Source organism: Pseudomonas sp. NPDC087814, from assembly GCF_044742865.1.
Classification (GTDB): domain Bacteria; phylum Pseudomonadota; class Gammaproteobacteria; order Pseudomonadales; family Pseudomonadaceae; genus Aquipseudomonas.
Genome location: NZ_JBIUVK010000014.1, coordinates 1 through 55,605, shown reverse-complemented (window position 1 = coordinate 55,605; position 55,605 = coordinate 1). Strand labels below are relative to the sequence as shown.

The 55,605-nt window shown below is 61.1% G+C and carries 53 protein-coding genes and 3 pseudogenes; 22 read left to right on the top strand and 34 right to left on the bottom strand.

Translation table 11 applies throughout. The annotated features are described in order from the left end of the window. Nucleotides 1-156 precede the first annotated feature (156 nt). The 3 genes and pseudogenes from ACIOMR_RS13585 to ACIOMR_RS13575 form a co-directional block, all read right to left on the bottom strand. A pseudogene (locus tag ACIOMR_RS13585) lies at nt 157-582 on the bottom strand (methyl-accepting chemotaxis protein); the annotation flags it as partial. Nucleotides 583-747: 165 nt separating this feature from the next. After that, nucleotides 748-1,371: pseudogene (locus tag ACIOMR_RS13580) on the bottom strand (PAS domain-containing protein); the annotation flags it as partial. 272 nt (nt 1,372-1,643) lie between these two features. Beyond that, nucleotides 1,644-2,513, bottom strand: a complete 870-nt coding sequence (locus ACIOMR_RS13575) for a LysR family transcriptional regulator (RefSeq protein ID WP_401194609.1) — start codon at nt 2,511-2,513, stop codon at nt 1,644-1,646. Between the two features lie 98 nt (nt 2,514-2,611). On the opposite strand from ACIOMR_RS13575, the gene gstA reads away from it, so the two are divergent. Next, entirely contained in the window at nt 2,612-3,214 is a 603-nt protein-coding gene (gene gstA, locus ACIOMR_RS13570) for a glutathione transferase GstA (protein WP_008431610.1), read from the top strand. 106 nt (nt 3,215-3,320) lie between these two features. Here gstA and ACIOMR_RS13565 read toward each other — a convergent pair whose 3' ends face one another. The 9 genes from ACIOMR_RS13565 to ACIOMR_RS13525 all read right to left on the bottom strand — a co-directional run bounded on the left by ACIOMR_RS13565 (nt 3,321) and on the right by ACIOMR_RS13525 (nt 14,360). Next, on the bottom strand, nt 3,321-4,715 hold the full coding sequence (locus tag ACIOMR_RS13565; protein ID WP_401194606.1) for an aromatic amino acid lyase: 1,395 nt from the start codon (nt 4,713-4,715) through the stop codon (nt 3,321-3,323). Beyond that, on the bottom strand, nt 4,712-5,716 hold the full coding sequence (locus ACIOMR_RS13560; protein ID WP_177027652.1) for an ornithine cyclodeaminase family protein: 1,005 nt from the start codon (nt 5,714-5,716) through the stop codon (nt 4,712-4,714). The genes ACIOMR_RS13565 and ACIOMR_RS13560 overlap by 4 nt, the downstream gene beginning before the upstream one ends. A gap of 274 nt (nt 5,717-5,990) precedes the next feature. Then, nucleotides 5,991-6,917, bottom strand: a complete 927-nt coding sequence (locus tag ACIOMR_RS13555; RefSeq protein WP_401194602.1) for an aliphatic sulfonate ABC transporter substrate-binding protein — start codon at nt 6,915-6,917, stop codon at nt 5,991-5,993. Further along, a complete protein-coding gene (locus ACIOMR_RS13550; protein ID WP_003213067.1) occupies nt 6,917-7,930 on the bottom strand; it encodes an ABC transporter substrate-binding protein in 1,014 nt (337 codons plus the stop codon). The genes ACIOMR_RS13555 and ACIOMR_RS13550 overlap by 1 nt, the downstream gene beginning before the upstream one ends. 146 nt (nt 7,931-8,076) lie before the next feature. Then, complete coding sequence (locus tag ACIOMR_RS13545) at nt 8,077-10,716, bottom strand: TonB-dependent receptor (protein ID WP_102369756.1); 2,640 nt, start codon at nt 10,714-10,716, stop codon at nt 8,077-8,079. A gap of 253 nt (nt 10,717-10,969) precedes the next feature. Then, nucleotides 10,970-11,905 (bottom strand): FecR domain-containing protein, encoded by a 936-nt coding sequence (locus ACIOMR_RS13540; RefSeq protein WP_401194598.1) that lies wholly within the window; start codon nt 11,903-11,905, stop codon nt 10,970-10,972. Further along, nucleotides 11,902-12,411, bottom strand: coding sequence for a sigma-70 family RNA polymerase sigma factor (locus tag ACIOMR_RS13535; RefSeq protein ID WP_401194595.1), 510 nt, complete (start codon nt 12,409-12,411; stop codon nt 11,902-11,904). The genes ACIOMR_RS13540 and ACIOMR_RS13535 overlap by 4 nt, the downstream gene beginning before the upstream one ends. Before the next feature lie 218 nt (nt 12,412-12,629). Then, nucleotides 12,630-13,409, bottom strand: a complete 780-nt coding sequence (locus ACIOMR_RS13530; RefSeq protein WP_177019383.1) for a phosphate/phosphite/phosphonate ABC transporter substrate-binding protein — start codon at nt 13,407-13,409, stop codon at nt 12,630-12,632. Nucleotides 13,410-13,418: 9 nt separating this feature from the next. After that, nucleotides 13,419-14,360 carry a fatty acid desaturase gene (locus ACIOMR_RS13525; RefSeq protein ID WP_003213058.1) on the bottom strand — a complete coding sequence of 314 codons (942 nt, stop codon included), beginning with the start codon at nt 14,358-14,360 and terminating at the stop codon, nt 13,419-13,421. A gap of 334 nt (nt 14,361-14,694) precedes the next feature. Between ACIOMR_RS13525 and ACIOMR_RS13520 the strand changes: the two genes are divergently transcribed. Next, on the top strand, nt 14,695-15,132 hold the full coding sequence (locus ACIOMR_RS13520; RefSeq protein ID WP_177022250.1) for a GNAT family N-acetyltransferase: 438 nt from the start codon (nt 14,695-14,697) through the stop codon (nt 15,130-15,132). Nucleotides 15,133-15,192: 60 nt separating this feature from the next. Continuing rightward, complete coding sequence (locus ACIOMR_RS13515) at nt 15,193-16,011, top strand: class I SAM-dependent methyltransferase (RefSeq protein WP_102369759.1); 819 nt, start codon at nt 15,193-15,195, stop codon at nt 16,009-16,011. Between the two features lie 136 nt (nt 16,012-16,147). On the opposite strand, the gene def is transcribed toward ACIOMR_RS13515, so the two are convergent. The 3 genes from def to ACIOMR_RS13500 all read right to left on the bottom strand — a co-directional run bounded on the left by def (nt 16,148) and on the right by ACIOMR_RS13500 (nt 18,002). Then, a complete protein-coding gene (gene def, locus ACIOMR_RS13510) occupies nt 16,148-16,687 on the bottom strand; it encodes a peptide deformylase (protein WP_003213049.1) in 540 nt (179 codons plus the stop codon). A 3-nt stretch (nt 16,688-16,690) separates the two neighbouring features. Beyond that, nucleotides 16,691-17,635 carry a YihY/virulence factor BrkB family protein gene (locus ACIOMR_RS13505; protein ID WP_003213047.1) on the bottom strand — a complete coding sequence of 315 codons (945 nt, stop codon included), beginning with the start codon at nt 17,633-17,635 and terminating at the stop codon, nt 16,691-16,693. Nucleotides 17,636-17,816: 181 nt separating this feature from the next. Further along, nucleotides 17,817-18,002, bottom strand: coding sequence for a CsbD family protein (locus ACIOMR_RS13500; RefSeq protein WP_003213044.1), 186 nt, complete (start codon nt 18,000-18,002; stop codon nt 17,817-17,819). 199 nt (nt 18,003-18,201) lie between these two features. Here ACIOMR_RS13500 and ACIOMR_RS13495 point away from each other — a divergent pair, with 199 nt between their 5' ends. Continuing rightward, nucleotides 18,202-18,579, top strand: a complete 378-nt coding sequence (locus ACIOMR_RS13495; protein WP_003213043.1) for a hypothetical protein — start codon at nt 18,202-18,204, stop codon at nt 18,577-18,579. A 183-nt stretch (nt 18,580-18,762) separates the two neighbouring features. Here the strand turns inward: ACIOMR_RS13495 and fadD1 are convergent, their stop codons facing one another. Further along, the gene (gene fadD1 / locus ACIOMR_RS13490) at nt 18,763-20,454 is read right to left on the bottom strand and encodes a long-chain-fatty-acid--CoA ligase FadD1 (RefSeq protein WP_003213041.1); all 1,692 of its coding nucleotides are present in this window, start codon (nt 20,452-20,454) and stop codon (nt 18,763-18,765) included. Between the two features lie 394 nt (nt 20,455-20,848). Beyond that, entirely contained in the window at nt 20,849-22,537 is a 1,689-nt protein-coding gene (gene fadD2, locus ACIOMR_RS13485; RefSeq protein WP_003213039.1) for a long-chain-fatty-acid--CoA ligase FadD2, read from the bottom strand. A 209-nt stretch (nt 22,538-22,746) separates the two neighbouring features. Here fadD2 and ACIOMR_RS13480 point away from each other — a divergent pair, with 209 nt between their 5' ends. Both ACIOMR_RS13480 and ACIOMR_RS13475 read left to right on the top strand, forming a co-directional pair. Next, nucleotides 22,747-23,691 carry an alpha/beta hydrolase gene (locus ACIOMR_RS13480; protein ID WP_003213037.1) on the top strand — a complete coding sequence of 315 codons (945 nt, stop codon included), beginning with the start codon at nt 22,747-22,749 and terminating at the stop codon, nt 23,689-23,691. Nucleotides 23,692-23,749: 58 nt separating this feature from the next. After that, a complete protein-coding gene (locus ACIOMR_RS13475; protein WP_003213034.1) occupies nt 23,750-24,220 on the top strand; it encodes a MaoC family dehydratase in 471 nt (156 codons plus the stop codon). A gap of 55 nt (nt 24,221-24,275) precedes the next feature. Here the strand turns inward: ACIOMR_RS13475 and ACIOMR_RS13470 are convergent, their stop codons facing one another. Then, a complete protein-coding gene (locus ACIOMR_RS13470; protein ID WP_003213033.1) occupies nt 24,276-24,743 on the bottom strand; it encodes a PA2169 family four-helix-bundle protein in 468 nt (155 codons plus the stop codon). 206 nt (nt 24,744-24,949) lie between these two features. On the opposite strand from ACIOMR_RS13470, the gene ACIOMR_RS13465 reads away from it, so the two are divergent. The 3 genes and pseudogenes from ACIOMR_RS13465 to ACIOMR_RS13455 form a co-directional block, all read left to right on the top strand. Further along, on the top strand, nt 24,950-25,186 hold the full coding sequence (locus ACIOMR_RS13465; protein ID WP_003213031.1) for a DUF3820 family protein: 237 nt from the start codon (nt 24,950-24,952) through the stop codon (nt 25,184-25,186). 12 nt (nt 25,187-25,198) lie between these two features. Beyond that, nucleotides 25,199-26,380 (top strand): aminotransferase class V-fold PLP-dependent enzyme, encoded by a 1,182-nt coding sequence (locus tag ACIOMR_RS13460; protein WP_401194585.1) that lies wholly within the window; start codon nt 25,199-25,201, stop codon nt 26,378-26,380. Continuing rightward, nucleotides 26,371-26,478: pseudogene (locus ACIOMR_RS13455) on the top strand (outer membrane lipoprotein carrier protein LolA); the annotation flags it as partial. The gene ACIOMR_RS13460 and the pseudogene ACIOMR_RS13455, both read left to right, overlap by 10 nt. 99 nt (nt 26,479-26,577) lie before the next feature. Here the strand turns inward: ACIOMR_RS13455 and ACIOMR_RS13450 are convergent. From ACIOMR_RS13450 to zwf, 3 genes are read right to left on the bottom strand one after another with little or no spacing between them, the layout of a single operon-like run. After that, nucleotides 26,578-27,243, bottom strand: a complete 666-nt coding sequence (locus tag ACIOMR_RS13450; RefSeq protein WP_003213027.1) for a bifunctional 4-hydroxy-2-oxoglutarate aldolase/2-dehydro-3-deoxy-phosphogluconate aldolase — start codon at nt 27,241-27,243, stop codon at nt 26,578-26,580. Nucleotides 27,244-27,260: 17 nt separating this feature from the next. Further along, the gene (pgl, locus tag ACIOMR_RS13445; protein ID WP_087693179.1) at nt 27,261-27,974 is read right to left on the bottom strand and encodes a 6-phosphogluconolactonase; all 714 of its coding nucleotides are present in this window, start codon (nt 27,972-27,974) and stop codon (nt 27,261-27,263) included. Continuing rightward, nucleotides 27,961-29,427: a glucose-6-phosphate dehydrogenase gene (gene zwf, locus ACIOMR_RS13440; RefSeq protein WP_063027707.1), complete on the bottom strand. Its 1,467-nt coding sequence runs from the start codon at nt 29,425-29,427 to the stop codon at nt 27,961-27,963. Before zwf ends, pgl begins: the two co-directional genes overlap by 14 nt. Nucleotides 29,428-29,645: 218 nt before the next feature. Here zwf and ACIOMR_RS13435 point away from each other — a divergent pair, with 218 nt between their 5' ends. Next, complete coding sequence (locus tag ACIOMR_RS13435) at nt 29,646-30,506, top strand: MurR/RpiR family transcriptional regulator (protein WP_173406104.1); 861 nt, start codon at nt 29,646-29,648, stop codon at nt 30,504-30,506. Between the two features lie 142 nt (nt 30,507-30,648). Here the strand turns inward: ACIOMR_RS13435 and ACIOMR_RS13430 are convergent, their stop codons facing one another. From ACIOMR_RS13430 to ACIOMR_RS13385, 10 genes are all read right to left on the bottom strand, one after another. Next, the gene (locus ACIOMR_RS13430; protein ID WP_003213018.1) at nt 30,649-31,494 is read right to left on the bottom strand and encodes a D-hexose-6-phosphate mutarotase; all 846 of its coding nucleotides are present in this window, start codon (nt 31,492-31,494) and stop codon (nt 30,649-30,651) included. A 178-nt stretch (nt 31,495-31,672) separates the two neighbouring features. Beyond that, on the bottom strand, nt 31,673-33,019 hold the full coding sequence (locus ACIOMR_RS13425; RefSeq protein ID WP_063027703.1) for a carbohydrate porin: 1,347 nt from the start codon (nt 33,017-33,019) through the stop codon (nt 31,673-31,675). A 105-nt stretch (nt 33,020-33,124) separates the two neighbouring features. Next, on the bottom strand, nt 33,125-34,285 hold the full coding sequence (locus ACIOMR_RS13420; RefSeq protein WP_003213014.1) for an ABC transporter ATP-binding protein: 1,161 nt from the start codon (nt 34,283-34,285) through the stop codon (nt 33,125-33,127). Nucleotides 34,286-34,287: 2 nt separating this feature from the next. Further along, the gene (locus ACIOMR_RS13415; RefSeq protein WP_003213012.1) at nt 34,288-35,133 is read right to left on the bottom strand and encodes a carbohydrate ABC transporter permease; all 846 of its coding nucleotides are present in this window, start codon (nt 35,131-35,133) and stop codon (nt 34,288-34,290) included. After that, on the bottom strand, nt 35,126-36,034 hold the full coding sequence (locus tag ACIOMR_RS13410; protein ID WP_003213011.1) for a carbohydrate ABC transporter permease: 909 nt from the start codon (nt 36,032-36,034) through the stop codon (nt 35,126-35,128). The genes ACIOMR_RS13415 and ACIOMR_RS13410 overlap by 8 nt, the downstream gene beginning before the upstream one ends. An 88-nt stretch (nt 36,035-36,122) precedes the next feature. After that, nucleotides 36,123-37,409 carry an ABC transporter substrate-binding protein gene (locus tag ACIOMR_RS13405; protein WP_177019392.1) on the bottom strand — a complete coding sequence of 429 codons (1,287 nt, stop codon included), beginning with the start codon at nt 37,407-37,409 and terminating at the stop codon, nt 36,123-36,125. 106 nt (nt 37,410-37,515) lie between these two features. Further along, nucleotides 37,516-38,775 (bottom strand): AGE family epimerase/isomerase, encoded by a 1,260-nt coding sequence (locus ACIOMR_RS13400; protein WP_401194577.1) that lies wholly within the window; start codon nt 38,773-38,775, stop codon nt 37,516-37,518. 156 nt (nt 38,776-38,931) lie between these two features. Then, nucleotides 38,932-39,759, bottom strand: coding sequence for a hypothetical protein (locus ACIOMR_RS13395; RefSeq protein ID WP_003213005.1), 828 nt, complete (start codon nt 39,757-39,759; stop codon nt 38,932-38,934). Nucleotides 39,760-39,877: 118 nt separating this feature from the next. Continuing rightward, nucleotides 39,878-40,876: an NAD(P)-dependent oxidoreductase gene (locus tag ACIOMR_RS13390; RefSeq protein ID WP_003213003.1), complete on the bottom strand. Its 999-nt coding sequence runs from the start codon at nt 40,874-40,876 to the stop codon at nt 39,878-39,880. A 52-nt stretch (nt 40,877-40,928) separates the two neighbouring features. Then, nucleotides 40,929-41,822 (bottom strand): LysR family transcriptional regulator ArgP, encoded by an 894-nt coding sequence (locus ACIOMR_RS13385; protein WP_401194573.1) that lies wholly within the window; start codon nt 41,820-41,822, stop codon nt 40,929-40,931. Between the two features lie 98 nt (nt 41,823-41,920). On the opposite strand from ACIOMR_RS13385, the gene ACIOMR_RS13380 reads away from it, so the two are divergent. The 7 genes from ACIOMR_RS13380 to ACIOMR_RS13350 all read left to right on the top strand — a co-directional run bounded on the left by ACIOMR_RS13380 (nt 41,921) and on the right by ACIOMR_RS13350 (nt 49,599). After that, the gene (locus tag ACIOMR_RS13380; RefSeq protein ID WP_003213000.1) at nt 41,921-42,322 is read left to right on the top strand and encodes an ACT domain-containing protein; all 402 of its coding nucleotides are present in this window, start codon (nt 41,921-41,923) and stop codon (nt 42,320-42,322) included. A 5-nt stretch (nt 42,323-42,327) separates the two neighbouring features. Further along, entirely contained in the window at nt 42,328-42,930 is a 603-nt protein-coding gene (locus ACIOMR_RS13375; RefSeq protein WP_003212999.1) for a LysE/ArgO family amino acid transporter, read from the top strand. 175 nt (nt 42,931-43,105) lie between these two features. Continuing rightward, nucleotides 43,106-43,702, top strand: coding sequence for a superoxide dismutase (locus ACIOMR_RS13370; protein WP_003212997.1), 597 nt, complete (start codon nt 43,106-43,108; stop codon nt 43,700-43,702). A 158-nt stretch (nt 43,703-43,860) separates the two neighbouring features. Beyond that, entirely contained in the window at nt 43,861-44,058 is a 198-nt protein-coding gene (locus tag ACIOMR_RS13365) for a hypothetical protein (protein ID WP_003212995.1), read from the top strand. Between the two features lie 270 nt (nt 44,059-44,328). Next, nucleotides 44,329-46,380, top strand: a complete 2,052-nt coding sequence (locus ACIOMR_RS13360; RefSeq protein ID WP_003212994.1) for a bifunctional diguanylate cyclase/phosphodiesterase — start codon at nt 44,329-44,331, stop codon at nt 46,378-46,380. A 162-nt stretch (nt 46,381-46,542) separates the two neighbouring features. Further along, on the top strand, nt 46,543-47,880 hold the full coding sequence (locus tag ACIOMR_RS13355) for an imelysin family protein (protein ID WP_003212990.1): 1,338 nt from the start codon (nt 46,543-46,545) through the stop codon (nt 47,878-47,880). A gap of 264 nt (nt 47,881-48,144) precedes the next feature. Then, a complete protein-coding gene (locus ACIOMR_RS13350) occupies nt 48,145-49,599 on the top strand; it encodes a TrkH family potassium uptake protein (RefSeq protein WP_177068810.1) in 1,455 nt (484 codons plus the stop codon). Here ACIOMR_RS13350 and ACIOMR_RS13345 read toward each other — a convergent pair. Next, nucleotides 49,556-50,611 (bottom strand): AraC family transcriptional regulator, encoded by a 1,056-nt coding sequence (locus ACIOMR_RS13345; protein WP_003212986.1) that lies wholly within the window; start codon nt 50,609-50,611, stop codon nt 49,556-49,558. The genes ACIOMR_RS13350 and ACIOMR_RS13345 overlap by 44 nt on opposite strands. A 161-nt stretch (nt 50,612-50,772) precedes the next feature. Between ACIOMR_RS13345 and ACIOMR_RS13340 the strand changes: the two genes are divergently transcribed. Then, nucleotides 50,773-51,084: a DUF962 domain-containing protein gene (locus tag ACIOMR_RS13340; protein ID WP_003212984.1), complete on the top strand. Its 312-nt coding sequence runs from the start codon at nt 50,773-50,775 to the stop codon at nt 51,082-51,084. Between the two features lie 33 nt (nt 51,085-51,117). Then, nucleotides 51,118-51,702, top strand: a complete 585-nt coding sequence (locus tag ACIOMR_RS13335; protein WP_401194564.1) for an HD domain-containing protein — start codon at nt 51,118-51,120, stop codon at nt 51,700-51,702. Here ACIOMR_RS13335 and ACIOMR_RS13330 read toward each other — a convergent pair. Next, nucleotides 51,699-52,973, bottom strand: a complete 1,275-nt coding sequence (locus ACIOMR_RS13330; RefSeq protein ID WP_052024259.1) for an MFS transporter — start codon at nt 52,971-52,973, stop codon at nt 51,699-51,701. The two genes, ACIOMR_RS13335 and ACIOMR_RS13330, sit on opposite strands and share 4 nt — an antisense overlap. Nucleotides 52,974-53,335: 362 nt before the next feature. Between ACIOMR_RS13330 and ACIOMR_RS13325 the strand changes: the two genes are divergently transcribed. The 3 genes from ACIOMR_RS13325 to ACIOMR_RS13315 all read left to right on the top strand — a co-directional run bounded on the left by ACIOMR_RS13325 (nt 53,336) and on the right by ACIOMR_RS13315 (nt 54,998). Beyond that, on the top strand, nt 53,336-53,464 hold the full coding sequence (locus tag ACIOMR_RS13325; protein WP_003212978.1) for a hypothetical protein: 129 nt from the start codon (nt 53,336-53,338) through the stop codon (nt 53,462-53,464). Between the two features lie 74 nt (nt 53,465-53,538). After that, complete coding sequence (locus tag ACIOMR_RS13320; protein WP_008430977.1) at nt 53,539-53,712, top strand: hypothetical protein; 174 nt, start codon at nt 53,539-53,541, stop codon at nt 53,710-53,712. Between the two features lie 86 nt (nt 53,713-53,798). Beyond that, on the top strand, nt 53,799-54,998 hold the full coding sequence (locus tag ACIOMR_RS13315; protein WP_003212974.1) for an MFS transporter: 1,200 nt from the start codon (nt 53,799-53,801) through the stop codon (nt 54,996-54,998). Here ACIOMR_RS13315 and arfB read toward each other — a convergent pair. Further along, nucleotides 54,995-55,408, bottom strand: coding sequence for an alternative ribosome rescue aminoacyl-tRNA hydrolase ArfB (gene arfB / locus ACIOMR_RS13310; protein WP_401194560.1), 414 nt, complete (start codon nt 55,406-55,408; stop codon nt 54,995-54,997). The two genes, ACIOMR_RS13315 and arfB, sit on opposite strands and share 4 nt — an antisense overlap. Nucleotides 55,409-55,605: the final 197 nt, after the last annotated feature.

The following is a 55,605-nucleotide window of genomic DNA, read 5'->3' as shown; positions in this document are numbered from 1 at the left end:
GGGGGGAGTCGTTGCGACCCCCGCTGGGGTCTCCCCCCCCACTTTTTTGGGGGGCCCCCCCCCCCCCCCCGGCGCCCCCCCCCCCCCCCCCCACAGCAGCTCCCTCGCCACAGCAAGCGCCCTCGCCACAGGTTATTTCTCGGCCATAACGGTGTGTTACTGCAGTTGCAGTGTCGAGTTGAACTGACTGATCGCATCCACCACATGCCGTGACCCTTCCTGAATCTCCAGGATCACCTGCCCCGCCTCATTCGCCAGTTCCACCCCAAGCCCCGTGCGGCTCAGGCTCGACTGCATGCTCGACACCGCGCTGATCGACAGGTCGTGGTTCTTGCGCACCACATCCACAATCTCGATCGTCGCCTGGCTGGTTCGCGCCGCCAAACTGCGCACCTCATCCGCCACCACCGCAAACCCGCGCCCATGCTCGCCCGCCCGGGCCGCTTCGATCGCCGCGTTGAGCGCCAGCAGGTTGGTCTGGTCGGCGATGCCGCGGATGGTCTGGACGATGGTGCCGATGATGTCCGACTGCTTGCTCACCGCGTCGATACTCACGGCCGCTTCGTTAAGGTCACGGGAAATTTCTTCGATGATCTGCACGGTCTGCTGCACCACTTCCGAACCCTTGCGGGCGCAGGCGTCGTTTTGCACCGAGGTGGCGTGAGCCGAGTCGGCAGCCGTGCGCAAGGTGGTGACCTGGTCGGTGATGTCGCTGGCGAACTTCACCACTTTGTACAAGCGCCCGTTGGCATCGAAGATCGGGTTGTAGGAGGCTTCCAGGAACAGCGTTTGGCCGAATTTGTCTTTGCGCTCAAACCGGTGGGAGTGATATTCGCCGCGATTGAGCGAGGCCCAGAATGCCTTGTAGGCCGGCGAATCGGTCTCACCGCGATGACAAAACAGACTGTGGTGCTGGCCGACGATTTCACTGAGGGAATACTTCACCGTCTTCAGGAAGTTGTCGTTGGCATTCAGGATCTGGCCTTGCGGGGTGAATTCAATGACCGCCATGGAGCGGCCGATGGCGTCGATCAAGCTCTGGTTTTCATGCTCGCGGTGAATCCGCGCCGAGATGTCCGAGGCCACCTTGATCACGCTTTGCACCTGGTTGTCGGCACCGATTACCGGCATGTAACTGGCCTCCAGCCACACTTCCTGGCCATGCTTGTTCAACCGCATGAAGGTGCCACTGAGGGGCTCGCCCCGCGCCAGGTCGCGCCAGAGCTTGGCGTAGGCGTCGGTGTGGGTGTAGGCCTCTTCGCAGAAAATCCGGTGATGCTTGCCGCGAATTTCTTCGGCGCGGTAGCCCATGGTCTTGCAGAAATTTTCATTGGCATCCAGCACGATGCCGTCGCGATCAAACTCGATCATTGCCATGGAACGGCTGATGGCGGCCAATTTGGCTTTGGCTTCGGTAAGGGCGCAGGAGAAACGTTCGATTTCCAGCAGGTCGGATTTGTGTTGGCGGTTGAACATGTCAGATCACCCTTTATTTTCCCGACGCCCACGCGGGCGCATTCCATTCACGGTTTGAATCTTGATCGAAGACCTTTATGGGGAAACCTATCCGAAACGCTTTATATGCCGAGCGTCATCAACGGTTCTGGGTGAGCATAGACAGGCGTTGGCGCTATGCAAGGCCACTAGTCAGCCAGCATTTGCAACAAAGCATTAACCACTGCTGAAGGCGGTTGGTGGCGTGATGTCACCAACGCAAACTCGCGATGCACCGGCTCCGCCAGGGGCATGATGCGCAAGCCTTGGCGCTGGGCCGGCAGGGTCATCTCGGGCACCAGCGTCACACCCACGCCTTCACGCACCAGGCTGAAAGCGCTGTTCCACTCGCGCACCTCCACCCGCACCTCGCGCAGCACCAGGCCGGCTTCCTGCGCCAGGCTGCGGGCGTTGACGGCGCAGCCGCCGGTGGCAAGCACGAACGGTTGCTCCACCAACTCTTCCAGCGTGACCGTTGCCTGCGCCGGGCGCCGGGAAAACCCGTGGGCCATCGGCAGCACCGCCACCCAGTTATCGCGCCCCAGCACGGCGGCATTGCGCTCGGACGGCGGGTTGAGCACCACGCCCAGGTCGATCAGATTCGCGTCGAGCAAGGTGTTCACTTCATCGTCGGTCACTTCCAGGGCCGTGACCTCGATGCCGGGATAAAGCTGGTTGAACCGACGCAGCAGCGGCGGCAGGAACACCGCCAGCACCATGGGGAAACTCGCGATGCGAATCGTCCCACGCAGCATCGGCCGCGCTTCGTCCACGGTGGTGCGAATCGCCTGCAACGCTTCCAACATCACCCGCGCCTGCTCGATCACTTGCAGGCCCAGGGCGGTAGGCACGGTCTGACGCGCCTCACGCACAAACAACTGCGCACCGAGGTTGGCCTCCATGGCCGCCATCGCCTGGCTGGCGGCGGACTGAGTCATGCCCACTCGTTCGGAGGCGGCAGTGATGCTGCCGTTGTCCGCCACGGCCACCAGCAGGCGCCAGTGCATCAGGTTCATCATGGCAGTAGCTGTCCTTATGGCAGGATTCTGAAAGATTAATTTTACCCAAGGTGCCATGCCCACGAGACTGAAGGCAACTGTCCTGCGGAGTTGCCCCGATGAAGCTGTATTTTTCCCCGAATGCCTGTTCCCTCGCCTCCCATATCGCGCTGCGGGAATTGGCCCTGCCGTTTGAATTGATTCGCGTCGACAACCAGAAAAAGCTCACGGCTGACGGTGATGATTTCCTGCAGATCAATCCCAAGGGCTATGTGGCCGCACTGCAACTGGACAACGGCGAGGTACTGACCGAAGGCGCGGCCATCCTGCAATACCTGGCCGACCGGGTACCCGCAGCGGGCCTGGCGCCGGCCAATGGCAGCTGGGAGCGGGTGCGTTTGCAGGAGTGGCTGAACTTTGTCTCCAGCGAGATTCATGGCGGGCTGGGAGTGTTGTTCAAGGACGCGATTCCCGATGAGGTGAAGGCGCTGTTCAAGGCCACGCTGTTCAAGCGTTTTGCGATTCTGGTACAGACCCTGGAGCGCCAGGATTACCTGCTGGGCGCGCAGTACTCAGTGGCGGATGCGTACCTGTTTGTGGTGCTGCGCTGGGCGGGGTTGTTTGATATCGACTTGCAGCAGTGGCCGGCGTTGGCGAAGTTTCAGCAGCGGGTCGGTGAGCGGCCGGCGGTGATTGCCGCCCTGGCCGCTGAAAATCCATGACCTGAAATGCGATCAACCTGTAGGAGCTGGCTTGCCTGCGATAGCGATGGTGAATCCAACACCGCTATCGCAGGCAAGCCAGCTCCCACATTTGATCTTCATTGGTTTAGAGAATGGGTTTCAAGCCATCGTTTTCGATGAATGCGCTTAACGCCAACACATCCACCGACCCCGAACGATCCTGATCGAGGTGCGCCACCTCGCGGCGCACCGCCTGATGAATACGCCGGGTGCCCTGCCCCAGTTGAACCGTGCCGCGCAGGTCTACCGCCTGCGCCGCCACGATCAACTCAATGCTGCCCAGCCACACCACGCGCTGCACCAGTTGCCGGGTTTTCTCGACCACCGCCAGCGCCTGCCCCGCATAATCTTCCACGCGATCCGCCACCGGCACGCTCACCGCCGGGATCGGATTGGCCAAGTGCCCGATCTCCGCCACCAACGCCGAACCGGTGCGCTGCAAGGCGGCCATGCCCACGTGCCCGGGCTGGTTGATCAGAAAGCGCGGCAGTTCACTGGAGGCCGGCGACAGCAACTTGGCAATCCGCTCGGCGCTGCACACCGCCACGCGGCTCAACGCCAGGCCCAAGCCTTCGGCCGCCAGCGCGAGATGGGTGCTGTCGAAATTGGCCGTGGCCAGCACCAACACGTCTTCGCTGATCAACGCCGGATTGTCCGCACCGCTGGCCAGTTCCAGTTCGATCAACTCGCGTAACGCCTGCACTGCCTGTTGTGCCGCGCCTTGAACCACCGTGGCACAGCGAAAGCTCAGCGGGTCCTGTAGCCGGCGCGGGTTATCGGCCAATTCGCCGCCCGCCAGCAATTCCAGCAACGCCGCTGATTGCCCGCTTTGCCCCGGCGCCGGGCGCAACCGCGAAGCCCACGGCTGAAACGGACTGAGGTTGGCCCGATAGCCTTCACACGACAACGCCAGCCCCGCCAACACGGCCTGCAATGCCTGTTCGGCCTCGGCCACCAGCAACGCGCCAAGGCCGATGCTCGCGGAGTTGGCCGACACCAGCGCCAGGCCATCCTTGCCCGTCAATGGCACGTTCAGCGCCAGACTCAAATGCGCCAACGGCGCCAGGTCGCTCTCACCCAGCGAGCCGAGCAACGGCACCGCGGGCTCCATGCCGCAGTTGAGTAACGCCAACAGCGCCTGCGCCGCACCCGGCGAAATACCCGAACGCCCCTGGGCCAACCCCGCCAAGCGGGCTGCGGTGATCGCGCGTAATTCCTCACGCGTGGCCAGGCGGCCAACGCCCACCGCACGCCCCAAAGGAATGTTTGCCTGTTCCGGCGCGACCTGCGTATCCACCGCCGCACCGAGGCCGGTGGTCACCCCGTAAATCGGCGTGCCTTCAGCCACCAGGCGCAGCAACAGTCGATGCCCTTCGTCGATACGTTGGCGGGCCGCATCGCTGAAGTCAGCCGGTGCGTCTTGGCGGGCAATCGACAGCAAATCCTCAATCGTCAAACCGGCGGGATCGAAGTGAATCATGCCCAGCGCAACCGCTGGCCGATCCCCAGGCGTTTGGATTTTTCCAGCAGTGCGTGGCCCAGGGCGATATCGCTGAGGCTCAAGCCACGGTGCCAGAACAGGATGGTTTCCTCGGGGGTTTCCCGGCCGGTTTTCAAGCCGGCGACGATCTGCCCCAACTCGGCATGCAAGGTCTCGGCGCTGAGTTTTCCGGCGTCGACATGGGCGCGCAATGCGCCGAACATCCCGCCCTTGCACTGGCCCCAATCGTCCACCACCAGCTTGTGCATGATGTCGGTCAACGACAGTTCCACCGCGCTCATGGTGCCGTAGGGCACGACGAAGGCACCGGGCTTGATCCACTCGGTGTGCAGCAACGGTTGCGGCTGATCCAGGCGTGAAGCTTCCACCACGATGTCGGCGCCGCGCACCGTGGACTCCCAGTCGTCGGTGACAATCACCGGCTTGCCGAGGTCGCGGCGCAGGCGTTCGGCGAAGGCTTCGCGGCTTTCACTGCGGCGCGAGTGCACGCGGATTTCGTCGAAGTCGAACAGGTGGTCCAGCAGCCGCACGTTCCAATACGCCGTGCCACGGGCACCGATGTGCGCGAGGACTTTACTGTCGGGACGGGCCAGGTATTTGGCACCGATGGCGGTGACGGCGCCGGTGCGCATGTCGGTAATCGCCGAGGCGTCCAGGATGGCCTTGGGGATGCCGGTGGCCGGGTCCAGCAGGTTGAGAATCGCCAGTTCCGAGGGCAGGCCCTTGCGGTAGTTATCGACAAAGTCGCCCACCACCTTGACCCCGGCGTAGCCGATTGCGCCGCCCAATACACCGCGCAGCACGTTGAAGTGGCCGTTGATTTCACCGCCGGGAATCAGGTGCATGCGCGGCTCGATCACCGCCTCGCTGCGGCCCTGGATCGCCAGGCTGGATTCGATGGCGTTGAGGATTTCGTCGTTGGTCAGGGCCAGTTCGTCGATGTCCAGGCCGTTGAGGAAGTCGATGTAGATCGGTTGCATGGTCTGCTCACTGATGGGTTGCGAAGGTCGATGCTGAAGATGCTTTTATGGGGTGAGGGAGCTTGTTGTGGTGAGGAGCCTGTTGTGGCGAGGAGCTTGCTGTGGCGAGGGAGCTTGCTCCCGCTGGAGTGCGCAGCGCTCCCGCTTTTTTTGGGGCCGCTACGCAGCCCAGCGGGAGCAAGCTCCCTCGCCACAACAGCTCTTTCCCTAAAGCAAGCTCCCTTGCCACAGCAAACTCCCCCCCACAGCAAGCTCCCTTGCCACAGGGATAAAGTTATGGGGCCTTGAACACAACCTGCTGCACATCGACCTTTTTCGGGATCAGGCCGTTGGCAAAAAACGCGTCGGCCGTACGTTGCTGGTTGGCGATATCCACCGCTTCCAATGGCCGGCTCGGCGTCGGCGAGCGGTGCTGGAAGTAACTCTCCACCACCGCCGGCTGCAAGCCCAATGTCTTGGCCATCAGCGCGACGCTTTCGTCATGCTGGTCCAGCGACAACCGCTGCGCCTGGGCAAACACCTTGAGAATCGCCGCAATCGCCTGCGGGTGCTGCTTGGCAAACGGCCCGCTGGCGATGAAGAAACTGCCCGCCGGGTTCAGCCCCTGGCCATCCCCCAGCACCTTCGCCGAACCGTCCACCACGGCCGCCGAGTAGTACGGGTCCCACACCACCCAGGCGTCGACCTTGCCTTGTTCAAACGCGGCACGGCCGTCGGAGGGCGACAGGTACACCACGTTCACGTCCTTCCACTGCAAGCCGGCACGCAGCAAACTTTTGAGGAACAGGTTGTGGGCGCTGGAACCCTTGAGCAACGCCACGCGCTTGCCCTTGAGTTCGGCCACGCTTTGCACGGTGCTGTCCTTGGGCAGCAGGATGGCTTCGGTGCGCCCGTCATTGGGCTCGACGCCGATGTAGCGAATGTCGATGCCGGCAGCCTGGGCGAAGATCGGCGGGATGTCGCCGATATTGCCGATGTCGATGCTGCCGCCATTTAGGGCTTCGATCAGCGGCGGGCCGCCGAGGAATTCGATCCACTCGACCTTGGTGCCCGGCAACGCTTGCTCGAACAGGTGATGCTCACGGGCGAGCACCATGCTCACCGAGCTTTTCTGGTAGCCGACGCGCAGGGTGGCCGGTTCTGCCGCCAGCAGCGGCCCGGCGCACAGTGCCAGCAGTGTGGCTGCGATGAGCTTGCGCATCAGAGACTCTCCTTGACCTTGGCCGCGACGTCCGCCGGCACCCACTGCTGCCAGACCTGCGGCTGTTCTTTCAGGAACGCTTCGGCCACCTGGCGCGGCGCGGTACGTTTCTCGGCCATTTGCGCGAGGATGCCGTTGAGCAGGTCAATCGGCAGGTCGACTTTTTCAAAGAACGTCACCAGTTGCGGGTACTGCGCCTTGAACGGCGCCGACACGCCAATCGCCAGGTGCGCTGGCATCGAACGAGTACCGATGGGGTGCGGGTTGTTGGCGTCGGCCAGGGTCTTCCAGGCTTCGGCGTTGAACGGTGGTTCTTCCAGTTTGATCAACTTGAAGCGCCCCAGCAGTGGCGTCGGCGACCAGTAGTAGAACAGCACCGGCTTGCCGCGACGGATCGAGGATGCAACCTCGGCATCCAGCGCCGCGCCGGAGCCGGTGCGGAAGTTGACGTAGCTGTCGGTCAGGCCATAGGCCTTGAGTTTCTGGCTGTTGACGATCTCCGAGGTCCAGCCGGTGGGGCTGTTGAGGAAGCGCCCACGGGTCGGGTCTTCGGGGTCGCGGAACACGTCTTTGTAGCGGGCCAGGTCGGCGACGGATTTAAGCTCCGGGGCCAGGGGTTTGATGCCCCGTTCGGCGTCGCCCTTGATCACGTATTCCGGCACCCACCAGCCTTCGGTAGCGCCTTTGACGGTGTCGCCCAGGCCGAACACCTTGCCTTCGCTTTCGGCCTTGACCCACGCCGGACTGCGCCCGGCCCACTCTTCGCCGATCACCTGGATATCGTCCTTGGCCAGGGCGGCCTCCAGGCTCACGGTGCTGCCGGGCAAGGTGTCGGTGGGCAGGCCATAGCCTTTCTCGACGATCAGGCGCAGCACTTCGGTGATCAGGCTGCCGCTTTCCCAGGTGATGTCACCGAAGTGGATCGGTTTGGCAGGTTCGGCGGCCGTGGCTGATTGTGCCAGGACGGTGAGTGCCAATAGCGAGCCACCGAGCAGGTTCTTGATTGTTTTCATGTGTTACCTCGTGGTGATTCCATGAAGAGTGCTCTTGTGGCGAGGGAGCTTGCTCCCGCTGGACTGCGCAGCAGGCCCAAAGTGCTTGGGGCCGCTACGCGCCCCAGCGGGAGCAAGCTCCCTCGCCACAGGTTTTGCATCAGGGTTTAAAAGTCATAACTGAGCCGCGTGTAGTAAAACGCCCCTTCCGGCGCCGTCGGCGACAGGTAGCTGTATTGCTGGCCCGGGGTCTGGCGCAAACGGGTGTTGTAGTCGTCAGGCTTGCTGTCGAACAGGTTGTTGACGCCCACCGACACCCGCAGTTGTTTGGTGAAGGCGTAGTTCACGTCCAGGTCGGTGGTCCATTGCGCGCTGAAGGTCTGGTCGTACTGGGCGTTGGCTTCGCTGGAGGCGTATTTGCGGTACTTGCCGTAACGGGTTTCGTTGAGGGCGATAGTCCATTGGTTGAGCTTGTGGACCGCGCCAAACACCAGCTTGTCTTCCGGGTAACCGTGCTCCAGGAAGCCACGGGATTCACGGGTCAGCACTTCGAAGCCGTTGGGGTTTTCGTGGACCTTTTCGATAGTGGTGCGGGCCTTGGTGTAGCCCGCCGACAGGTTCAGGTTGCCGAACTGCTCAAGGTCCAGGTTGTACTTGCCCACGATGTCGACGCCGCGGGTGCGGGTGTCGGCGGCGTTGGTCATGAACTGCGCCCAGGAGTACTGGCCGTAGCCGGCGTCCTTGAGGATCTGCTCGGCCAGCGGCCCGGAAATGCCACCGCTGAACAGCAGGCGGTCACGAATCGAGATCTGGTAGGCGTCGATGGTCAGCGAGGCCTGGTCGGTTGGGCGCAGCACCAGGCCCAGGGAGAAGTTGGTGGACTTCTCGGGCTTCAGCGGCTGCGCACCGAGGGCACGGGCGGCCGGGTTGTCGGCCGGCAGCATGCGGGTCAGCACCGGGTTGCCGTTGGCGTCGAGGTTGGTGGTGGTGGTCCAGGAGGTGCCGATCTGGCCCAGGCTGGGCGCGTGGTAGGCATTGTTGACCGTGGCCCGCAGGCCGACTTTCGGGGTGAAGTCATAGCGCGCCGAGAGTTTGCCGGTGGTGGCTGAACCGAAGTCCGAGTAGTGCTCGGTACGCCCGGCAATGCCCACCTGGAGCTTGTCGGTGACCTGGTTTTCCAGGCCGAAATACACGCCGCCCACATCACGCTTGAAGGTGCCGGCGTCGTCCGGGGTCAGGCCCGAAGCCTGCACCGCGCCAACCTGCACGCCGTCGATGCCACCGTAGGAATAGGAATCGTAGTCGCCGGCCTCCAGCCGGTATTGCTCATGCCGGTAGGCAACGCCCGCCGACACGGTGAGTGGATGGCTCGACCAGTCGACGTTCAGATCCTTGGCGTAATCCAGGGTGATGTTGGTCTGGTCGTTGACCAGGGTGGCGACGTTGAACTTGGTCGGGCTGTTGATCCCGTAGCTCGGGTTGACGGTGTTGAAAGCCAGTTCGTCGTGCTCGTCGCGGCCATAGGTGGCGCTCAAATCGAAGCGGCCGATGCTCTCGTCTTCATAGCGGGTGCCGACGGTGACGGCGCCGTCTTCATAGCGATAGCGGTATTTCGGGATGGTGCCGTTGGGGTAGATCCCGGCCACGTTGTTCGGGCTGCTGGCCAGCAGCGGCGGCGTGTTGTTTACCGAAGTGTCCTGGCCGAAGGTGGCGAAACTGTAGAGGCGCCATTGGTCGTTCAGGCCGATTTCGGCGTTGGCCGCCAGGTTGTATTTGTCGCGCCCGGCACCGCCCCAGCGCGGGTCTTGTACCTGGCCGTCGGCGACGTATTTGTCGCCGATGTCATCGGGTTTGTTGTTCAGGGTGTTGAAGCTCAGGGTCAGGAAACCATCCCCCGGCAAGCCGATGCCGTACCAGCCATCGGTGGTTTTGCTGAAGCCGTCGCCCTGGGCGTATTTGCCCAGTTGGGTGTTGATGCCGCCACCGCTGTCGCGCTCCTTGAGCACGATGTTGACCACCCCCGCCACCGCGTCCGAACCGTATTGCGCCGAGGCACCGTCGCGCAGCACTTCGACGTGGTCGATGGCGCTGATGGGGATCATGTCGAGGTCCACCGGCTGCGCGCCAATGAACGGCACGCCACCGGAAATGTTCACCACCGCCGAGGTGTGCCGGCGCTTGCCATTGATCAGCACCAGGGTCTGGTCCGGGGACAAGCCGCGCAGGGAGGCGCCTTTCGGATCCTGGCCGCGGGTGGCGCTGTTGTTCTGCGGAAAGTTGAACGAGGGCAGCAGTTGGAACAGCGCCTGGTTGAGGCTGGTGGCGCCGGTTTGCTTGAGTTCTTCGGCGTTGATCACATCCACCGGGGCGCTGCTGGTGAGGGCCGTGGCGTCGCTGCGACGGGTACCGATGGCGACCACACGGTCGAGGGTCGGCGCCTGGGCTTCGGCGGTTTGCGCCTTGATGCTGTTGCTGGCAGGCGCGACTTTGGCGCCTTCCTTGATGATGAATGCTCCGTCCGGGCTGACCTGGACTTGCAGGCCGGTGCCCTTGAGCGCGGCGTCTACCGCCTGTTGCGCCGACAGCGAACCGTCGACCCGCGCCGAGGAATAATTGCCCAGCTGCGGCGTGAAGGAAATCACCTGGCCGCTCTGGCGGCTGATGTTCAGCAGCACTTCGTCCAGCGGGCCGGGCGCGATGTGGTAGACCTGGCGCGCCTCTTCGGCGCTGGCGGCGAAAGACAGGAACAGACTGGCCAACGGCACCAGCGCAAAGGTTCGAAGCGGTGTACGGTTGAATGGGCTCACGTTGGCTCCCCCCAAGGAAACTCCTGAGCGCTGCTCCCCGCAGCGCTTACGGGAGTGATGTGGGATGGCCGGGGGAAAACTTGCAGATCGTTTGGTTATGTCGTTAGAACCGACATTCGGAAACGACGCGGTCAACTGTGGGAGCTGTCGAGCTTTAGCGAGGCTGCGATGGTATCGCTGCGGTACATCTGAGAGGCCGAGGTGCTCGCATCGCAGGCAAGCCAGCTCCCACATTGACCGAGGTGAACCGTTTTCATGTGGCACTGACGGTCACCCACAACCCGGTCCGGCGGGTGATGTGGATCGGCAGGGTGCGTGCCAGGGTGTCGAGGATCTGGTCGGGATTGTCGAGGCGGTACAGGCCGCTGACCCGCAACCCTGCCACCGCCGGATCAAGGCGCAGCACACCGTTGTGATACGGGCGCAGTGCGTCGATCACTTCCACCAGCGGGCGGTCGCGCACTTGCAGGAAACCGTCGATCCACGCCGTCGCCCCCGAGGAACTGGCCAGCACCGGGCCGAAGCCGAAGCGGTCGTAAGTCACCTCGTGCCCGGCCTCCAGTTGCAGGCGTTCGCCGTTCTGGCCGTCGATCTCCAGGGCGCCGTTGAGCGCCACCACATGGCCCTGCCCTTCGCGCTCGCGCAGCAACAGGCGATTGCCCAAGGCATGCAGTCGAGCTTGATCGGTCTGGATGAAAAACGGTCGGTTGCTGTCCCTGGCAATCTTCACCAGCAACTCGCCATCGCGCAGGCGCACCACGCGGCGTTGTGGGTCGAATTGAATATCGGCGGCACTGCGGGCGTTGAGCAGTAACTCGCTGCCATCGGCCAGCTCTACAGTGCGCCGTTCGCCGGTGCCGGTGCGGATATCGGCGGTCAAATCCTCCACCACCGGCCGGGCCAGCCAACCGGCGCCCAGCATCAGGCCAGCGCCCACCAGGGCGCCGCGCAACACCGTGCGGCGGCTGGATGGCGCGTCCAGTGCCTGCTGCAATACCTTGCCGCTGACGCCTTGGGCCTGCGGAATTTGAAACACACCGAGGCGGGTTTCCAGTTGTTGGCACAAGGCTTCGTGACGCGGGTCTGCGGCGCGCCACTGATGGTAACGCTGCCAGTCGGCGGCACTCGCCTCGCCGGAGCGCAGCAACACCACCCAGCGAGTGGCGCTGTCGATCAGGTCGTCGCTCATTCCAGGCACAGCCGCAGGCAGCGGTTGACGGCACGGGTCATGTAGTCGCTGACCGAGCGTTGGGAAATGCCCAGCTCGGCCGCGATTTCCGGGTAGGTCAGGCCATTGAGTTGCGACAGCAGAAAGGTCGCCTTGACCTTGGCCGGCAAGCCGTCGAGCAACTGGTCGATGGCCTGCAGGGCTTCGAGCATCTGCGCCAAATCCTCAGGGGATGGCGCGGGCGAGGCTTCGTCCTGGTCGAGGGCGTCGAGGTAGGCGCGCTCCAGGTCACGGCGACGCCACAGCTGGTACATCAGGCGTTGGGCAATGGTGGTGAGCAAGGCGCGTGGCTGGCGGATCGGCGCCACGCCCGGGGAACTCAACAGTTGGACGAAGGTGTCGGCGGCGATGTCTTCGGCGTGGGCACGGGAATCGAGATGGCGGTGCAAACGGCCGCACAGCCAGTCGTAATGACTGCGGAACAATCCGCCCACGTAATCGCTGTGAGAAGTGTCGGCGCCGGACATAGTGGCTCCATCTGAGTAGGTTGCGCGTTATGTCCGGTGTTCCGGTGGAGCGATCCTAGCAAGGCCGCTTATTCTTTAATAATATTTAAAAGGTATTTTTATATAACCGATCGTTCACACGCTCTGCGTGGGAATGCCGCCTTGGACGCTCTGCGTCTGCTTTGAAATCGTGACGCAGAGCGTCACAGGATGCATTCCCACGCGGAGCGTGGGAACGATCATTGGAGGCGTGGATAACCCAAGGCTTCAGCCTGCTGCCGGTAATCCAGCAGCACCTGGTAATCCGCTTCGGTGGCGGGCAGCACTTCGTGTACGCCGAGGGTTTGCACCACTTCGGGCAGATCCTGCAAGGCCAGGTTCATGACCTCCCGCAGGTGTTCACTTGAGCCCGGCGCGCTGATGTAAGGCAGCGTCGGGCTGGGCGCGCTGCGGGTGACGATCCTCAGCCCGGCCACTTCCTCTGGCGCAAAACGGGCGAGGTAGTCGTAGGTCACGCTGTCGATGGCGGCAAGGTCGGCGCGGTTTTCCCGCAGCCAGCGCAGGCTTTCGCGATGGGCGCCGCTGATGCCGACTTCGGCAAAGAACCGACCGCCCTGCTGCAGCGGCGCCAGGCGTTCGCGCAGCAGGTTCATGCCGCTGTTGGAGTCATGGCCGTTGATCACGCCGCGGCTGTCTTGGAAGTCCGCCAAGGCAACGCGGGGACTGTCGTCGCGGGTCAGCAGCAGGCTGCAATGCTGGCCGCCGCTGCTGTGGGGCAGTTCGTAGCGCGGGCGGCCAATCACCTGGACTTGCCCGCGCAGTTCGGTCATCAGCGGGTAGCCGCAAGTTTGCGTCAGCAGCAATTGCGGGGCACGCCACAGGCTGCGCAAGTCGAGATGATCAGCCTTGCGGCGGGTCGCGCCCAGGCGCTCAAGGATGCGCGAAAGCCAGCGCTCATTGGCCTGTTGCACCTGCTGCGGCGCCACGTACATCAGCAGTTCGGCGTAGCGGTCACTCATGGTCGTCTCTCAAGCAAAGGGGTGCCGTGGGCTGTCGATGGCCTTGAGCCCGTGACGGCCGATCAACTGGCCGTAACCCTGCACCAGGAACCCGCCGCTGCGCGCCACCCATTGTTCGCGGCGCGCGCGGTACACGGTGGGCAGCAAATACCACGGCAGCTTCGGCAAGTCGTGATGCACCAGGTGCAGGTTGTTGTTGAGGAACAGCCAGGTCCACGGCCAGGCGGCTTCGTTAAGCACCGTGCGCTGTTCCGGTTGTGGGTGCGGGCGATGCTCATAGTAGGAACGGATCGCCGCCACCGACAAGGCCGGCACGCTGACCAGCGCCACGTAGTGCCACACCGGCAGCACGCTGTAGTGGGCGATGAAGGTCAGCATCAGCACGGTCACGGTGCCATGGCTCAGCCACATCAGCCACGCCTGGCGCTGGCCTTCGCGCAGGCGTCTGACCTCGTTGCGCGCCAGCTTCCACAGCGCCAGCGGCGAACCCAACAGGAAGCGCCCGAGGACGGTCTTGGTCAGCCAATGCAAGGTGCGCTCGAACAGCGAACTGTCGTCCCACTGCCGCTGATTCAGGTAGCGGCTTTCCGGGTCGACACCGGGCACCGTCAGGTCTTCGTCGTTGTGGTGCACCAGGTGGCAGTTGCGGTACAGGGTGTAGGGGTACCAGACGGCAAACGGTGCGTAGCCGAGGAGTTTGTTCAAAGCAGTGAAGCGGGTGGGATGGCCGTGCAGCAGTTCATGTTGCAGGGACATCCACAGCGTCACGAGCGGGATCAACAGTGCGGTACTCAGCCACAGGCCAAGCCAGTGGCTGGCGAGGATCACGGCAAACCAGCCGGCATAGACGCCGATCAACAGCAGCCAGGTCGGCCACTCGGTGCGGGCGGTAAAGGTCTGGGCCAGGGCTTCGATTTCCCGGCGCTGGGTTTCATCAAGGTAGTTGGACATCGGCAGCTCAGGGCAGGCGTGGCCGACGAAAAAGTCGGCTTCATCCTGCTCTGTGCAATGGGGCGGGAAAATCTTGCAGATCGTTTGGTGCTTAGCTTAGAACTTAATGACCAAACAGGTTGCTGTCGGTTTTCTTGGCCTTTTTCTCGGCGCGTTTTTCATCGGCGGTCTTTGCCGGTTTTTTCTTGTCAGCTTTCTTGGAATTCAGACCTTTGGCCATGATGCGTGCTCCACTTACAGGGGATGTAACACTGGGTATAACACCGATTGCCCAACAGAAGGCGCTTTGCCCGACTTATAATCTGCACCCCCTGGATTCGCGTGTTTGAAAACCATGCCCGAGTTGCACATCGACCGACTGGCAGAGCCGTTGTGGCCGCTGCTGAACAAGTTCTATCGCAGCCATAACTCACCGATGAAGGCCCTCAAGGGTGGCCAGTTGTGGGTGGCCAGGGGCAGCGAGATTGTCGCGGGCCTGTGCCTGACGCCGGTGGTGGGTGGGCAGTGGTTGACCGGGCTGTTTGTCGACCCGGCGCTGCGTGGCCAGGGGCTGGCGGCGCAATTGATTCGCGCCTCGGTCGCAAGCGTTGAAGGCACGGTGTGGCTGCTGTGCCATCCGGACCTGGAAGGCTTTTATCAACGCCTGGGTTTTACCCAGGACACGTTGCTGCCGCAGTCCTTGTCGGAGCGCCTGGTGCGCTACAAACGCAACAAGCCGATGATCGCCATGGGCTTAGAACCGTTGGTGAGGTCGACCTTCAATAAAGTGTGATCAGCCGTTGTGGGCCCCATGCTAGCCTCGGCGGCACCAGCGGCCCATTACAGGATGATCATGAAAGCGACCCTTGCAGCCTTATCCCTTGCAGCTCTCCTCGCCCCGGCCTTGAGCCAGGCAGCCGAAGCGCCGGTTTCCGCCGAGCAGTATGCAACCGTGCTCGCCGGCAGTTGGCGCGTGCCGGCCAACAGCGCGCGTGATGTGTATCGTCACCCGCAGCAGACCCTGGAGTTCTTTGGCCTGCGGGGCGACCAGACCCTGATCGAAATCACCCCCGGTGGCGGCTGGTACAGCGAGCTGCTGGCGCCGCTGCTCAAGGATAACGGCCACTACATCGCTGCCGTGCAGGCGCCGAACAGCAGTGCCTATGCGCGTACATCAGAAGAAAACCTGAAAAAGAAATTCGCCGCAGACCCGCTGCATTATTCCAAGGCCGGCTTCGCCGAGTTCGACCCCAAGGCTCCGGTGCTGGGCAAGCCTGGCTCGGCCGACACCGTGCTGACCTTTCGCAACGTGCATAACTGGGTGATGGCGGATACGGCGCCGGCGATGTTCGAGGCGTTCTTCAAGGTGTTGAAACCGGGCGGCGTGCTGGGGGTGGTGGATCACCGGGCCAAGGACGGGGCGTCGCTGGAAGACATCAAGCACAGCGGTTACCTGACCACCGCGTATGTGGTGAAACTGGCGACGGATGCGGGGTTCAAGCTTGAGGGGCAGAGCGAGGTGAATGCCAACCCGAAAGATACCAAGGACTACCCGGATGGGGTCTGGACCTTGCCGCCGGCGTTGACGTTGGGGGAAAAGGACAAGGCCAAGTATGTGGCGATTGGTGAGTCGGACCGGATGACGTTGCGGTTTGTGAAGCCCGCAAAATAAGCTGAATGCACGCAGAACAAATGTGGGAGCGGGCTTGCTCGCGAATGCGGTGGATCAGTCTATATCTTCGGTGACTGGCACTCCGCTTTCGCGAGCAAGCCCGCTCCCACAGTTTGAGGTGTGTTTTGCCTGAGGGTTATTCGTCTGCGGTGGGATCCATATCCGGGAACATCACTTCGATAAACCCGAACTTGCTGAAATCGGTAATCCGCGACGGGTACAGCCGGCCGATCAGGTGATCGCACTCGTGCTGTACCACCCGCGCGTGAAAGCCTTCGGCAATCCGCACAATCGGCTCGCCCTTGGGGTCAAACCCTTCGTAGCGAATCTGCTGGTAACGGTCGACGGCCCCACGCAAGCCCGGCACCGACAGGCACCCTTCATAGCCTTCTTCCAGCACCGGGCTGAGCGGCGTGATCAGCGGGTTGATGAGGATGGTCTGGGGCACGGCGGGCGCGTCCGGGTAGCGTTCGCTGCTCTCGAAACCGAAGATCACCAGTTGCAGGTCCACTCCAATCTGTGGCGCGGCGAGGCCGACGCCGCCGACGTGTTCCATGGTCTGGAACATGTCATCAATCAACTGCCACAGCTCGGGGCTGTCGAACATTTCCGGCGGAACCGGCGGGGCAATGCGCAGCAGGCGCTCATCGCCCATTTTCAGGATTTCACGGATCATCGATCAGACTTCATCGGTAGTGGGCTTGAGGGAAGGGTCGCGGCCAAGGCCTGAGACATGCTTTTTTTCGTCGTGCTCGCCAAAGTCCTTTTCACCAGGATCCTTGCCTTCGGCCGACATGTGTTCGATCACCGCATTCATCTCCGCCCCCAGCAACAGCACGGCAGCCGAGATGTAGAAGTACAACAGCAGCACAATGATCGCGCCGATACTGCCATACATGGCGTTGTAGTCGGCAAAGGTTTTGACGTAGTAGCCAAACCCCAGGGAAGCGACGATCCAGACCACCACCGCCAGCACCGATCCCGGGGTGATAAAGCGAAACTTCTGCTTCACGTCAGGCATCACGTAGTACATCAACGCCACGGAGAACATCAACAGGATGACGATCAGCGGCCAACGCAGGATGGTCCACAGGGTGACCACGAATTCCTGCATGCCGATCTGCCCCGCCAGCCATTCCATCACCTGCGGCCCGAGCACCATCAAGGCGGCGGCGGCCAACAGCATGCCGGCGAAGCCTACGGTGTAGAAAATCGACAGCGGGAAGCGCTTCCAGATCGGTCGGCCTTCCACCACGTCATAGGCGGCATTCATCGCACTCATCATCAGGCGCACACCCGCCGAGGCGGTGTACAGCGCGATCACGATACCCACCGACAACAGGCCACCCTTGGATTGCTGCAACTGGTCGATCACCGGGTTGACCTGCTCCAGGGCCTGGGGCGGCAATACCAGTTCCGATTGCATGCGCAGCCAGGTGAAGAAGTCCGGCAGGTGCAGGAAACCGATCAGGGCAATCAGGAACAGCAGGAAGGGAAACAGCGAGAACAGCATCTGGTAGGCCAGCGCCGAGGCGTACGTAGGCATCTCGTCATCGAGGAACTCTGTGACAGTGCGCACCAGCACTTTGTGCAGGGGCAAGCCTTGTAATACCGGAAAAATCATAGCGTCTCCTTTCGCCGCAAAAAGTTGAGTTCGTGGGCGACTCAGGGGCCGTTTTCTACATCAAGGTAGCTTATTTGGCGACCTTGAAACAATTTCCAAACTTTAATCACTGCAGGTGACACAAAAACGGCCATCCGTGGATGGCCGTCGGGCTGCTGGAGTGCAGGCAGCCAGGTCGGGACTATTTGACCGCTTTCTTTACTGCGTCCTTGGTGTCGCCGACTGCTTTTTGCACTTCACCTTTCTTTTCCTGAACCACGCCTTCAGCCCGCAACTTGTCGTTGCCGGTGACTTTGCCAACACCTTGCTTGATGTTGCCTACGGCTTCGTTCGCCAAACCTTTTGCCTTATCCGATGTGCTACTCATGGTATTTCTCCTGGGAACAATCAAGGATTTTGGTCACTACGTAAACGTTGACCCTTGGCCTTTCCAGAGAGTTTCAATTATTTTTTCAGCGGCATTTCATCGCGCCGTACAGGTTTGGCTTTATGTTTTGCGGCCAACCCACGAGAATGCCGGGCACATCCAGGCGCAAGCGCTGGGTAACAGATCCCGTAGGAAGGTTATGAAACTCAATAAAGCACAGGCCATTGCCCGCAGAAACCAGGAACTGGGCGGTGCCGTACTCGGTGTCAACAACTGCCACTTCACCGACCTGGACCGCAAACGCAACATCTGGTGGTTCGACCTGCCGGTGGGCCGGATTGCCGTGGGCCAGTACGAGTGGATCCACTTGTTGATGCACAACGCCGAGAGCGACCAGTTGCTGCACCTGAAGGTGCCAACGGTGTTTCTGCGCGAGAAGCTGGAAGGCCTGGTGGTGCGCAATGCCGGCAAGCGCAAGCCGGAGATTACCCTGGAGCTGAGTGCCGACAAGGACTCGTTCCTCAAGGACGTACGCCCGGCCGGTGCCGGTGTGAGCTTCGCGCAGTTCGCACTGTAGGAATACGGTAAAAACTGTGGGAGCGGGCTTGCTCGCGAATGCGGTGTGTCAGTAACCGGTATATCACTGGCACACCGCTTTCGCGAGCAAGCCCGCTCCCACATTTGGATTGCATTTCAATGCGGGAAAATCAGCGTTCAATAAAAAGCCCCGCATCTGCGGGGCTTTTTGTTGGGGGCCGAGTTACTTCTTCAAACCCAGCTTTTTCAGTTCTTCATCCCGCAGTTCGCGGCGCAGGATCTTGCCCACATTGGTGGTCGGCAGCGCATCGCGGAATTCCACGGCCTTGGGCACCTTGTAGCCGGTGACGTTGGCGCGCATGTGCTCCATCACCTGGTCTTTGGTCAGGCTGGCACCCGGCTTGACCACGATGAAGATCTTGATGTGTTCCCCGGACTTCTCGTCCGGCACACCAATGGCCGCGCATTGCAGCACGCCCGGCAGGGTCGCCAGCACGTCTTCAAGCTCGTTGGGGTAGACGTTGAAACCGGAGACCAGAATCATGTCCTTCTTGCGGTCGACAATGCGCATGTAGCCATCCGGCTGGATGATCGCGATGTCACCGGTCTTCAGCCAGCCTTCGCTGTCGAGGATCTCGGCGGTGGCGTCTTCGCGCTGCCAGTAGCCCTTCATCACTTGCGGGCCCTTGACGCACAACTCGCCCACTTCACCCAGTGCCAGCTCGACGCCGTCATCGGTGATGACCTTGCACAGGGTCGACGGCACCGGAATGCCGATGGTGCCGATCTGGATGTTCTGGATCGGGTTCACGGTGGCCACCGGGCTGGTTTCGGTCATGCCGTAACCTTCGCAGATGGAGCAGCCGGTGACCGCTTTCCAGCGCTCGGCCGCCGCCAGTTGCAGGGCCATGCCGCCTGACAGGGTGACCTTCAGCGCCGAGAAATCCAGCTTGCGGAAGGCGTCGTTGTTGCACAGGGCAACAAACAGGGTGTTCAGGCCGACAAAGCCGCTGAACTTCCACTTCGACAGTTCCTTGACCATCGCCGACAGGTCGCGCGGGTTGCTGATCAGGATGTTGTGGTTGCCGATCAGCATCATCGCCATGCAATGAAAGGTGAAGGCATAGATGTGGTACAGCGGCAGCGGGGTAATCAGGATCTCGCAACCTTCATTCAGGTTGGAGCCCATCAGCGCCTTGCACTGCAGCATGTTGGCGACGAGGTTGCGGTGGGTCAGCATCGCGCCCTTGGCCACGCCCGTGGTGCCGCCGGTGTATTGCAGCACGGCGACTTCGTCGCTGGCGGGGCTGACTTCGTTCACCGGCTGGCCGTGGCCCTTGGCCAATACGTCGTTGAACTTGATCGCCTTGGGCAAGTGATAGGCCGGGACCATCTTCTTCACGTACTTGATGACGCTGTTGATCAGCAGGCGCTTGAGCGGCGGCAACAGGTCGGCGACTTCGGTGACGATCACGTGCCTGACGGAAGTCTTGGGCACGACTTTTTCAGCCAGGTGCGCCATGTTGGCCAGGCAGACCAGGGCCTTGGCACCGGAGTCGTTGAATTGGTGTTCCATTTCCCGCGCGGTGTACAGCGGGTTGGTGTTGACCACGATCAGGCCGGCACGGATGGCGCCGAACACGGCGACCGGGTATTGCAGGACGTTGGGCAGTTGCACGGCGATTCGATCACCGGGCTGCAAGTCGGTATGCTGTTGCAGGTAAGCGGCGAAGGCGCCGGACAGTTCGTACAGTTCACCGTAGGTGATTGTCTTGCCCAGGTTGCTGAAAGCCGGTTTGTTGGCGAAGCGTTGGCAGGACTGCTTCAGTACCGCCTGAATATTCGGATACTCGTCTGGATTGATTTCTGCAGCAATCCCGGCGGGGTACTTATCCTTCCAAAAGTCTTCGATCATGGAAGCCCACTCCTCAGCGACGCGAATTCATTCATCGCATTTGATGCGATTATTATTTGTTTGTTTTTGGGTGAGTCTGGCGGTTAAAAGCAGGCCAAGAGGTCACAAAGCGCGCCGAGAGTAGCAGCTTTGCCAAGGGCCGCCTAGAGCCAAAAGAGGCCCCTACGGTCATAAACATGACTCAAGAATATCTAATGGTCATTTTTAGAGCAAAGATTCTATAAGCCAAGAAAGGGCTCTGGAATGGGCTTCTACGCATTTAAACTGAATGAATAAAAACCAAATGTGGGAGCGGGCTTGCTCGCGAAAGCGCAGTGTCAGTCACAGGATATGTCGACTGGTACACCGCTTTCGCGAGCAAGCCCGCTCCCACATTTTTTGACCTTATTTCAAATCAGGCTATGTCGCGCAATTCGCGCCGCAGGATCTTGCCCACCGGCGTCATCGGCAACGACTCACGCAACACAATATGCTTGGGCACCTTGTAGCCGGTGAAGTTGGCCTTGCAGTAGGTCTTCAGCTCTTCAAGGCTCACGCCCTGGGCACGGGCCACCACAAACAGCTTCACCGCCTCGCCGGTACGCTCGTCCGGTACGCCGATCACCGCGCAGCTGGCCACCGCCGGATGCGCCATCACCACGTCTTCGATCTCGTTGGGGTACACGTTGAACCCCGAGACGATGATCAGATCCTTCTTGCGATCAACGATGCGCACAAAGCCGTCCGGGTCGATCACCGCGATATCGCCGGTCTTGAGCCAGCCTTCGGCGTCCAGGGTCTCGGCAGTGGCCACCGGTTGCTGCCAGTAGCCCTTCATCACTTGCGGGCCCTTGATGCACAGCTCGCCCCGCTCGCCCAGCGGCAGCTCCGCGCCGTTGTCGTCGATGATCTTCATCGCCGTGCCCGGCACCGGAATGCCCACGGTGCCCAGCTTCGATTTGCCGCCGTAGGGGTTGGTGCTGGCCACCGGTGAGGTTTCGGTCAAGCCGTAGCCTTCACCAATCGCGCAGCCGGTCAGTTGCTGCCAGCGCTCGGCCGTGGCCTTGACCAGTGCGGTGCCGCCGGAGTTGGTGAGCTTGAGGTGGGAGAAATCCAGGCTCTTGAAGTCCGGGTGGTCCATCAAGGCCACGAACAGGGTGTTGAGCCCCAGCAGCCCGGTGAAGCGCCACTTTTTCAGCTCCTTGATAAAGCCGCCAATGTCCCGGGGATTGGTGATCAGTACGTTGTGGTTGCCCGACACCATCATGCACATGCAATTCGCGGTGAAGGCATAGATGTGGTACAGCGGCAGCGGCGCCACCATCACCTCCTGGCCTTCCTTGATCAGCGGATGGCCGTCGTCCCCCAGTTGCGACATGCACGCCCGCACTTGCTGCATGTTGGCCACCAGGTTGCCGTGGGTAAGCATTGCGCCCTTGGCCAGGCCGGTGGTGCCGCCGGTGTATTGCAGCACCGCGATGTCGTCGAGGGTCACCGGGTGGCGGTTGAGTGCCTGGCCGGCGCCCATGCGCAGGGCGCGCTTGAAGGAGATGGCTTGCGGCAGGTTATAGGCCGGGACCATCTTCTTGACCTTGTCGACCACGGTGTTGATCAGCCAGCCCTTGGCGGCGGGCATGAAGTCGCCCATCTTCGCTTCGATCAGGTATTCGATCTCGGTGTCCTTGCTGACTTCTTCAACCCGCGAGCCAAACAGGTTCAGGTACACCAGCGCACGAATGCCTGCATCCTTGAATTGGTGACGCATTTCCCGCGGGGTGTACAACGGGTTGGTGTTGACCACGATCAGCCCGGCGCGCAGGGCGCCGAACACGGCAATCGGATAATGCAGGACGTTGGGCATCTGCACGGCAATGCGGTCACCCGGCTTGAGGTCGGTGTGCCACTGCAGGTAACCGGCGAACGCGGCGCTGCGCCGATCCAGCTCGGCGTAGGTCAGGGTGATCCCCATGTTGCTGAACGCCGGACGATCGGCAAAGGTCTTGCAGGAACGCTCGAAGACTTCGATCACCGATTTATAGGCTGTGAGGTCGATCTCGTTGGGAACCCCGGCTGCGCGTTTGTCATTCCAGAAATCAGGTTGCATTATTCTTGTCCTCTTACCTGAGTGGTCCGGCCGCTTTTGATGTTGCGATGAAAGCGGAGCTTTGGGGACGTTAGCAGCTATGGTCAATCAGGCAAATACAACAAGATGCGTCATTGATTGTGTGAATCTCCCCGCCAAGGCCAGCGCTGATCCAGCGGCCTGCGGTGAATGAGCTATACACTGCAACGACCCTGAGCAAAGGAAGCGCCATGAACCACACCACTTTCTGGCTGACCGCGAATGACCGCAGTCGGGTGTACGTCAACCAGTGGCTGCCGGACGGGCCGCCCAAGGCGCTGATCATGCTGGCCCACGGCATGGCCGAGCACAGTGGCCGCTATGCCCGCCTGGCCCAGGCGTTGTGCGATGCCGGCTACGGCCTGTACGCCCCCGACCAGCGCGGCCACGGGCGTACCGCCGACGAGGGCACCCTGGGGCTGTTCGCCGAGAAAGACGGCTGGAACAAGGTGGTGGGCGACCTGGCGAGCCTCAACCAGCATATCGGCCAGCAAGCGCCGGGGGTGCCGATCATCCTGCTGGGCCACAGCATGGGCAGCTACATTGCCCAGGCGTACCTGCTGCACCACAGCGCGAGCCTTAACGGGGCGATTCTCAGCGGCTCGAATTTCCAGCCGGTGGCGCTGTACGGCGCGGCCAAGGTGATTGCCCATGTCGAACGCCTGCGCCAGGGGTTGCGCGGGCGCAGTGCGCTGATTGATTTCCTGTCATTTGGATCGTTCAACAAGGCGTTCAAACCCAATCGCACCGCTTTCGACTGGCTCAGCCGTGACCCGGCCGAGGTCGACAAGTACGTCAGCGACCCGCTTTGCGGCTTCCGTTGCACCAACCAGCTGTGGATCGACCTGCTGGGCGGCTTGCAGCAAATCAGCAAAGCGTCCAATCTCGCTCAGATAGACCCGGGGCTGCCGATCCTGATAATGGGCGGTGAATGTGATCCGGTCAGTGAAGGCAAGCGTCTCAAAAGTCTGGCCAATGCGTTGCGTGAAGCTGGCTGCCAGCACCTGGAGCTGAGCATTTACCCACAGGCGCGCCACGAATTATTCAACGAAACCAACCGTGATGCGGTCACAGCCGACGTGCTGACGTGGCTGGCCCAGGCAGCAGTGCTGCGCCGCCCTACTCGCTGCGAATGATTTTTCGTTTAAAATCAATATATTAAGATTTCTGATTAGCCACAGGATGCACCAACTGATGACCCAGGTTACCAACACGCCTTACGAAGCCCTCGAAGTCGGCCAGACCGCCAGCTACAGCAAGACCGTCGAAGAGCGCGATATCCAGTTGTTCGCGGCAATGTCCGGCGACCACAACCCGGTGCATCTGGACGCCGAATTCGCCAAGGCGACCATGTTCAAGGAGCGCATTGCCCACGGCATGTTCAGCGGCGCCCTGATCAGCGCGGCGGTTGCGTGCGAGTTGCCTGGGCCCGGCACGATATACATCGGCCAGCAAATGACCTTCCAGAAGCCGGTCAAAATCGGCGACACCCTGACCGTGCGTCTGGAAATCCTCGAGAAGCTGCCGAAATTCCGCGTGCGTATCGCCACCCGCGTATTCAACCAGCGCGATGAACTGGTGGTGGATGGCGAAGCCGAGATCCTCGCGCCACGCAAGCAGCAGACCGTGACCCTGACCGAACTGCCGGCCATCAGCATCGGTTGAACGAACGCCCATGAAAAAGCCCCGCATCTGCGGGGCTTTTTTATTCAGGCGGGGCTCAAGACTGAGCGCGAGCCTGGTTACGCAGGGCTTTCACCTGGTCGTGGTTGCGTTGCGCGCCGTGGAACTGACGCTCTACCAGGTCACGAATGCCCAGCAGGTTGTGCTTGTTGATCTTCTCGATCGCTTCTTTGTAAGCCTTCAGTGCGTGGTCTTCACCGCGCTCGGCTTCGTTCAGCACGGCTTCTTCGTCTTTACCGGTCACCATCGACTTCACGTCGACCCAACCACGGTGCAAGGCACCGGCGACGCTGCCGGAATCTTCCGGATCGCCACCCAGTGCTCTTACTGCGGTCTGCAGTTCGGCAGCGGCGGTACCGCAATCAACGGAACGTTTGGCAAACAGGGCTTTGAGTTCTGGGTGCTTGATGTCTTCTGCGCAGGTCTTGAAGCCTTCCTGGCCGTCTTTGCTGGTCTCGATCAGGTCGTTGAGTACAGAGATCGATTCTTTGTTGATATCAGTCATTTTTCAATTCCTTCGCGGGTTAAGAAACGTGTATTAGTAATTGCAGCGCCCGTGCCAGCTTTTGAAAAACAATTTATTACTTAAATTTCAATAAGTTAGCCAATACACAAAAATCTGTATCCGCTTTATTTGCATGATCTGTCATTTGGCCTCCATGCAGAATGCCTGTATTTTCCAAGGCATCGACTCAAACACCTGAAGCCGCAATGAACCCTGAAAAACTTGAACTGCTGATCACCCGCGAAATGCCCTTCGGCAAGTACAAGGGCCGGATCATTGCCGACTTGCCCGGCCCCTACCTGAACTGGTTCGCCCGTGAAGGTTTCCCCCACGGCGAACTGGGCGGGTTGCTGGCCCTGATGCAGGAAATCGACCACAACGGTTTATCCGAACTGCTGGAACCCCTACGCGCCAAACACGGCAAGCCTGCCCCTCGTCATTAATAGAGCACGCACATGGACAGTACCCGCGACGAACAACACTGGCACGCCATCGCCCAGCGCTACGACCTGGAGCCCGGCCCGATCAACCTCGAAAACGGTTACTTCGGGCGCATGAGCCGCGCGGTACTTGAGCAGTATCAGGACAACGTCGCCTTCATCAACCGCAGCAACTCTATCCATGTGCGCCAGCGTTTCGAGCAGGGCGAAAACGTCGAGATCCGTAACCAGTTGGCGCAGTTGATGGACGCCGATCCTGAAGCCATCGCCCTCACCCGCTGCGCCTCGGATGCGTTGCAGTCGCTGATCCGCAACTACAACCGCTTGCAGCCCGGCGACCAGGTGCTGATCAGCGACCTGGAGTACGACACCGTCAAGGGCGCCATGCGCTGGCTGGCGCAGAATCGCGGCGTAGAAGTGATCGAGATTGCCCACGAACACCCGGCCAGTTTCGACAGCCTGGTGCAGACGTATCGCGATGCGTTCCTGCGCTATCCCCGCCTGAAACTGCTGGCACTGACCTACGTGACTCACCGCACCGGGCTGGTGATGCCGGTGGAGGCGATTGCCGGCGCTGCCAGGGAACATGGAATTGATGTGATCCTCGATGGCGCCCATGCGCTGGGGCAGATCGAGTTCAACCTGGCACAGTTGGGTATCGCGTTTGCCGGTTTCAACCTGCACAAGTGGATCGGTGCGCCGTTGACCCTGGGCTTTATTTATATCGACCCGCAACGGTTGGCGGACATTGATCCGGACATGGGGGAGTTTCATTACCCGGCCACCGATGTACGTGCCCGCACGCCATACAGCACGCCGAATTTCCCGGCGTTGATGACCTTGCCGCTGGTGTTCGAAGAGCATCGTTTGCTGGGTGGATCCAGAGCCAAGGGCGCCCGCCTTAATTACCTGCGGGATTTGTGGGTGAGTGAGGTGCGGCAGCTGCCGGGAATTGAAGTGCTGACGCCGGACGACCCACGGCTGTATTGCGCGATTACGTCGTTCAAGTTCACTGACAAGCCGGATCAGCAGGTGATGGCGGACCGACTGCTCAAGGAATACGACCTCTTCACCACAACCCGCAGCGGGGCGTCGTTCGGCAGTTGTATTCGGGTGACACCAGGCTTTTTGACGTCAGCGGCGGACATTCATGCGCTGATCAAAGCCATCACCGAACTGAGCGCGATATCACTGTAGGAGCGAGCTTGCTCGCGAAGGTCGTTAACGATGACACGGGAAACCTGACACCCAGCGGTGCTCTCGGTTTTTTCGCGAGCAAGCTCGCTCCTACAGTGGGAGTGGGCCATTTTCCGCAGGCAAAAAAAAGCGGTACACCGACCAAGTGCACCGCAAAAATGCCGTAGAACACAGCAACAACGATTCGGTAAATCCAATCAGTCCAGCAGGGCCAGCGCCTCGGCGGTGGTTTCCTGGATGCGTGCCCAGTCGCCGTTCTTGACCCATTCCGGATCAAGCATCCAGCTACCGCCCACGCACATCACATTTTTCAACGCCATGTAGCTCTTGATGTTGGCCGGGCCAACACCACCAGTCGGGCAGAATTTCACTTCGCCAAACGGGCCGCCCAGGGCCTTGATCGCCGCCACGCCACCGCTGACTTCAGCCGGGAACAGCTTGAAACGGCGATAACCCAGGCCATAACCTTCCATGATCCCGGAGGCATTGCTGATGCCCGGCAACAGCGGAATCGAGCTGTGTACCGAGGCTTCCAGCAGGTCACGGGTAATCCCGGGGGTGACGATAAATTGCGAACCGGCCACTTCGGCCGCTTCCAGCATATGACGATCCAGCACGGTACCGGCACCGGTGCACAGCTCCGGACGCTGCTCACGCAGTACCTGGATGGCCTTGAGGCCGAACTGCGAACGCAGGGTCACTTCCAGTGCGGTCAAACCACCGGCTGCCAGGGCATCGGCCAGCGGCAGGATGTCCTGTTCACGGGCAATGGTGATCACCGGCAGGATCCGCGCCTTGGCGCAGAGGCTGTCGATCAAGGCAACTTTGTCCGCCATGGAAACGGTAGGTTGAGGGCTGTTCATCGCGGCTGATCCTTGGCTCATGGGCACCAGTAAATCTCTAGAGTAGGTTGCAAAAACGCGCGTATCGGCATGGCAGCAACGTCGTCACTGGCCAGCGCGGCGCTCAAGGTGGTCAATTTCGAGCTGCCGGAAATCGACAGCACGGTGTAGTGGGCGGTGGCCAGCAGCGCGCGACTCATGGTCAGGCGCTGGTGCGGCACGGTCGGCGCCAGCATCGGCCAGCAACGACGGCTGCCGTCCGGCTTCAACGCTTCAGCCAGGTTCGGGCTGTTGGGGAACAGCGACGCGGTGTGGCCGTCGTCGCCCATGCCCAGTACCAGCACATCAATCGTCGGCAACTCGGCCAGCAGGCGATCAGCCTGCTCGGCAGCGTCGTCAAGGGTGGCGGCGACGCTGTACAGGCTCAGGAACTTGGCCTTGGCCGCCGGGCCTTGCAGCAAATACTTCTTCAACAGGCCGGCATTGCTGTCGGCATGTTCCACCGGCACCCAGCGCTCGTCGGCCAGGGTGATGGTCACCTTGGACCAGTCCAGGCCTTGCTTGGCGAGGTTCTGGAAGAACGCCACCGGGCTGCGGCCGCCGGACACCACCAGGGTCGCTTCGCCACGGGCACTGATGGCCGCGCGCAGTTGTTCGGCCACGTCATTGGCCAAGCCATCCGCCAGCAGCACCGGGTTGCGGTACTCATGGGCAGTCACGCCCTGAGGCAGTTTCAAATCAGATATCGCCATACCAAGACCTCCCGTCCCGCGTGATCAGTGCAATCGAGCTCATTGGCCCCCAGGACCCCGCCGCGTACGGCTTGGGCGCATCACCGGACTTTTTCCACCCGGCGATCAACTGGTCACACCACTTCCACGCAGCTTCGATTTCATCTTTGCGCACAAACAGGTTCTGGTTGCCACGCATTACTTCCAGCAACAGCCGCTCGTAGGCATCGGGAATCCGTGCGCTGCGATAGGTGTCGGAAAAATTCAGTTGCAGCGGGCCGCTGCGCAGTTGCATGCCCTTGTCCAGGCCCTGCTCCTTGGTCATCACGCGCAAGGAAATCCCTTCGTCCGGTTGCAGGCGGATGATCAGTTTGTTGCTGATCTGCAAGCGCTGCTCCGGGGCGAAGATGTAGTGGGACGGTTCCTTGAAGTGGATGACGATCTGCGACAGTTTTTGCGGCATGCGCTTGCCGGTACGCAGGTAGAACGGCACCCCGGCCCAACGCCAGTTACGGATATCGGCACGCAGGGCGACGAAGGTCTCGGTGTCGCTCTGGGTGTTGGAGTTCTCTTCTTCCAGGTAACCCGGTACCGGCTTGCCGGCGCTGTAGCCGGCGATGTATTGGCCACGCACCACCTGGGTGGTCAGGCCGTCCGGGCTGATGGGCGCCAGGGCCTTGAGCACCTTGACCTTCTCGTCCCGAATACTGTCGGCAGACAGGTCGGCCGGCGGGTCCATGGCGATCAGGCACAGCAGCTGCAGCAGGTGATTCTGGATCATGTCCCGCAGCTGCCCGGCCTTGTCGAAATAGCCCCAGCGACCTTCGATGCCTACTTGCTCGGCCACGGTGATTTCCACGTGGGAGATGTAGTTCTGGTTCCACTGGGTTTCAAACAGGCTGTTGGCAAAACGCAGGGCGATCAGGTTCTGGACGGTCTCTTTGCCCAGGTAGTGGTCGATGCGGTAGGTGCGGTTTTCCGGGAAGAACTGCGCCACGGCGTCGTTGACCTTGCGCGAGGAATCCAGGTCCGAGCCGATGGGTTTTTCCAGGACCACGCGGGTATTTTCCGCCAGGCCGACCTTGGACAGGTTCTCGCAGATCGCGCCGTACACCGCCGCCGGGGTAGCGAAGTAGGCGATCAGGCGTTGTTCGGTGCCGGCGTTCTCTGCCAGGGCGACGTAGTCATCGGCCTTCAGGAAGTCGACGTGCAGGTACGTCAGGCGGGCCAGGAAACGCTGGGCGACGGTTTCGTCCAGTTCCTTGCCAACGTAGCTGCGCAATTCTTTTTCGATGTGGGCCAGGTGCTGTTGCTCGGAACCGGCCTCACGGGCCAGGGCCAGGATGCGCGTGTCTTCGTGCAGCAGGCCCGCACCATCGAGTTGATAGAGGGCAGGAAATAACTTGCGCAGCGCCAGATCACCCAAGGCGCCAAACAGGGCAAAGGTGCAGGGTTCTACGGTTATCGAAGGCATGATGTTTGTTCTTTTATCAAGTTAAGCTACAAATACCTTTTTTTAAGGCATCACTCAAGGAAAAATGTAGTAATAACCACAACATTTTCCCGAAAAACGTATTCCGAGTGGTGGTGTTCAACTACCCTCAGTAGGATAGGCCACCGCAAAGGGCCGCTCGTCGATTGGTTGACGACCCTTATTTGCATCGTCGCCCTAAGGAAACATGAATGGACCGCGTGCGAAATCTACTGGAACAGATCCAGAAACGCCTCGAAGAACTGAACAAGGCTGAACGTAAAGTCGCCGAGGTCATCCTGCTCAACCCGCAGCAGGCGACCCGCTTCTCTATCGCCGCCCTCGCCCAGGCCGCTTCGGTCAGCGAACCTACAGTGAACCGCTTCTGCCGCTCGTTCGGCGTGAGTGGTTACCCTGAACTTAAATTGCAGCTGGCGCAAAGCCTGGCCAGTGGCGCGGCGTATGTCAGCCGCGCGGTGGAGGCCGATGATAACCCGGAGGCCTACACCCAGAAGATCTTCGGCAGTGCCATCGCGTCCCTCGACAGCGCCTGCCAGGCCCTGGACCCGAACCTGATCAGCAAGGCCGTCGACCTGCTGATCCAGGCTCGGCAGATCCACTTCTTCGGCCTGGGTGCTTCGGCGCCGGTGGCCATGGACGCGCTGCACAAGTTTTTCCGTTTCAACCTGTCGGTCACGGCCCACGCCGATGTGCTGATGCAGCGGATGATCGCCTCGGTGGCCCACACCGGGGAGTTGTTCGTGATCATTTCCTACACCGGGCGTACCCGTGAACTGGTGGAAGTAGCACGTATTGCGCGGGAAAACGGCGCCTCGGTGCTGGGCGTGACCGCCGAAAATTCGCCGCTGGCCAAGGCCAGTACGGTGAGCCTGAACATTCCGTTGCCGGAGGACACCGACATCTACATGCCGATGACCTCGCGGATCATTCAGTTGACGGTGCTGGATGTACTGGCGACGGGCATGACCTTGCGTCGCGGAGTGGATTTCCAGCCGCACTTGCGCAAGATCAAAGAGAGCTTGAACGACAGCCGGTATCCGGTTGGGGATGAATTCAACTAGGCCCGAATCTACTGTGAATGTGCCGGCCTCTTCGCGAGCAAGCCCGCTCCCACATTCGACTGCATTCCAAAAGTGGAACTCGGTCTAATGTGGGAGCGGGCTTGCTCGCGAAAGCGGCATCAGCAACACCGGAACATCCGGATCAAGCCCCCGCCCTGGCCTGCAAACTCAAATGCGCCCTCTCCCCCGGCGCCAGGCTCGCAGCAGCCATCGCCGACTCCACACACACAAACCCCGCAGCCTCGTTGAAGCTCACCCCCAGCAACGGTCGACTCCCCGGGTGCCACACCACCGTGTCGGCACTCTCGCCGGTGTCGATGCACAATTCGCGCTGCCAGGCATGGTCCTTGAGGTGCAGTTCGCCGTCGTGCTGGAACACCCGCTGACACCCACCATCGACACGCAACTCACCTTCCTGCTGGCACGCCTGACGATTCAGCTGGTCGTAGCCCTGCGCGCCATCGAGCCCAGACAGCGCTATCTCACCAACGTTGCCAATCCGCCAATAAGCGTGCAAAGCATGGCTCAATTGGCACGGCAGCTCGTCCTGGTGCTCGGTGGCCAGGCGCAGCTCCAGGGTTTCCCCCAGGTGTGCATGCAGGTCCACCTGCCAGTCGCATAGCTGCAATTGCCAGTGCAAACGCACGCCGTCGTCGTCGGTGCTGCTGTCCAGCAACTTCCAGTCGATCAGCCGTGCCCAGCCATGGGACGGCCAGGCGTTTTCGCTGGGATGGCGGCCATACCACGGCCAACACACCGGCACGCCGCCACGGATGGCGCCGACCTGCGGCCACTTGGCCGCGCACCACAGCCAGGGCTTCTGGCCCGTGGGCTGAAAGTGCAGCAATTGCGCGCCCTGACGACTGAACACCGCTTGGCAGAGCGGGTGATCAATCACCAGCACATCGCGCATCTGGAAGCGTTCCCAGGCGAATACCGGCCGCTCGCGCAGGGATTTGAAAAAGCGTTGCAGCGGATGCTCATGCATGTGCCACGGTCCTGAATATCTTTGCAGGCGCTGGCTTGCCTGCGATGGCATCGCCTCGGTGTGGCAGATACACCGCGGGGCTCGCATCGCAGGCAAGCCAGCTCCCACACAAAAAAAAGCGGATAGCCATGGCTACCCGCAAAATGCGCACAGAGAGAAGGAGCTTATCGCAACAACGTTAGAACGTAGACTGAATTTTCAGGCCCGCTACCACCGCGTTGTCGACTTGCTTAACACCACCTGGGTTGGCGATGTATTGCAGGTTAGGACGCACGGTCAGCCAGTTGGTGACGTGGAAGCCGTAGTTGAGTTCGACGTTGTACTCCGTGTTACGCAGCGGTGCGTAACCCGATTGGTCGTAATCCGTGAACCCGCCGGCCGCGTTGAGCAACTCAGCATTTTTCTTCACGTCACTGTTGGCATGGATACGGGATACACCGATACCCACGTCATCTTTTGTACGTGCGTCGAATGGACCTTTATACACAAGCATCAGCGACTGGTAGTTGTCGACCAGGTTGGTGTCTTTGTCGTGGAAGGTGACGTTGGCCGCAATGTTCAAGCCGCGGGAAGCATCGCCATTGTGGGTGGTGAGTTGCTGTTGCAGAACGCCCCAGTAACCGCTTTTGCTGCTGCGAACGCGGAAGGCTGCGCCCGTGGTTCCAGCATCGTTACCGTTGACGTCTTCACGTACGTCGGTAGCGTCGGCGGTGCTCTTGTAGTAACCCACACGGTATTCGCCCGGCAGGCCATTGACCTTCGGCGACCAGACCAATTCAACCGGCAATACGGTGCCTTTGGTGCCGCTGCCGCTGAGCTTGAAGCCGTTGCCGTGCTCCAGTTGCGACGGGTTCTGGTTGTACGCACCGATTTGCGCATACAGCTCAGGCGTGATGTTGTACTTCACGCGGATAGCCGCCTGGCTGACGGGCCAGTTGTACCAGGTGTTTACATAGTTACCGACCTGCGAGCCACAGAACGACAGGTTCTGGAAGTCGCACGGGAAGGTGTTGAAGTCTTCGCCTTCACCGAAGTAACCGAGTTTCACGTCCAGCTTGTTGTCGAACATCTGGTGCTGAATCCAGAACTGGGTCAGACGCACCATGTGGCCTCGGCCGTCGACTTCTTGAGACGAACTCAAGGTGCCGGCACGCGGGTCACCAATACGGTCGTTGGAAATGTTTGCGCCATTACGATTGGTCAACTGGATCTTGGCCTGGGTGTTATCCCAGCCCCACAGCTTTTGCAGGTCCAGTGCCACGCCCAGACCGAACTGGTCAGCGTAACGGGCAGTCTTGTCGTTGTTGTAGCCACCGCTGAGGTTGCCACCGACTTCACCGACGTAATCCGCCTTGATGTCGATACCTTGCTCGATCAGCTTGGTACGCTCGCCGCCCCAATCGCCGGTCATCCACTTGGAATCGGCGCTGAACGCGTCGTCCGCCATCGCATTGGCGGACAGTACCAGGGCGGCTGCTGCTGACAGTTGGCAGATCAGCCGGGTGTTGTTGTGGTGCTTTTTCATCCCTACATCCTCGTCTTTATTGTTATTAACTGTTTTTATCTAACGCGGTTTACTTCTTTGTGAGAGCAGGACTCTCACAAAAGCCCCTACACATCATTTGAAACTTCAGCGTCCCTTGAATTGAGCAACGTTGTCCGCACGATCCTGTGCCGGCAACGAGGTGGCAGTGCCCAGGCGCTCGCCGGTCTTGGCGTCGAACAGCAACACCTTGGCCGGGTCGAACTGCAAGGTCAGGGTCTCGCCCACTTGCGGCGCCACATCGGGCGCCAGGCGGCAGCAGACCTTGGTGTCATTGATTTGCACGAACACCAGGGTGTCCGGACCGGTCGGCTCGGTGACTTGCACCTCGGCCCGAATGGTCGGCGCACCGGTGGCTTCGGCAGCGGCCAGCACGATCTGCTCCGGGCGCAGGCCCAGGATCACTTCGCGGTCTTCAAGACCGGCATCGTTCATGTTCAATGGCAATTCACAGCGGGCCTGGCCGCTGTCCAGCAGCGCCACCAGGCGGCCGTCCTTGCGTTGCAGGCGCAGTGGAATGAAGTTCATCGGCGGCGAACCGATGAAGCTCGCCACGAACAGGTTGGCCGGGTCGTTGTAGATCTCTTTCGGCGTGCCGAACTGCTGGATGATGCCGTCCTTCATGACCGCCACTTTGTCGCCCAGGGTCATCGCTTCGATCTGATCGTGGGTGACGTAGACGGTGGTGGTTTTCAGACGCTGGTGCATCAGTTTCATTTCGGTACGCATCTCGACCCGCAGCTTGGCGTCGAGGTTGGACAGCGGTTCGTCGAACAGGTAGATCTTCGGGCGACGCGCCAGTGCCCGGCCCATGGCCACGCGTTGTTGCTGGCCACCGGAGAGCTGGCCCGGCTTGCGATTGAGCAGGTGCTCGATCTGCAGCAGCTTGGCCACTCGCGCCACTTCTTCATCGATCGCCGCCTGGGGCATCTTGCGAATCTTCAGGCCGAATTCGATGTTCTCGCGCACGCTCATGGTCGGGTACAGCGCGTAGGACTGGAACACCATGGCGATGTCACGATCCTTGGGGCTCATGCCGCTGACGTCCTGGTCGCCGATCATGATCGCGCCACCGGTGATGTTTTCCAGGCCGGCAATGCAATTCATCAAGGTCGATTTGCCGCAACCCGAAGGGCCGACCAGGATCAGGAACTCACCTTCCTTGATCGACAGTTCGATGTTCTTCAGGGTGTCCGGCAGGCCGGTACCGTAGGTCTTGTTTACGTTACGAAGTTCGAGCGTTGCCATGATTACCCCTTGACCGCGCCGGCCGTCAGGCCGCGCACGAAATACTTGCCTGCGACCACATAGACCAGCAGGGTCGGCAGCCCGGCGATCATCGCCGCCGCCATATCAACGTTATATTCCTTGACCCCGGTACTGGTGTTGACCAGGTTGTTCAGCGCCACCGTGATGGGCTGCGAATCACCGCTGGAGAACACCACGCCGAACAGGAAGTCGTTCCAGATCTGCGTGAACTGCCAGATCAGGCACACCATGATGATGGGTGTCGACATCGGCAGGATGATCAGGCGGAAGATCGTGAAGAACCCCGCGCCATCCAGGCGAGCCGCCTTCACCAGTGCATCGGGAATGCTGACGTAGTAGTTACGGAAGAACAGTGTAGTAAACGCCAGTCCGTAGACGATGTGCACGAACACCAGGCCCGTGGTGGTACTGGCCAGGCCCATCTTGCCGAGGGTGAACGAGGCTGGCAGCAGCACGGTCTGGAACGGCAGGAAGCAGCCGAACAGCAACAGGCCGAAGAACAACTGCGAACCACGGAAGCGCCACATCGACAGCACGTAGCCGTTCAACGCACCGATGGCGGTGGAGATCAGTACCGCCGGAACGGTGATCTTGATCGAGTTCCAGAAGTAGCCGTCAACCGTGGCCCAGGCTTTCACCCAGCCGATGCCGGTGATCACGGTGGGCCAGCTCAGCAGGTTGCCGGTGCTGATGTCTTCCGGGGTCTTGAAGCTGGTGAGCAACATGACCACCAACGGCACCAGGTACAGCAGGACAGCGAGAATCAGCACCGCGTAGATCGCGACGCGGCTCAGGCTGATGGCAGGTTTGCCAGCAAGACTAGTCATTGCGCTTGGTCCTCAGCTCGGAGTACAGGTAAGGCACGATGATCGCGAGAATCGCACCGAGCATCAGAATCGCACTGGCCGAACCCATGCCCATCTGGCCGCGGCTGAAGGTGAAGGAGTACATGAACATCGCCGGCAGGTCGGAGGAGTAACCCGGACCACCCGCCGTCATGGCCGCCACCAGGTCGAAGCTCTTGATCGCGATGTGCGCCAGGATCATTACCGCACTGAAGAACACCGGGCGCAGGCTTGGCAGCACCACTTTCCAGTAGATGCGCGGCATGCTCGCGCCGTCGATCTGCGCCGCACGGATGATCGATTGATCAACACCGCGCAGGCCGGCAAGGAACATCGCCATGATGAAGCCCGAGGCTTGCCACACAGCAGCGATCACCAGGCAATACACCACACGGTCCGGGTCGATCAGCCAGTCCAGGCGAAAGCCTTCCCAGCCCCAGTCACGCAGCAGTTTGTCCAGGCCCATGCCTGGGTTGAGCAGCCATTTCCAGGCGGTACCGGTGACGATCATCGAAAGCGCCATCGGGTACAGGTAAATGGTGCGGATAAAACCTTCGCGACGGATTTTCTGGTCGAGGAAAATCGCCAGGGTCACGCCGATCACCAGGGTGATGCCGATGAACATGCCCCCGAACACCGCGAGGTTCTTGCTCGCGACCCACCAGCGGTCGTTGTCGAACAAGCGCACGTATTGCGCCAGGCCTACGAACTTGTAGGTCGGCAGGAAAGTCGAGTTAGTGAACGACAGCACGAACGTCCACAGGATGTAGCCATAGAAGCCCACCAGAACGATGAACATGCTCGGCGCCAGCACCAGTTTGGGTAGCCAGCGCTGCAGTGCATCGAACGGCGAGGCTTTGCTGAACACAGCAACAGAACTCATGGGAAAATCCAGTACAGGGAAAAAGGACTACAGGAACATGCCTTGTGGGGGTTAGGGGTCCCCCCACAAGGCCATTCAGTGCTAACCGTTACTTGGCAGACTTGATCGCGGCAGCGAGTTTCTTCGCGGTATCCGCAGGGTCAGCTTTCGGGTCGTTGATGTAGTTGGTCACGACATCAAAGAACGCGCCTTGTACCGCCAGCGTGGTTGCCATGTTGTGGGCCATGCTTGGTTGCAGGCCGCCAGTCTTGGCATCCGCCAGGAAGTCCTTGGCAGCAGTCTGGGCGCAGGAGTCGAAGCCGTATTTGCCCATGTCTTGCAACATGTCGATACGAACCGGGATCGAGCCTTTGTTGATGCTGAAGACTTTCTGGAAGTTTTCGCTCAGCACGACCTTGGCGATGTCCTGCTGACCGGCAGCAGTGCCTTTGTCTTTCTGCTTGAAGGCTGCGAGGGAGTCGATGTTGTAGGTGAAGGCCTTGTCGGTGCCCGGGAAGGCTACGCACTCGTAGTCTTTGCCGGCGACTTTCTTGGCGGCGGTCCATTCACTCTTGGCCCAGTCACCCATGATCTGCATGCCGGCCTTGCCGTTGATGACCTTGGCGGCTTCCAGGTTCCAGTCCTGGCCCTTGCCGTCGGCGTCCATGTAGGTCGCGACTTTCTTCAGCTCGGTCAGGGACTTGATCATTTCAGGGCCGGTCAGGGCTTTTTCGTCGAGGTCGACCAGGGCTTTCTTGTAACCGTCAGCCCCCATGACCGAGAGCACGACCGCTTCGAAGACGGTGCTGTCCTGCCAAGGCTGGCCACCGTGGGCGAGCGCAATGAAGCCGGCTTTTTTCAGCTTGTCGCCAGCGGCGTAGAATTCTTCGAGGGTGGTAGGCGGTTTTTCGATACCGGCTTTCTTGAACACTTCCGGGTTGATCCACAGCCAGTTCACGCGGTGAATGTTCACCGGCACGGCCACGTAATCACCTTCGTACTTCACGGTATCGGAGACTTTCTTGTCCAGCAGCGAATCCCACTTCTCTTCTTTGGCGGGAACCTTCAGGACGTCGGTGTCGAGCAGCCCGGTGGACGCCCATTCCTGAATGTCGGGGCCTTTGATCTGGGCCATGCCTGGCGGGTTGCCAGCAACGGCGCGGCTTTTCAGTACGGTCATGGCAGTGGAACCGCCACCGCCGGCGACGGCACCGTCTTTCCAGGTGAAACCGTCTTTTTCAACTTGGGCCTTCAGGACATCTACTGCCGCTTTCTCGCCACCCGAGGTCCACCAATGCACAACTTCAACCGTCCCTTTCGAGTCGGCGGCAAAAGCACTGAGGGGAAACAACGAGGCAACGGAAATAGCTACGGCGAGGCGACTGATCGCTTTCATCTGAGTACCTTTTTTCTTGTTGTTATGCATGCAAGTCGGTGCTTGCGCTGCAAACGAGTTTAAACAGGGATTTTTCAGGTGCAGGTAACAAAGGGACGCCAAAATGTCACCACTTGGTGACATAGCGTCCGGTGGCCACGGCACTGGCCATGCTCGGTGACAAGGGTAGCCCCGGCAGCAAGACAGACTGCCAGGCGTGGTAGAGGTCCGGTTTGCCACCCCAGATTTTCGCGCTGGGCTGGTTTTTCGGGCTCAGTTCGTGGTGCCAGCTGCCGTGGGTGCGGTCAATGAAACGGGTTTCACAGAACTCCCAGAAGCGCCGGTACCAGGTTTCGTAATGCAGCTCCCCCGTGCGTTTGAGCAGCGCCTGGGCAGCGGCACTGGCTTCGCAATGGGTCCAGTGCAGGCGCTCGCGCACCACGGGGCGCTGGCTCCAGTCGAGGGTGTAGACAATGCCGGGGGCGCCGTCGACGGCCCAGGCGTATTCACAGGCGCTGGCGAACAGGCCCTTGGCGTCGGTCACTAGCCACTCAGGGGTGACGAGCCCGGCATCCAGGCGCGCAGCCTCAAGGTGCAACACCAGTCGCGCCCATTCGAAGCCGTGCCCGGGGGTGATGCCGTAGGGACGAAAACCATCGGCCGGGTTGTCTTCGTTGTAACCACGCAGGGGTTGCCAATGGCTGTCGAAATGCTCGATCACCATGTCCCGGTTTTGCGCCGCATGGATATGAATAATCCGCTCGACGATGCGCAGTGCCCGGTCCAACCAGCGGGTTTCACCGGTGACATCGGCCAGGGCCAGGAAGGCTTCAGTGGCGTGCATGTTGCTGTTGGCGCCGCGATAGGCTTCTACCCCGCTCCAGTCCTGGGCGAAGGACTCGAGCATCGCGCCCTCCTCTTCGTTCCAGAAGTACTGGTCGATGATGTGGATCGCGTCGTTGAGCAAGGTTTGCGCGCCGGGCGCGCCAGCCACTACTGCGGAGCTGGCGGCCAGTGCGACAAAGGCGTGCAGGTAGGCGGCCTTGCCGGTGTTGCCGTCGCGGGCGTCGGGCGTGGCGAACCAACCGCCGTGCCGGGCATCACGCAGCGGGCCGCTGAGGGCCACGACGCCGTGTTCCACCAGATCGGCATAACCTGGCAGCCCCAGGCCATGGGCCATGGCAAAGCTGTGGGTCATACGGGCGGTGTTCATGGTTTCAGCGACGGCATCGGGCGGCAGGACGCCTTGATCGTCGAGGTTGCCGAAGCCGTCAGGCAGCCTGGAAGCCTTGGCGAATGACAGCAGGCGCTGGCCTTCAGTGGCAAGCCAGGCGTGATGGGCAGGTGCGTTCAGCCAACTACTGGCAGGCAGTGGTTGCGTGGTCATGATTAGCCCTTTTTATTATGTGCGGGATGACGGGAGTCTAAACAAGGGCGGCGCGAGGGCAAGTAACGAAGGAGACGGGAAATGTCACTGATTGGTGACATTGATTGTGCCAGGGCCTGCAGGCGTCATGTGTAGTGACGCCTGCAGCACCTCACATCACTGCTGCCCGAGAGGGGTGATCCGGGCCGGCTGGTTGATCTGCTGCTGCAGGTTCTGCACCTGGCTTTGCAAGGCAGTGACGTTACGCGTGGTCTGGATGCGGAACACGTCGAACTCCTTGGTGGACGGACCGTCGGAAGCCGCGGCGCGGTTGTCCAGTTCGCTCTTGAGGACCACAAGGTCCTGCTCCAGGCGGGCGATGGCGGCCGTGGGGTTGCCCTGTTTTTTCAGGGCTGCGACGTCGGCGGAGAGGTCCTTGAACTCGGCGTCCCGGGACTTGAGGGTAGCCACCGCCTCCGTCAGCGCCTGGACCTGGCCCTGCAATTGCGCGTTGGCACTGGACAGTTGGGTCGTGCTGGCGGTCATCTGCTCCAGGCGCTTGTCCAGGTCCGTTGCCTGGCCGGCCACGCCCATCTGCTGCTTGCCCTGCTCCAGCAACTGGGTCTCCAGCTGCTTGATCTGCAGTTTCAGGGCCTCGCTGCCATTATTCACATTGGCTTCGCTGGCCACCACCTTGCCGGAAATATCCTGCAGGCGCCCCGCCGCTTCCTCGCTGATGCGCGCGAAGCTTTCCTGGGTCGCCACCAGTTGCTGGCCCATCAGGGAAATCTGCTGGAAGCTCCACCAGGCTAGGCCGGCGAAGGCGAACAGCAGCGCACCGACCAATGCCCACAGCGGCCCGGTACTGGCGCTCTTGACCTTGACAACCGGCGCAGGCCGGGAGCGCACGGAGGTAGCCGGCGTGGGCTCGAAATCATCGTCGTCCGAGGTGTCGGCCCGCAGGCTGGGAACGTTGTCGAAGTCGTCGTTAGCATCGTTACGCATGAATCAACCTTAAATCCTTTGAGGTGGCATATGGATAGCCAGGCGTCGGAGTATAAACCCCCGACCTGCCGCACTGATCGACCCGGGTTCGCAAATTCGGTTCCCGGTGTGTTGCCGGTTATTTAAGTCCCACGTCCTGGGCCTTCCACCAACTGCAGAACTCGTCGAGGGCCGCCCACAGGCTGACCTTGGGCTGGTAGTCGAGATAATGCCGTGCGCGGGTGATGTCGAGGGTGAAATCTTTGTTCATCACCTGCATGCCCAGCCGTGACAAAGACGGTTCCGGGCGCCCTGGCCACATGGCACAGAAAGCTTCATTGAGCGCCGCAACGCTGTAAGACAAGCCGTAGGACCGATAACGGGTGACCTGAGGCATGTCCATCTGTCGCATCACGTAGTTCACCACATCCCACACCGGCACCGGGGCACCGTTGCTGATGTTGTAGACCTTGCCCAACGCCGAGCCCGTCGCCAGCAAACTGCTGAGCAGGGCTTCATTGAGGTTGTGCACGCTGGTGAAATCGACCTTGTTCAGGCCATCGCCGACAATCGCCAGGCGGTTCTTGCGCTGCATCTTCAACAGGCGCGGGAAGATGCTCATGTCGCCGGCCCCCGTGACAAAGCGCGGGCGCAGGGCCAGCACTTCGAGGCCAAACTCCTGGGCGCCAAACACCTTTTGCTCCGCCAGGTATTTGGTGGCTGCATACGGATGCTTGAAACGCTTGGGCACTTGTTCTTCGGTCAAGCCCAGGTGGTCACGGCCGTCGAAGTAGATCGACGGCGAAGACAGGTGCACCAGGCGCCCGACCCGCTGCTTGAGGCAGGCCTCCACCACGTTTTCGGTAACCAGCACATTGCCCTGGTGGAAGTCCTGATAACGCCCCCACAGCCCCACGGCCCCGGCGCAATGCACCACGGCCTCGACGTCGCGGCACAGCTCGCGCACCAGGTCCGGATCATTCAAATCACCCTGGATAAACTCGGCGCCGCGCCGTACCAGGTGCTCCACACCTTCGGCCCGCCGCCCGTTGACCCGCACGTCCAGGCCCTGCTCCAGGGCGAAACGCGCAAAGCGCCCGCCAATGAAGCCGCTTGCGCCGGTGACCAGAATTTTCATGACTTACTCCGCATTCTTTCGTTTTTCATCGCTGTTGCCTTGACGCTGGCCATCACGCCAACGGCACCAACCATTGCCCCGTTGTGTGTGCCAGATGATCCGTCAGCAGGCCCAGCAATTGTCCACCACTGCGCCAATGATGCCAGTACAGCGGCACATCGATCGGCTTATCTGGCAATAACTCCACCAACACGCCCTTTTCCAGCTGGTCGCGCACCTGCAGTTCGGGCACCAGGCCCCAGCCCAATCCGGCTTCCGTCAGGCGAATAAAACCTTCGGACGAGGGGCATAGATGGTGTTCGAAACCACCGTCGACGCCCAGGGACGCCAGGTAGCGATGCTGCAGGAAATCATCCGGGCCGAACACCAGCGCCGGCGTGCGGGCCAGTTGATCGGCCCGCACGCCCTCGGGAAAGTGCCGAGCGACAAACGCCGGGCTGGCCAGCGCCCGATACCGCATCGCGCCGAGCAACAGGCTGCGGGCGCCGGCCACCGGGCGTTCGCTGGCGCAAATACAGGCTGCCACTTCGCCGGCGCGCATGCGCTTGAGGCCGACGGTCTGGTCTTCTACCACCAGGTCCAACAGCAAATGCTGCTCGGCGCAGAAGTCGCTCACCGCCTCGGCCCACCACGTGGCGAGGCTGTCGGCATTCAAGGCGATGCGCAGGCGCTCGGGCATGCCCTCTTCATCCAGCGCGGGCACCTGGCTTTGCAGGTCGCGCTCCAGCAATCGTACCTGTTGCACGTGGTTGAGCAGGCGGCGGCCGATCTCGGTGGGCGTCGGCGGCGTGGCACGTACCAGCACCGGCTGGCCGATTCGCGCCTCCAACAGCTTGATGCGCTGGGAAATCGCCGATTGGGAAATTCCCAGTACCTGCGCGCCCCGCTCGAAGCCGGCCTGTTCCACCACCGCCGCCAGGGCGGAAAGCAATTTATAGTCCAACATCAGTTTTCCTAATGAGCGATCAGCAATATTGGTTTTTCTTATACAGCCTTGGACGGGAGAATAGCCAGCATCGCTTCTTCTTATTCAAGGACCTCCACATGGCTGGCGAAACCGCCCTGGCAACCCTGCTGCGCAGCATGAGCCCACAGCTCAATGACGGCGACTACGTGTTCTGCACCCTGGCCGACAGCCGAATCCCCGAAGGTTGCGAGGTGATCGGCAGCTTCCGCGAGCAGGAAGGCCTGACGTTGATCGTCGAGCGCCAGCAGGCCGAGCGGGCCGGACTGGCCTTCGACTATGTGGCTGCGTGGATCACCCTCAACGTGCATTCGGCCCTGGAAGCGGTCGGCCTGACCGCCGCGTTCGCCACGGCCCTGGGCCAGGCCGGGATCAGTTGCAACGTGATTGCCGGCTACTACCACGATCACCTGTTTGTCGGCCGCGCCGATGCCGAGCGCGCCATGACGGTGTTGCGGCAATTGGCGGCGGGCGCGGAGTAAATCCTATGTGGCAAAGCTATATGAACGGCCTGTTGGTGGCCTTTGGTTTGATCATGGCGATCGGCACCCAGAACGCGTTTGTGCTGGCGCAGAGCCTGCGGCGCGAACATCACCTGCCGGTGGCGGCACTGTGCGTGGTGTGCGACGCGATCCTGGTGGCCGCCGGCGTATTCGGCCTGGCCACCGTGCTGGCGCATAACCCGGTATTGCTGGCGATTGCCCGCTGGGGTGGCGCGGCGTTCCTGCTTTGGTACGGTACCCTCGCCCTGCGCCGGGCCTGCTCGAAGCAGAGCCTGGGCGAGGGCGAGAACCTCAAGGTACGCTCGTTGAAGGCGGTGATGCTCAGCGCCTTGGCAGTGACGTTGCTCAACCCCCACGTGTACCTGGACACCGTCTTGTTGATTGGCTCCCTCGGCGCCCAGCAAACCGAACCGGGCGCCTACGTGGCCGGCGCCGCCAGCGCTTCGTTCCTGTGGTTCATGACCCTGGCCCTGGGCGCCGCATGGCTGGCACCGTGGCTGGCGCGTCCCGCCACCTGGCGGATTCTGGACCTGCTGGTAGCCGCCATGATGTTCAGCGTGGCCTATCAATTAATCAGCGCAGCGTAGATATTCCAAAACGCTCTGGAACCTCTATCCCACACAGTTGTTGCGTGGTTTTGCCGCACCCCCGGTGCTATGATCCAGCCCCTGCGCCGCAAAGAGTACAAACTCCCCGGCGCTTGTTTGGCCGCCCGTGATCGGCCTTGCGCTCACCGCAACTGACCTGATTAGGAGAATCATCATGGCTTTCGAATTGCCGCCGCTGCCCTACGCACACGATGCCCTGCAGCCGCACATTTCCAAGGAAACCTTGGAATACCACCACGACAAGCACCACAACACCTATGTCGTGAACCTGAACAACCTGGTGCCTGGCACCGAGTTCGAAGGCAAGACCCTGGAAGAAATCGTCAAGTCTTCTTCGGGCGGCATCTTCAACAACGCCGCTCAGGTCTGGAACCACACTTTCTACTGGAACTGCCTGGCGCCAAACGCTGGCGGCCAACCTACCGGCGCACTGGCTGAGGCGATCAACGCTGCCTTCGGTTCGTTCGACAAGTTCAAGGAAGAGTTCACCAAGACTTCCGTCGGCACCTTCGGTTCCGGTTGGGGCTGGCTGGTGAAAAAGGCTGACGGTTCCCTGGCCCTGGCCAGCACCATCGGCGCCGGCAACCCGCTGACCAGCGGCGACACCCCGCTGCTGACCTGCGACGTCTGGGAACACGCTTACTACATCGACTACCGCAACGTGCGTCCAAAGTATGTGGAAGCGTTCTGGAACCTGGTCAACTGGAAGTTCGTGGCTGAGCAGTTCGAAGGCAAGACCTTCACCGCTTAAGTACCGCTTGCAGTAGAAAGAGCCCGGCGATTGCCGGGCTTTTTTGTGGGCGATTACAAATGGAAAAATGCCAGGAAAACGCTGGAACTCATCAAAAGGATTTCGCCACGCAGCATGTAAGAGGAATGTCCCTCTGATTGACTGCAGGAGAACTTGATATGGATCTAGCATCTTTGATCGGCATGGCCCCTCAAGCACTTAACGTGTTCGATAACGTGACAGATAAGGGCCTGGACGTCCTGGACAAAAGCTTGGGCATCCTTGATAAGACCGTGGACATAGCTCGACAGGCCTTGGGACAAATCGACCCTCAGGCGCAAGACCAGCCACAACCGCCGAAAATTTCGTTTACCTGATGGGCGCTGACGCTCGACGGTTTGTTTCGCTGGCCTGAAAAACCCGCGCTCGTCCTGAAAAGACAGTACAAGAAGTCGGCACGTACGATCCGCCGACTTCACTCCATGCCAGGCCTGCCTTTCCATTCCCCCTCCCAACGTCTTACCCCCGGACGCGCTCATCTAAACTGCAAAACCTGCCCTGGCCGCAATGTCCCTTTGACTGCCCTCACGGGATTGCCAATACTCATGGCATATTGAGGCTACCCGCATGGAACAAGGAATAACCCTTTGAAGCTGGAACTCAAAAACAGCTTGTCGGTGAAGTTGCTACGGGTGGTACTGCTTTCGGCATTGGCCGTGGGCGTGGTACTGAGCGCGGCGCAGATCGTCTTTGATGCGTACAAGACGCGCCAGGCCGTGGCCGGTGATGCCCAGCGCATCCTCGACATGTTTCGCGACCCGTCCACCCAGGCCGTCTACAGTCTGGACCGGGAGATGGGCATGCAGGTCATCGAAGGCCTGTTTCAGGATGATGCCGTGCGCATGGCCTCCATCGGCCACCCCAACGAAACCATGCTCGCGGAAAAAACCCGCGACCTGCAACAATCCCCGAGCCGCTGGCTGACCGACCTGATCCTGGGCCAGGAACGCACGTTCACCACGCCGCTGGTGGGGCGCGGGCCTTACAGCGAGTACTACGGTGACCTGAGCATCACCCTCGACACCGCCACCTATGGCAAAGGGTTTCTTGTCAGTTCGGTGATCATTTTCATCTCCGGGGTGCTGCGGGCGCTGGCCATGGGGCTGGTGTTGTACCTGGTCTATCACTGGCTGCTGACCAAGCCGCTGTCGCGCATCATCGAGCACCTGAGTTCGATCAACCCCGACCGCCCCAGCGAGCACAAGATCCCGCAGCTCAAGGGCCACGAGAAAAACGAGCTGGGGCTCTGGATCAACACCGCCAACCAGTTGCTCGAATCCATCGAGCGCAATACGCACTTGCGCCATGAGGCGGAAAACAGCCTGCTGCGCATGGCCCAGTACGACTTCCTGACCGGCCTGCCGAACCGCCAGAAACTGCAGGAGCAACTGGACAAGATCCTGATCGACGCCGGCCGCCGGCAACGTCGGGTCGCGGTGTTGTGCGTGGGGCTGGATGACTTCAAAAGCGTCAACGAGCAGTTCACCTACCAGGCCGGCGACCAGTTGCTGCTGGCCCTGGCCGACCGCCTGCGCGCCCACAGCGGCCGCCTCGGCGCCCTCGCCCGCCTCGGCGGCGACCAGTTCGCCCTGGTGCAGGCCGATATCGAGCAGCCCTACGAAGCCGCCGAATTGGCACAAAGCATCCTCGACGACCTGGAAGCCGAATTCGCCCTCGATCACGAACAGATCCGCCTGCGTGCCACCATCGGCATCACCCTGTTCCCGGAAGACGGCGACAGCACCGAGAAGCTGCTGCAAAAAGCCGAACAGACCATGACCCTGGCCAAGAGCCGCTCGCGCAACCGCTACCAGTTCTATATCGCCAGCGTCGACAGCGAAATGCGCCGCCGCCGCGAGCTGGAAAAGGATCTGCGCGACGCCTTGAGCCGCGAGCAGTTTCACCTGGTGTACCAGCCGCAGATCAGCTATCTCGACCACCGTGTGGTGGGTGTCGAAGCGTTGATCCGCTGGCAGCACCCGGAGCACGGCCTGGTGCCGCCCGACCTGTTTATCCCCCTGGCCGAACAGAACGGCACCATCATTGCCATCGGCGAATGGGTACTGGACCAGGCCTGCCGGCAACTGCGGGAATGGCATGACCTGGGCTTCACCGAGCTGCGCATGGCGGTCAACCTGTCGACCGTACAGTTGCACCACGCCGAGCTGCCACGGGTGGTCAACAACCTGCTGCAAATCTACCGCTTGCCGCCGCGTAGCCTGGAGCTGGAAGTCACCGAGACCGGCCTGATGGAAGACATCAGCACCGCCGCCCAGCACCTGCTGAGCCTGCGCCGCTCCGGGGCACTGATTGCGATTGATGACTTCGGCACCGGCTATTCGTCCCTGAGCTATCTGAAAAGCCTGCCGCTGGACAAGATCAAGATCGACAAGAGCTTCGTCCAGGACCTGCTGGATGACGACGACGATGCGACCATCGTGCGGGCGATCATCCAGCTCGGCAAAAGCCTTGGCATGCAGGTGATCGCCGAGGGTGTGGAGACCGCCGAACAGGAGGCCTACATCATCTCCGAGGGTTGCCACGAGGGTCAGGGCTACCACTACAGCAAACCCTTGCCGGCACGGGAGTTGGTGGCCTACTTGAAACAGGCCCAGCGCAATAACGCCGCCATTCTCTGAAGCGATGCCGGCCATCGGGGCCACGCGCACCGATGGCCGGCAAATCGATACTAAATATTTCCTGCTTATAACGCTTTACACAAAATGCAAATCTTTCGCATTATGTCGCAGTTTTGCGCGCCCCCCGCGTGCCCCATCAACAACCGAAGCAGGATGTTCGCCATGATTCGTATGCCCCTGGCCACCGCCAGCCTTCTCGCCATTGCCATTTCGCTCGCCGGTTGCGGTGAAGGCAAAGACAAGGCCGCCGCGCCTCAAGCCCCGGCAGCCGCCAGCACCACCGCCCCGGCGGCTGCCCCGGCAGGCCAGGTAGACGAGGCCGCCGCCAAGGCTGTGGTCGCGCATTACGCTGACATGGTGTTCGCGGTGTACAGCGATGCCGAGTCCACCGCGAAAACCCTGCAAACCGCGATCGACACTTTCCTTGCCAACCCGAACGACGACACCCTGAAAGCGGCCCGTACCGCCTGGATCGCCTCGCGCGTGCCGTACCTGCAGAGTGAAGTGTTCCGCTTCGGCAACACCATCATTGACGACTGGGAAGGCCAGGTGAACGCCTGGCCCCTGGACGAAGGCCTGATCGACTACGTCGACAAGACCTACGAACACGCCTTGGGCAACCCTGGCGCCACCGCCAACATCATCGCCAACAACGAGATCCAGGTCGGCGAAGACAAGGTCGATGTCAAAGACATCACCCCGGAAAAACTCGCCAGCCTGAATGAGCTGGGCGGTTCCGAAGCCAACGTAGCCACCGGCTACCACGCAATTGAATTCCTGCTCTGGGGCCAGGACCTGAACGGCACCGGCCCGGGCGCCGGCAACCGTCCAGCGTCGGACTACATGACCGGTGATGGCGCCACTGGCGGCCACAACGAGCGCCGCCGCACCTACCTGCGCGCCGTGACTCAACTGTTGGTCAGCGACCTGGAAGAAATGGTCGGCAACTGGAAGCCCAACGTCGAAGACAACTACCGCGCCACGCTGGAAGCAGAACCTGCGACCGATGGCCTGCGCAAGATGCTGTTCGGCATGGGTAGCCTGTCCCTGGGCGAGCTGGCCGGTGAGCGCATGAAGGTTTCCCTGGAAGCCAACTCGCCGGAAGACGAACAGGACTGCTTCAGCGACAACACCCACAACTCGCACTTCTACGACGCCAAGGGTATTCGTAACGTTTACCTGGGTGAGTACACCCGCACCGACGGTACCAAGATGACCGGCGCCAGCCTGTCCTCCCTGGTGGCCAAGGCCGACCCGGCGGCCGATGAAGCGTTGAAGGCTGACCTGGCCTCCACCGAAGCGAAGATCCAGGTGATGGTGGACCACGCCAACAACGGCGAACACTACGACCAGTTGATTGCTGCCGGTAACGACAAAGGCAACCAGATCGTACGTGACGCCATCGCCGCATTGGTGAAGCAGACCGGTTCGATCGAACAGGCTGCTGGCAAGCTGGGCATCAGTGACTTGAACCCGGATAACGCTGATCACGAGTTCTGATCAGTGCCGCGTTGAATGAGGCGACCTTCGGGTCGCCTTTTTTGTGCCTGCCCTCCAAGCTCCATCAACCAGCACAAATCTCCTGTGGGAGCGGGCTTGCTCGCGAAAGCGGTGGGTCAGCCAATGCATCCGTTGACTGATACACCGCTTTCGCGAGCAAGCCCGCTCCCACACTTGATCTGCCACGTCTCCAACGCCCCCCCGGTTTACTTGCCCTGCACCGCAGGTAGAATGGCGCCTTTCCTGTCACCCCGAGCGGACCTCATGGCGTTGCCGACCTTACGGATAATCGGTTTCATTATCGGCATCTTCCTGATCACCCTGGCGATCGCCATGGTCATCCCCATGGCGACCCTGGTGTTTTTTGAACGCACCAGCGACCTGCCGTCGTTCCTCTGGGCCAGCCTGATTACCTTTATCGCGGGCCTGGCGCTGGTCATCCCCGGCCGCCCGGAACACGTGCACCTGCGCCCGCGGGACATGTACCTGCTGACCGTCTCCAGCTGGCTGGTGGTGTGCATCTTCGCCGCACTGCCGTTCCTGTTGACCCAGCACATCAGCTACACCGACTCGTTCTTCGAAAGCATGTCCGGCATCACCGCCACCGGTTCCACGGTGCTCAGCGGCCTGGACACCATGTCCCCGGGCATCCTCATCTGGCGCTCGCTGCTGCACTGGCTCGGCGGTATCGGCTTTATCGGCATGGCGGTGGCGATCCTGCCGCTGCTGCGCATCGGTGGCATGCGCCTGTTCCAGACCGAATCCTCCGACCGCTCGGAAAAGGTCATGCCCCGCTCGCACATGGTGGCGCGCCTGATCGTGGCGGCGTACGTGGGCATCACCATCCTCGGCAGCCTGGCGTTCTGGTGGGCCGGGATGGGGCTGTTCGATGCGATCAACCATGCGATGTCGGCAATTTCCACCGGCGGGTTTTCCACTTCCGACGAATCCCTGGCCCACTGGAAACAGCCGGCGGTGCACTGGGTGGCCGTGGTGGTGATGATCATGGGCAGCCTGCCGTTCACCCTGTATGTGGCCACGATGCGTGGCAACCGCCGGGCGCTGATCAAGGATCAGCAGGTGCAAGGCTTGCTCGGGTTGCTGGTGGTGACCTGGCTGGTGCTCGGCACCTGGTATTGGTGGACCACCAATCTGCATTGGCTGGAGGCGCTGCGCCACGTGGCGGTAAACGTCACTTCGGTAGTCACTACCACAGGTTTTGCGCTGGGGGACTACAGCATCTGGGGCAATTTCTCGCTGATGCTGTTCTTCTACCTGGGCTTTGTGGGCGGTTGCTCCGGCTCCACGGCTGGCGGGATCAAAATCTTCCGTTTCCAGGTCGCCTACATCCTGCTCAAGGCCAACTTGAACCAGTTGATTCACCCGCGAGCGGTGATCAAGCAGAAGTACAACGGCCATCGCCTCGATGAAGAAATCGTGCGGTCGATCCTGACCTTCTCGTTTTTCTTCGCCATCACCATCTGCGCCATCGCCCTGGCCCTGTCGTTGCTGGGCCTGGACTGGATGACCGCGCTGACCGGCGCCGCCAGCACCGTGTCCGGTGTAGGCCCGGGCCTGGGTGAAACCATCGGCCCGGCCGGTAACTTCTCCACCCTGCCGGACGCGGCCAAGTGGATCCTGTCATTCGGCATGCTGCTGGGCCGGCTGGAGATCATTACGGTGTTTGTGCTGTGCATTCCGGCGTTTTGGCGTCACTGACAGGCAGCTCATGCAACCGCGCCCGGTACTCGCCGGGCGTGGCATCGAACCAGCGGCGGAACGCACGAAAGAAGTTGCTCGGGTCGGCAAACCCCAACAGGTAGGCAATTTCCAGCAGGGTCATGCTCGGCTGCGCCAGGTATTGCTCGGCCAGTTCGCGGCGGGTGTCGTCGAGCAAGGTCTGGAAACTCGTGCCCTCCTCCTGCAAGCGGCGCTGCAAGGTGCGCTGGGACAGGTGCAACGTCTGCGCAACCACTTCACGCTTGGGCTCGCCCTGGGGCAGCAATCGGCATAGCACCTGCCGCGCCTTGTGGGTCACCCGGCTCTCGGAAAACCGCGCCAGGTACTCCCCGGCAAAACGATCGTGCAACAACGCCATCGCCTCGTTCGCCGTGGGCAACGGCGCCTCCATATCGGCCCGTTCGAAGATCAGCGCGTCATAGGGCGCGTTGAACACCAGCGGTGCATGGAAGGCTTGTTTGTAGGGCGCCAGGTCCGCTGGCTGATCGCCCTGCACCAGCACCTTGCGCGGTTGCAACGTGCGCCCGGTCAGCCAGCCGCATAACGCCAGGGCACTGGCCAGGGACGCTTCGGCACTTTGCCGGGTAGGCGGCAGGTGGTCGCCGTGCACCGTCAGAATCAGCGCATAACCTTCGGGTAACAGGCGGAAACTCAGGTCGGCACTTTCAGCAATGATTCGCTGGTAACGCACCAGCCGCATAAAACCTTCAGCCAGGGTATTGCTGGACATCAAGGCGTAGCCGGCCACATGAAACGATGCCGGGCGCACCACCTTGCCCATGTTCAAGCCAATCGCCGGGTTGCCCGACAGCTCGACCGCACGCTGCCAGAGCCGGGTCATGGAGTCCTGGGGGAAGCGTGCATCCGGGTCATTCAGCGCGGCGTAATCCAGGCCAAGCTGCTTGAACAAGGCACGGCAATCCAGGCCGTCCATTTCCAGCGCCTTGACTATCCCCATCGCCCAGCTTGCAGAAGTCGTTCGTTCGCTCATGGCGTTTTCTTAACAAGGAAGGCTGAAACGACAGCCAGGAATCCGAAGGATACTAAAGTGGCATCTATTGTCACTGGCTGTTACCACTGATGACTCTAGACTCAAATAAGCTCCCCGCCGAACATCTGTCGGGCAGAACAATAACCAGAGGGCCGACCACTGTGGAAAATGCCAGGCAATTCAACAGCTTCGCCGATTTCTACCCGTATTACCTGAGCGAACACGGCAACAGTACGTGCCGTCGCCTGCACTTTATCGGCACCAGCCTCGTTATCTTCATACTCGCGTTGGCGATCGGCAAAGGTGCGTGGTGGCTGCTGCTGGCGCTGCCGGTGGCCGGCTACAGCTTTGCCTGGATCGGCCATTTCTTCTTTGAAAAGAATCGCCCGGCGACCTTCCAGCATCCGCTGTACAGCCTGTTGGGGGATTTCGTGATGTACCGCGACATGATTCTGGGCAAGGTGCCGTTCTAGCCCCACGCTTGAAGAACAATAAGAGAGGCTTTGATGAACCAGCAGGCCCGTTTCACCCATATGCAGGATGGTACCCAGGAAGACTGGGCGATCATCGCCAAGGATTTCAGTGCTTACGCCCGGCAATTGCCAAGCCGGATCCTGGCGCATCTACGGCTGCTGGAGGGCGACTTCGGCGGCTTCCCGGTGGACCGCCTGACCCACTCGCTGCAAACCGCCAGCCGCGCCTGGCACGATGGCCGGGATGAAGAGTACGTGGTGTGCGCCCTGCTCCACGACATCGGCGACACCCTCGGTTCCTACAACCACCCGGACATCGCCGCCGCGATTCTCAAGCCGTTCGTAAGCGCCGAGAATCTGTGGATGGTGGAGAAGCACGGGATCTTCCAGGGCTACTACTTCTTCCACCACCTGGGGATGGACCGCCACCTGCGCGAGCAATTTGGCGACCACCCGCAGTACCGGCAAACCATCGAGTTCTGCGCGCAGTACGACGCGGCGGCGTTCGACCCGGCCTACGACACCCTGCCGCTGAACTTCTTCGAGCCGATGCTGGCGCGGGTGTTTGCCCAGCCGAAGAACTCGCTCTACAAGGCGGCGATGGAACGCCAGGGTTAAACCGGCAGCAATGTGCCGCCGTGACCGGTTTGGGTGGCTGGCTCCGGATCTTTGACGATCTCCCGGGCCACCATCAGGATCACGATGGCCGCAATGATGTCGAAAATTGCCAGCACCACAAACAGCGGGCTGTAGCCGACCTTGGTCACCAGCACGCCGAACACCGCAGTAAATGCCGCAGCCCCGATAAACCCGCACATCTGCCCGCCACCGGTGGCGGTGGCCACGTCATTCTTGCCGAATGAGTCCGAGGCGATGGAAAACAGTGCACCCGACAAGGTCTGGTGGGCGAAACCGCCGACACACAGCAGGGCAATCGCGGTGTAGGCACTGTCCACCAGGCCGATGCACGCCGGGCCGATCATGCACAGGCAACCGAACAGCATCACCAGCTTGCGCGAGGTGAACAGCGAGACCTTGAAGTAGCGGTGGAACAACGGGCTCAGGTAGCCACCCAGCACACAGCCAATGTCGGCGGCCAGGAACGGCAGCCAGGCGAACAGCGCCATTTCCTTGATGTTCATGTGCCGCTCGGTCATCAGGTACAGCGGAATCCAGGCATTGAACGTCTGCCAGGCCGGCTCCGAGAGCATCCGCGCCGAGGCGATGGCGAAAAAGTTGCGGCTCTTGAGGATGCGCTTCCAGCTGGCTTTCTTCTGCACGCCTTCCTTGAGGTGGGTTTCCTGGCCGGCCTCGATGTACTCACGCTCGGCCTGGGCCAGCAGGCGCTGGTCACGCGGGTGCTTGTACAGCAGCAGCCACAGCCCGCTCCACACCAGGCCGATGCCGCCAACGATCAGGAATGCCAACTGCCAGCCGCTGTGCAAAATCGCCCAGACCACCAGTGGCGGCGCCAACAACGCACCAAACGACGAACCAAAGTTGAACCAGCCGATGGCGACGGAGCGCTCCTTGGCCGGGAACCACTCGGTAATCGCCTTGACGCCGCCGGGGAAGCCCGCCGACTCCGTCAGCCCCAGTGCGCCACGGGCCACTGCCAGGCTCTGCCAACCGGTGGCGAATGCCGCCAGGGCACAGACTACCGACCAGGAGATGGCGAAGATGGCAAAGCCCATCTTGGTACCGATCGCATCGATCACATAACCGGCGATCGGCTGCATCAAGGCGTAGCACACCTGCCAGGCAACAACGATGTGGGAATACTGCTCAGTGGAGATGCTCAGGTCGGTCATCAGCGTGGGGGCTGCGACTGAGAGCGTGTTGCGGGCCAGGTAGTTAATAATCAGGCCGACCGTCATCAGCCCGACCATCCACCAACGGATGCCTTTGATTTTCATCGCTTCACCTTAATTATTTTTAGATTTGAGGCGTACGTTCTGCGACCGAGCGCATCCGTATTACGGGCGCTATAAAACTGTAACGTCATATGTCGTCATACAACTGTTAGCGTTATATTCAGTCCGCAGCACGATGTCAATCCGTTAAGGGTGATGTTGTACGATGACAATCGACACCCCTGTGGCGCCACGTCACTTGCGCGGCGGGATGAAGACGCGTTCATTTTCTGAGATAAAATCTTTCTGTCATTTACAGTGCTGTATCCTGCACAGGCTTTTTGAACGCGCGGAATCACCTGCGATTGATAAAACAGATCTTGCGAGGAGCGACGACGATGCACGAAATCCCTAATCTCCCCTTCCCAAGCCTGCACGAAACTGAGCAGCCAACCCCGCAACAGGCCGGTGCCACCAAGCCCGAGCCCAAAGAGGCAAAACCGGTCGACCGCAAGAGCGAAGACTGAGAGCCGTACCCAGACCGTGTGGAAAGCGTGACATTGCGCGCTTTCCACACCGCCTGAACACCGTGAGCCCCGCCATGACCGACACCACCCCTGATACCGCCCTGCTCGACACTGCCTTGCACATGGTCGACGTATGGAACCGCCTCACCCCGGAAAAACAGGCCCTCCTGCTCAAGCGCTTCGGCACCCAGGAAAACGCCCTCGCCGCGTTGGTAACCACGCAACTGCTCAACCCCGCCGATCGCTAAAAGTTTGCTTTGCTGTCCCCGCACGCGCCCAGCATCGGTATCATAAGCAGCCTATCTTTTCCTGCTGCGACAGTGGACCTCTCCCCATGCCAGATACCCAGCGCCCCATGGCGGTCACGCTGCAAGTCGTTTCCATCGTTTTGTTCACCTTCATCGGCTACCTTAATATCGGCATTCCCCTGGCCGTGTTGCCTGGCTATGTGCACAGCGACCTGGGCTTTGGCGCCGTGATCGCGGGCCTTGTGATCAGCGTGCAATACCTGGCCACTCTGCTGAGCCGGCCCTATGCCGGACGCATCATCGATAACCGCGGCAGCAAGCGCGCCGTCATGTACGGCCTGGCCGGTTGCGGGTTGAGCGGCGTGTTCATGTTGCTCTCGGCGTGGCTGTCACACCTGCCGGCGCTGAGCCTCACCAGCCTGCTGATTGGCCGCCTGGTGCTGGGCAGCGCTGAAAGCCTGGTGGGCTCGGGTTCCATCGGCTGGGGCATTGGCCGGGTGGGCGCGGCGAATACCGCCAAGGTCATCTCCTGGAACGGCATCGCCAGCTACGGCGCCCTGGCCATCGGCGCACCGCTGGGGGTGTTGCTGGTCAGTCATTTCGGGCTGTGGAGCATGGGCGTCAGCATCATCCTGCTGGCGGTGCTGGGCCTGCTGCTGGCCTGGCCGAAAGTCGCCGCGCCGATCGTGGTGGGCGAGCGCCTGCCGTTCATGCATGTGCTAGGGCGCGTGTTGCCTCACGGCTGCGGGCTGGCGCTGGGCTCGATCGGGTTTGGCACCATCGCCACCTTCATCACCTTGTATTACGCGACCCAGCATTGGGATAACGCGGTGCTGTGCCTGAGCCTGTTCGGTGCCAGCTTTATCGGGGCGCGGTTGTTGTTCGGCAATTTGATCAACCGCATTGGCGGGTTTCGCGTAGCGATTGCCTGTTTGTCGGTGGAGACGCTGGGGCTGCTGCTGCTGTGGCTGGCGCCGGATCCTCATTTGGCGTTGGCGGGTGCGGCGTTGAGCGGGTTTGGCTTTTCCCTGGTGTTTCCGGCCTTGGGTGTGGAGGCGGTCAACCTGGTGCCCGCCTCGAGCCGGGGTGCGGCGGTGGGGGCGTATTCGCTGTTTATCGATTTGTCGTTGGGGATCACCGGGCCGTTGGCCGGGGCGATTGCGGCGGGGTTCGGGTTTGCCTCGATCTTCCTGTTTGCGGCGATCGCGGCGTTTGGCGGGTTGCTGTTGAGCCTGTATTTGTATCGGCAGGCGCCGAAGTATCGCGAAGAACGTCAGGCGAGTTAGAAGTCCACCTTGCCGCGGCCGGCCTTGATGCTGCCGCGTTTGGTCTTGGATTCGAGGCGGCGCTTCTTTGAGCCCAGGGTGGGTTTGGTGGGGCGGCGTTTCTTTTCGACCTTGGTGGCGCTGAGGATCAGTTCCACCAGGCGCTCGAGGGCGTCGGCGCGGTTTTGTTCCTGGGTTCGGTATTGCTGGGCCTTGAGGATCAGTACGCCTTCGCTGGTGATGCGGGTGTCGCGCAGGGCCAGCAGGCGTTCCTTGTAGAAGTCAGGCAGGGACGAGGCCGAGATGTCGAAACGCAGGTGCACGGCGCTGGAGACCTTGTTGACGTTTTGACCGCCAGCGCCCTGGGCGCGGATGGCTGTCAGTTCGATCTCGGCGTCGGGGAGGTGCACGTTGTTGGATATCACCAGCATTTTTTGATCGGGCCTTGGGGTGGAGGGGTAAGGATACGCCAATGTGTTGGGCTGCTGGGGGCTGGGGGCTGGGTACATATCCGTTATTTGGGTGATGGCTGATATTGGTTCCGCTCTTACAGCGGCTCACTTTTGAACAGCGCAAAAGTAAGCAAAACGCTCTTGCCCCACCACTCGGCACCTCGCCTAGGCTCGGT

Coding starts and splice junctions, on each gene's coding strand:
- ACIOMR_RS13575 (WP_401194609.1), bottom strand. CDS start 2,513: ATGATGAACCTGATGCACTGGCGCCTGCTGGTGGCCGTGGCGGACAAC.
- gstA (WP_008431610.1), top strand. CDS start 2,612: ATGAAGCTGTATTTTTCCCCGAATGCCTGTTCCCTCGCCTCCCATATC.
- ACIOMR_RS13565 (WP_401194606.1), bottom strand. CDS start 4,715: ATGATTCACTTCGATCCCGCCGGTTTGACGATTGAGGATTTGCTGTCG.
- ACIOMR_RS13560 (WP_177027652.1), bottom strand. CDS start 5,716: ATGCAACCGATCTACATCGACTTCCTCAACGGCCTGGACATCGACGAA.
- ACIOMR_RS13555 (WP_401194602.1), bottom strand. CDS start 6,917: ATGCGCAAGCTCATCGCAGCCACACTGCTGGCACTGTGCGCCGGGCCG.
- ACIOMR_RS13550 (WP_003213067.1), bottom strand. CDS start 7,930: ATGAAAACAATCAAGAACCTGCTCGGTGGCTCGCTATTGGCACTCACC.
- ACIOMR_RS13540 (WP_401194598.1), bottom strand. CDS start 11,905: ATGAGCGACGACCTGATCGACAGCGCCACTCGCTGGGTGGTGTTGCTG.
- ACIOMR_RS13535 (WP_401194595.1), bottom strand. CDS start 12,411: ATGTCCGGCGCCGACACTTCTCACAGCGATTACGTGGGCGGATTGTTC.
- ACIOMR_RS13530 (WP_177019383.1), bottom strand. CDS start 13,409: ATGAGTGACCGCTACGCCGAACTGCTGATGTACGTGGCGCCGCAGCAG.
- ACIOMR_RS13525 (WP_003213058.1), bottom strand. CDS start 14,360: ATGTCCAACTACCTTGATGAAACCCAGCGCCGGGAAATCGAAGCCCTG.
- ACIOMR_RS13520 (WP_177022250.1), top strand. CDS start 14,695: ATGCCCGAGTTGCACATCGACCGACTGGCAGAGCCGTTGTGGCCGCTG.
- ACIOMR_RS13515 (WP_102369759.1), top strand. CDS start 15,193: ATGAAAGCGACCCTTGCAGCCTTATCCCTTGCAGCTCTCCTCGCCCCG.
- def (WP_003213049.1), bottom strand. CDS start 16,687: ATGATCCGTGAAATCCTGAAAATGGGCGATGAGCGCCTGCTGCGCATT.
- ACIOMR_RS13505 (WP_003213047.1), bottom strand. CDS start 17,635: ATGATTTTTCCGGTATTACAAGGCTTGCCCCTGCACAAAGTGCTGGTG.
- ACIOMR_RS13500 (WP_003213044.1), bottom strand. CDS start 18,002: ATGAGTAGCACATCGGATAAGGCAAAAGGTTTGGCGAACGAAGCCGTA.
- ACIOMR_RS13495 (WP_003213043.1), top strand. CDS start 18,202: ATGAAACTCAATAAAGCACAGGCCATTGCCCGCAGAAACCAGGAACTG.
- fadD1 (WP_003213041.1), bottom strand. CDS start 20,454: ATGATCGAAGACTTTTGGAAGGATAAGTACCCCGCCGGGATTGCTGCA.
- fadD2 (WP_003213039.1), bottom strand. CDS start 22,537: ATGCAACCTGATTTCTGGAATGACAAACGCGCAGCCGGGGTTCCCAAC.
- ACIOMR_RS13480 (WP_003213037.1), top strand. CDS start 22,747: ATGAACCACACCACTTTCTGGCTGACCGCGAATGACCGCAGTCGGGTG.
- ACIOMR_RS13475 (WP_003213034.1), top strand. CDS start 23,750: ATGACCCAGGTTACCAACACGCCTTACGAAGCCCTCGAAGTCGGCCAG.
- ACIOMR_RS13470 (WP_003213033.1), bottom strand. CDS start 24,743: ATGACTGATATCAACAAAGAATCGATCTCTGTACTCAACGACCTGATC.
- ACIOMR_RS13465 (WP_003213031.1), top strand. CDS start 24,950: ATGAACCCTGAAAAACTTGAACTGCTGATCACCCGCGAAATGCCCTTC.
- ACIOMR_RS13460 (WP_401194585.1), top strand. CDS start 25,199: ATGGACAGTACCCGCGACGAACAACACTGGCACGCCATCGCCCAGCGC.
- ACIOMR_RS13450 (WP_003213027.1), bottom strand. CDS start 27,243: ATGAACAGCCCTCAACCTACCGTTTCCATGGCGGACAAAGTTGCCTTG.
- pgl (WP_087693179.1), bottom strand. CDS start 27,974: ATGGCGATATCTGATTTGAAACTGCCTCAGGGCGTGACTGCCCATGAG.
- zwf (WP_063027707.1), bottom strand. CDS start 29,427: ATGCCTTCGATAACCGTAGAACCCTGCACCTTTGCCCTGTTTGGCGCC.
- ACIOMR_RS13430 (WP_003213018.1), bottom strand. CDS start 31,494: ATGCATGAGCATCCGCTGCAACGCTTTTTCAAATCCCTGCGCGAGCGG.
- ACIOMR_RS13425 (WP_063027703.1), bottom strand. CDS start 33,019: ATGAAAAAGCACCACAACAACACCCGGCTGATCTGCCAACTGTCAGCA.
- ACIOMR_RS13420 (WP_003213014.1), bottom strand. CDS start 34,285: ATGGCAACGCTCGAACTTCGTAACGTAAACAAGACCTACGGTACCGGC.
- ACIOMR_RS13415 (WP_003213012.1), bottom strand. CDS start 35,133: ATGACTAGTCTTGCTGGCAAACCTGCCATCAGCCTGAGCCGCGTCGCG.
- ACIOMR_RS13410 (WP_003213011.1), bottom strand. CDS start 36,034: ATGAGTTCTGTTGCTGTGTTCAGCAAAGCCTCGCCGTTCGATGCACTG.
- ACIOMR_RS13405 (WP_177019392.1), bottom strand. CDS start 37,409: ATGAAAGCGATCAGTCGCCTCGCCGTAGCTATTTCCGTTGCCTCGTTG.
- ACIOMR_RS13400 (WP_401194577.1), bottom strand. CDS start 38,775: ATGACCACGCAACCACTGCCTGCCAGTAGTTGGCTGAACGCACCTGCC.
- ACIOMR_RS13395 (WP_003213005.1), bottom strand. CDS start 39,759: ATGCGTAACGATGCTAACGACGACTTCGACAACGTTCCCAGCCTGCGG.
- ACIOMR_RS13390 (WP_003213003.1), bottom strand. CDS start 40,876: ATGAAAATTCTGGTCACCGGCGCAAGCGGCTTCATTGGCGGGCGCTTT.
- ACIOMR_RS13385 (WP_401194573.1), bottom strand. CDS start 41,822: ATGTTGGACTATAAATTGCTTTCCGCCCTGGCGGCGGTGGTGGAACAG.
- ACIOMR_RS13380 (WP_003213000.1), top strand. CDS start 41,921: ATGGCTGGCGAAACCGCCCTGGCAACCCTGCTGCGCAGCATGAGCCCA.
- ACIOMR_RS13375 (WP_003212999.1), top strand. CDS start 42,328: ATGTGGCAAAGCTATATGAACGGCCTGTTGGTGGCCTTTGGTTTGATC.
- ACIOMR_RS13370 (WP_003212997.1), top strand. CDS start 43,106: ATGGCTTTCGAATTGCCGCCGCTGCCCTACGCACACGATGCCCTGCAG.
- ACIOMR_RS13365 (WP_003212995.1), top strand. CDS start 43,861: ATGGATCTAGCATCTTTGATCGGCATGGCCCCTCAAGCACTTAACGTG.
- ACIOMR_RS13355 (WP_003212990.1), top strand. CDS start 46,543: ATGATTCGTATGCCCCTGGCCACCGCCAGCCTTCTCGCCATTGCCATT.
- ACIOMR_RS13350 (WP_177068810.1), top strand. CDS start 48,145: ATGGCGTTGCCGACCTTACGGATAATCGGTTTCATTATCGGCATCTTC.
- ACIOMR_RS13345 (WP_003212986.1), bottom strand. CDS start 50,611: ATGAGCGAACGAACGACTTCTGCAAGCTGGGCGATGGGGATAGTCAAG.
- ACIOMR_RS13335 (WP_401194564.1), top strand. CDS start 51,118: ATGAACCAGCAGGCCCGTTTCACCCATATGCAGGATGGTACCCAGGAA.
- ACIOMR_RS13330 (WP_052024259.1), bottom strand. CDS start 52,973: ATGGTCGGGCTGATGACGGTCGGCCTGATTATTAACTACCTGGCCCGC.
- ACIOMR_RS13325 (WP_003212978.1), top strand. CDS start 53,336: ATGCACGAAATCCCTAATCTCCCCTTCCCAAGCCTGCACGAAACTGAG.
- ACIOMR_RS13320 (WP_008430977.1), top strand. CDS start 53,539: ATGACCGACACCACCCCTGATACCGCCCTGCTCGACACTGCCTTGCAC.
- ACIOMR_RS13315 (WP_003212974.1), top strand. CDS start 53,799: ATGCCAGATACCCAGCGCCCCATGGCGGTCACGCTGCAAGTCGTTTCC.
- arfB (WP_401194560.1), bottom strand. CDS start 55,408: ATGCTGGTGATATCCAACAACGTGCACCTCCCCGACGCCGAGATCGAA.